Here is a 45752-nt window from a genome sequence, read left to right as displayed (position 1 = left end):
GAATCCCCGCGAACAGTGACTCGATCCGCCCGGCCAAGCTGGGAAAATCGTTCGCCGCCAGGCATTGACGCAGCCGGTAGAGGTGCTCGCCGGTCGCCTCCCCGCGCGCGGTCAGGGCATAGAGCAGCTGCTCCGTCAAGGGCGCGGCTCGCGTGCAAGGTGTCGTTGATGAGCGTTTAATAACCCTTGCCACTCTGCGCCGCACGCGCGCGATGACGGCGCTCTCGCAGCACCCGTCGGCCTCACCACACCCCCTCTGCTGCACTGGTAAGATCGGATCATCGACGCCAGCAAGTTGCCGCGTCATAGCCGGTGGCAGCTCCAACAACGCCTTTTCTTCCCCAATTATTGACAGTCAGAGTCCCGCACTTGTCATTGGCTTGAACGCCTTGAGGTGCGGCTCGTAGTTCGAAGCCGGTAGCGTTCGGCGTTCCCTCATACACGAAATCGTATCGATTCGGCATATTCCCTTCCGCCGCACAACCCGAATCGAGCATTGGATCGGGCGTTGCGGGAGCCGTATAAGCCGAACTCCCGGTATAGCGCCGTTCCATGCGATTCGCGAGCTCGAGAAGGCAACCCGAGGCATCGGCACGCCAGGACTTGAGCACTTGCTCTTGGTAAGAAGGATAAGCGATCGCGGCCAGAATACCGACAACGGCCACCGCGATCATGAGTTCAATCAGGGTAAAACCTCGGTGCGATGCGCACTTGTGCATTGGGTTTTCCTTGCGCCAATCAGAATATGGTTTGCCCGCTGCGATCAACACGACGGCAGCGGGCGGTGGTGGCCGAAACCTCAGCGCAGCTGACGCCAACTTTGGCGCGGCGGACCACCGGGTAACTTACGCTCGTTCAATAGAATCACGTCCGTACCGCTTCCTCCTGAGGATACAGCACCACCAAAGTCCGTGGTGAATCCAATGTAAGGAACCAACGAGGTCGCGTCGGGGTTATCTGGGTCCGTGATCTTCTTGACATCATCAATGTCGAATACACCGTCTTCGTTGACATCGAAACGCGTCCAATCTGAAATTCCACCCGTCAGCGAATCGAGGATAAAAATCCAACGATAAGCGGTGCCCGCCATACAGGGATCATCCGACGCCGTGGGCACGATGCTTGTGAACACGGCTTCCCCACTGCCTGGGATGATGCCGGCCTGATAATTGATACGCTCGCCCTGCGCGCCATCCACGGGAGAAATCAAATCAACGTACCACCCGCGGTGCGTTGCCCAGCTGATCGAGTTGTTCGAGACAACCCTCCATTTTCTATCACCGATGACGTCTTCGTATAAGAACTCCTGTTTCAGCAACGCTCCACGGTAGGTTGCCGATCCACCACTCCAGGAAAGATTGCCGCTTGCGGTCTGCAGCTTTGCATTATCCCAGATGCCATAGGCTGTCTGCCCCGTTAAATTAGTCGGATCAGTTGAGCGCATATACTGACCCGTACCGAATACGACGATGTTTCCTCCATCCGGGTGCTTAGTGAAATTCACCGCAGCCGTAATCGGCTGTCGATTACCATCGACATCTTGGGCAACAAAGAGTGGGGCACCGTTCGAGGCCAGGGCAAGCGCACTGCCCGTAAAGTCGAACTTCCAGAGGTTTCCCTTCAGATCGCCCGCATAGGCTCCAGCGATATGCTTGTCGCTGTCGAGCACTAGGGCCGCTCCCGCGAGCCCATTATCGGTTTCGGTCGAAACAGTCAGTTTATCCACCAGCATCCCGGTTGCGGCATTGACAACGAACAAGGTTGCACCGGTCCCACTGTCGAAGCCGTTACCGAACACCGCAACCCATTGGCCTTTCCAATACCCAATAGCAGGTGTCGGAGACATCTGGCCGATCATGTAGCCGAGCTCCGCATAATCAGGCCCATCAAATGCGAGGTTATCGACCGGCTGTGTCGTCTCCGATATCTCCCAAAGAACATCCTCGGCCGCGAAGTGCTCGGGGTCAGTCACATCCAGCGCAAAAACAGCACGACCGCCGGCACCTAGGGTACCGATCAGGATCGATCTGTCGCTCGTTTCACCAATGGTCGCGGAACCATCCACATAATAACGATGGATATAGCCTTGGCTGGTCAGATTTCTCAGCGTTGGAAAGAGCGCGTTCGGTATATAAGCGAAGGTTTCGGTACCGTCGGCGACATCAAACGCATGCAGCATGCCGTCATTGGCGCCGACATAGAGCGTGCCAGTCGTGTCGTCGTAGACTGGATTGGAGTTCACGATGTCGCCCAGCATTTTCTCGCGCTCGCGAAAATCCGCATCGCCAGGTCCTTCGAGACTGGTATCGCCGCGCAACCATGCCAGCACATTCGCCTGCTCGGTCGCATCCGCACCCAAACTGCTTTTCTGAGCCGCACTCAGCGAAGACCAATCGAAGGCTATACCGGCCGGATCAGTATCCGCGTTGCCAGGATAGAAAGTGAAGATGGCTCTGTCGTCCGGTGCCGGCAAAGCGACGGTATCTGTGTTCCACACTTCTGTGGTCAGCTTCCCGTCGGCGCCCACGTTAGACGCAACCAACGTACCACTCCAGTCCGAACTGTCGAAGTTCGCCAGAAAAGCAAGCGTTTCGCTGTCAATCCTCACGCTATCGACAGAGATCGCGGAAGCGGAAGACTTCCCAAGCAAGATCATACTCTCGAACGCAGTTTCGAGTTGTTTCTGCAAGGTGCCTGCGTTGGTTACTAGAAAATAGTTCGGCGAGGTTTCGCCAGCAGCGAGGCGTTCATTGCCTTCTGACCCATACTTCGCAGCGTACCAAAGCGGGTTTTCCAAGACGGTAGCAACGTCGGAACCGCTGCTGACCTCAAACGTCCGTGTCGCCAAGAGGGGTAATGGATTGTCACAAGCGCTCGCGGGAGAAGCACCGGCGCAGGCGCCAGAATCGAGCCCTGCGTGGGTATCGAGGAAATAATCCGGATCGCTACCTTCACCCGTATCAGAATCACGGACCTCAAGATAGACACCGTCCTTCGTCGTACCGGAAATGGCGTAGCCCATGTGTTGAATGATGCCCCCAGCCGCATACTCCGAAGTCAACTGGACAGTGAGCGTACCGTCTTCGTTGACCTTCGCCTCGTACACGACAATGGCATCCATGTCATGATCAGCTCCTTGCTCAACGTCCTCGAAGTTGATCCGAAACCGAACCAATGCGCGTCCGTCGTTGATATCCGGATCGGCATCCGATCCGAGCGGATCGGTATTCGCAAAGGTTTCGATGAAGAAATCGACAATGGAATTGGTCGGTTGAAAAGCGCCTTCACTGACGTTGATGCTGTTTCCACCGACAGATTTTGCAAACGGCACCAGCGTTACACGACGAGCACCAACAGGAATATCGATACGCGGCAGCGGCGATGCCAGTGCGACCGCGAAGGTGTTGACGTCTTGTTTATCCTCAATATCCGCACGCAGATCATGCTCAAATGCATAGTGCGCAATAGCTGCGGAATAATAGCCGCCCTGTTTGGTGGGCTCTGAAGGCGAAAGGCCGCGGATGTTGCCGAATCCACTGACGATCTTCGCACTTGGCGCACCATCATAGTCGTCGCCAACCTGACCTATAAAATGAAGACTAGAACCGCCATGCTCGGCGTTCCAGATCGTGTTGGCTTCTGAACTGACATTAAGTCCGCTGATATCCCCACCGCCGAAACTGGCGCCATCAAACGCAGTGCCTGGCACATAGGTCGTGTCGTAGGATGGGTTGACATCACTGATCACCAACTGCGCGCCAGGCGAGCAATAGAGCGCCGCTCCCTCATCACGCGTATAGGGATCGACCCAATTCGGGGCCGGCAGATCCATTGTTGAACTTCCATAATAATCTCTCAAGGTTACCCTTTCTTTACCGGAGGTCAGTGTCGGCATGAATTCGTGAGTCGGACCGTCTTTACCCGAAAAGTAACGCAAACTCTCGTAAAGCATCTCTCCAATCGGGTTGCCCCAATCTGGGAATTGAGACGTAGAGTCGACCATGGGGGCCGTCGTTAGCCAACCGCCCTGATACTCATAACTTTTGTCTTTATTGAAATCGACAATGCGAAAGCGATCAATGGTTCGAACGATCCCGAGCGTATCCGTAAAGACACCCGAACTTAAATCGACTTCGTCCTTGAAACTTTCGATGTTCTTACGTAACACGCCGCCACGCATATTCGTTGGATGCTTAAAGGACCCGGAGATCAGACCAAAAAGCATCTCGTCTGTTTCACCGTAGCGATGTAACAGCCCAACAGGCTTCTGTGGACCATCCGGATAGGCTTTGCAATTCGGGCTGGAAAAACTCGGATCGCAGACCTTCACGCGTACGGTGTAATCAGTGAGCGTCGATGCCGGGATGCTAACCTTCCAGCGTAGATAATAGTTGTCACCACCGGTGGCTTCCTCGTGACGAAAGCGCAGGCTATGCGTACCCTCCGTCAGGTAGATGCTGTCTGAATGCGTGTTACAATTGCAATTTCCATGCCCCCCATACCAAGACCATCCAACGCGATCCAAGCCATCAATTCGGAGATCGACTGCATCATCACCATCAATAGAAAACGTATAAGTTCCCGCCGTTTTTATCGTGATCGTACCTTCAAATAAGTTCAAGTAGTTGTCACTAGTACAGCCATTGACACCCGCGAAAGGGTTTCCGCTACCGTTGATTGTGTTAACGGCCTGGCTACCACAGAGATTCGCAGTAGTTGCGTAAGTTGTCACCAACGTATCGAAGGCTGCCTTACTACCAGGGCTACTGCCGCTCTTCTTATAGACTGTTTGAGTGAGATCGAGCGCGGATGCGGGAACGACTTCCCATATGTCACCTCCAGACGTGACGCATGCCGGCCCATTGCCACCATGGAGACATTTCTCGCCCGCAACAGGCCGTTCGATCGCAACCCATTCCCAAATGCGATACTTGGAATTCTGCAATACCCGCATCAACGGCTCCTTGTTGCCGGATTTCAAAAGCGTAGTATTCGCAAAAAGGTGCCGTGAACCATTGCTCGGAGCTGAAAGCGGCGTATAGTCACTGATTTCATAGCCATCTTTCAGAACGCTTTGGTACTCCTTACCCCAACTATGCGCGTCTTGCGGGATGTAAGAGCGTTCGAGCACAGTGATACAATCGTTTGGCAGGCAATCATCGCCCTCACCGCCCTCGTCGACAATACGATGACCGCCGTAAAGCACCTTACGTAGCGCATCGATTCGCGCGGTCGTCACATAATTGAGAAAATCGCCACTCCAACGACCACTGCTGCCGCTGCATTTCTTTGAAGCAGCGGCGTTACTCGGCTCAAAGCGACCTTCGCCTGAGTTATAGGTGTAGCATAAATTGGAATCGAAATAACCGAAGTAGTCGATATCGTCAGGTTTGTAGCCAACATCGAGCAAACCATCGTCGTTGAGATCCGACGCATCGTTGTAAGCTTCGTAATACAGCGTATGGTCGCGACCCATCACCAACATTGTCAGTGGCGCAGCGGTGATATCTCCACCCATGAATAAAGGAAATTGCGCGGGCTCCGCGAACACCGACGATGAGAACGCCACGACGGCAAGACCAATGCATCGCAGCAATGAACGGAAACCTGAGCCAGGCTCACGGCTTAAAATGCTTATTTTCATCATCGGCTCCTGAACACAGAAGAAAGAAAACATGACTTAATTAAAGACTGCGTTTAAACACATTATGCATCCTCGGTCGCCAGACGAAAATCTTGGCGCTGATCATCCTTCGGACCAATCGTCTTCTGCAGGGTGGCAGGCGCAGCGCATCCCACCAACAACAGCGCGGGATTCGGCGGGCTTCGCTCTCGCTCGTCTACCCTACCGGTCCAACTGATCACCAAGGCCCAAATCGTTATCGCATAGTATCAATCGTAATCTCTGAGAAAAAAACACCAAAAGATTCCACAAGAAGCCAGAATTCATTCAATACTTTTTAAATACGGTCGACTGAACGACAACCGTCATACCTTTAGCAGACTCGGCCTTTGCCGTGACGAAGTAGAAGCCGCCGCAGGTCTCGTCATCTTCCGCCGTTCCGCTTTCATCTTCGCTCAGCTGCGGTGGTACGCGCGTTAGCACATAGACACTGCTGAAGTCCGAATCGACATCCTCACTTCCATTCCAACTTTCTACATTGTCCGGATCGGGTCTAGCGTATGTGTGACTATCGAGGAACGCACAATCCTGATTGATGACTTGAGCCTCCCCAGTCTGCAATGCGACCTCCGCACTTTGGAAAACCTCATTTCGATCGCTCGCGTTACCCGCCATTCGCTCCTGCATAGTCGAACTTTGAATCGCGGTCACACCGATAATCGTCATCAGAAGCAGAAAAATAAGACCGACGACGAGCACGACCCCGGCTTGTTGCTTGGCAAATTTTCGCATTGATCCTGTCCTGATGAGTCAATATAGCGCACTAACCGCGATTTTGGCGTCGACCATCCCCAGTGCCAACGGGATTCGGTGGACTTCGCTCTCGCTCGTCCACCTTACCGGTTCAACTGATGACCAAGGCCGGTGTTCTACGGACTGGTACCGGTCGGTGTTGTCCACTGGTCGACGCCAAGACAGGGCAGCTTATTGCGGAGAAACACCGTCGACGTAAAAACCTGGAATAGGCGATGTCGGTCTTTCGCTGCCAGAGTTGAAGCGTCAAAGACACCATCATCACCGGTATCGGGGAAAGGCGCCTTGATCGGCACATCGACGATATTACCGTGGCCCTCATCCGTACTGCCGAGCAGCAGGGATATCTTTACGGCATTGACCTCGTTCCAGTTTACGACCTGATTCGCAGGTGTATAGCCTGAGAGATCAGGACTATTAGTGCCGCCACAACTAGAGGCAAGCGTATTGGTTCCATAGAGGAACTGCAGGCCATAGACGCCGGTTACAAGCTCCTGCTCATCGCCCAGATTGCTTTTCCTGTAAAGCGACGGGATCCCATCATCGTTGTTCTTGACATAGTAAAAATTGACCTGCAAGCGGTAGAGCGCACCAATCGTATCGATTACAAGATCATTTTTATTCGCCATCCCGCAAGCAGCGCCCATGTCAATATCATTCGCGTAGCGACTGCCTAGGCTAACATTAGCGGTAGGATCGGCCGTTGCAGCATAATCTTGATTTCCGGGTGGGGCGTAATCAGAATCGCTCGCGGGAAGCGGCTTGAATTCAACCGTATCGAAACCATCACAGGGCGTGTTTACCTGGATCTTCGTGATCTGAAAGACGGTCGCATGTTCGCATGTGCTGGCGACGACGATGTCACCCGCCTTGATGTCAGCCGCACTTGCACTTAGGACTACAAGCGGCTGAGCCACCGGCGGTGTGCCCGTCGGGATATCGTTTTGGATGATTGGTATTGGCCGACCAATGACGCGACGACTGACAACAACATCATGATCACTAATCGCATTATCGATGCCTAATTCTTCGAATAAGCCTGAAACGCTGATAAAGTCAGGGGGCTCCGATGCGACAAAACCACTGCCCGTTCCATCGAAGCCTTCAATCGGCGCTTGGCTATTTAGATTGTACAACCACCAGTCGACCGCCTCAGTATCCGTGTTGGGATTTGTATCGACTGGATCGACGAGCGCAAGCGCATTGTAGATTTTATAGGTATCATCGGAAAACCCCTGCATCAGCCGCCCGGATGATCCGACTTCCGGTAGCGTTTTTTGCAGCATCAATGTGCGCTGACAACCGAGAAGTCCAGCTTGGCGCAACTCTTGGCCCATCTGCTCCAGTACATAGCGCCCGTTTTCCTGTACGGCACCCATCGCTTCATTATTGGTGTAGCTTTGCTTGCTGCCGATGAAGAGCGACAGAATTCCAGTCGTCAGGAACAAACCAACAGTCATGGCGACTAGAAGCTCAACCAACGTGAAACCACGCCGTGGGGTGATGCTGACGAAACGACAGAGATTGAGGTTCTTAGTTCTCATAGTTGAATTTTGACCTCGAATTCGTCTCGCCGGTCTTCATCGGAACCGGTCTCAGGTGTTGCGGGCGCTTCTTCATCCGGAGCCAGCGCTCGGGCTTGCGATTCGTCCCAAGATATTTTGATTGTAAGTTCGTTACCGGACTGTACGATTGAGCCTTGAGCAATACCAGTACCACCAGGGAATAGACAAGCAATGCGATTTTCCCATTCATCAAGATCATTTTCGGCAACGGAACCGGCATCCGAGCGAGAAAGTTCAATGTCACAGGCGCTCGGCGTCCGCGTTCCGATATAGTCGCTGGCGTTACCGGAATTCGCGCGGATGGCATCCGCAATCTCATACGCGAGACTTGCAGCTTGTCCTCGCTTGTATGCACTGTAGTTAAGCTTTTGTGAAATCGCCTGCAAGCCGGATAGTCCCAAAAGACCGACAGCAAGCACAAGCGCAGCAATGAGAACCTCGATGAGGGTAAATCCGCGCTGAACGTTTCTGCTCACTCTGGGGCAAGGCGTACTCATGGGCATGTTCCGGGTATGATGCGGAGGCGGCCAGTTGGAGCTATCTCAATGGTGCGTTGTTGTTCAGCGACACAGATGATCAGAGATCCGCCATCTTGGGAGTTGATTCCATCACTGCGACCGTCGCTGAGATAGCTCACATAGTTGGCAAAGTTGGCATCGCCCGTTATCACGGCCGTGTCGCTCGATGGCTGACCGACCCTAAGCATGGTTTCGGTAGTCCCGCCGCTAGCATCACGGCTGCCATTCCTGTCATCATCGACAAACACGATCCAGCCATCCTGCCAGCTCGCAGCGGCGTTGCAGGTAGGGCTGACATCGGCCATGTGGTTGGACTTGCAAACCGTGACCGTTTTGCCGCGCGAGACAGCTTCGGAACGCGCGAGCTGCAGCGCAGTCGAGAGTTCGTTCGTTAGCGACGCGGCTCGATTCGTACGGATGACGCTTTGAAAACTAGGCACGGCGACGCTGAGCAACACGGCGGCGATCGCGATCGTCATCACCAATTCGATCAACGTGAAACCAGAGGTCAACACCATTGACCTGAGCGCGGGTATCCATTGGTAGCGCCGCGTGGTTGCGGACTGAGGTCGGTTTGGCATGGCAAACGGCAGCTCCATTTTGATGCTGGATCGTCAGTCCATCGTCACGGTAAGACGAAAGGAGTGCGCGGGATTTGGCTAGTTCGACGCAGTTCCGCCACGACCAAGCGAGCCGTGTTCTGTCACTGAGTTGTGGAAACTATAGAGCAGGGTCGATCGCCGGATTGAGCGCTACTTCACACATCATGGCGAGCAACTCGACACGGGTTCGCGGCGCCGCGACAGACCTTTTGGCAGCAAATCATGTCCGTCAAGGGACACAGCCAGTGGTGTCTCCACTCGGGCTGCGATCAAGGCGCCCGTTTTCGCTTTGGTGCACCGTCGGGTAGCGGGGCGCGCGGTCCTCGTTCCGGCACACCGACGTGGGAGCAGCGGCTCGGCGGAACGGCAAATCAGGGTGCTGCGGGGTGCCGCTCTCACCAACAAAGCCTCTTGCATTCGTGGCTTGCGCTGCGCTTGGTCACGCGACGGCTTGGACTCTGCAAATGAGTACGCGCATCTAGACGATAAGCTCAACGTTGTCGACGCGAAGGCACGCGACCAGCGCGAACGGCTCCATGAGATTGAGATTCAGCTGCTGAATCATCGGATCTGCTCGCCCGCATCCTCTATGCGTGGACAGATCTCTACACTGCCCAATTGGCAGGCGGCGAGGACTGTGGCGGCCTCAAGCCACCCTCCGCTATCTGGTTGCTGGGTGAGGAGGTGCTGTGCGAGCTGTCTGAGTACGCCCACGACTTCCGCCTGCGCGATGCGCGGGGGCGTTGTTCGCTCGACCATGGCGGGATCTGGCTGCTGGAGTTGAACAAGTTCCAGGCCGAGCAGGTCGAAACCGAAGCCCAGCGTTGGCTGAGATTTTTCAAAGACGGCCATATCCAGTGGGTAGAGCAGCCACGCGACAATGCCGACCTTTGGCACGGAGGCCGATTACTCACCCGGCCGCGCCACTTTGAAGGGGAAATTGCTGGTTTGACGCGCGCCATTCGGACTAAAGAATGGCTCTGAATCGACTCCACGCGCCGATTATCAGGAAATCACGCGGAGAACAGTAAAGCCTGCGACATCGAGCAGCCAAAACGATAGAATTTCGTGTGCTGCGCTAGCACGCTAGAAAGCATGCAAAGTTGTTCGAAGCGGTCAGATAAGACTGCCCTCAGCTGCTTGAACGGTGCCGTCAATGAAACGCTCACGACTAGATCTTGCCTCCTTCATATCCCAGGCTCAACGCCGTGTGACGAACCATGCGACGGTGGGCGCGGCAACCCCCTTCCTCCTCGGCGCATCCCGCGCGATAGCGCTTGACTCCCTTGTGTCGCCGAACGCTTCGGTGCTGTGAGTGCCCCCATGTCATCAGCGCGTTCCATCCGTGAGTGCCGCAACAAGGCGCGACGGGGTGCGCTGATCGGTTTCACCCTCATCGAACTCCTCGTCACCATCTCCGTGCTGGCCATTCTGGTCGCGCTTGCGGCGCCGGGATTCGAGAACATCATGACCAACAACCGCGTGACCGGCGCCACGAACGAGTTGAGCGCGGCGCTGAATCTCGCGCGCTCGGAAGCGATCAAGCGGGGACGCACGGTCACGGTCTGCAAGTCATCCGATACGGCTGCGGCCGTCACCGCGACCACCCCCGCCTGCGATACGGACACGGCAGCAACTTGGCCAGACGGTTGGCTAATCTTCGTCGACCAGGGAACTCAGGGAACACGCGACGGCGCCAATGACGATCTCATCCGGGTTGGCCAGCCTTCGACGCGCAACCTCATCCAGACGGGTAGCGATTTCGCCGAATTCATTAGCTTCTTCCCCAACGGATCCAGCTCGGCAAGCGGCGTCCTCGCCAACGCAACCCTGACGCTCTGCATGACGCCGGCGCAACGGCAGATCGTCATCAGCCGGACCGGCCAGATCCAGATCATCAGAGGCACCTGTCCATGAGCATGCATGCGTCAGTCTCAGGATGGTACCGACAGCGCGGCGTGACCTTGCTCGAAGTGCTCATCACCATGGTGGTGCTTTCCATCGGGTTGCTTGGCTTCGCCGCCTTGCAGACGGTTTCGATGAAGAGCAATCGGACCGCGCTCTACCGCAGCTACGCCACCACCTATGCCTACGACATCCTCGACTGCATCCGAGCCAACCGAGCAAGCGCGGGCGCCTATGCCGTCTCTGTCGGAACCGCCCCACCAAGCTCACCGACGACTGTCGCTCAGCGAGACCTCGGCGACTGGCTGACCGGCTTGGCGGCAAACATGCCGAACGGCTTGGGCGGCGTCGCGATTGCCGGCAACGCCGTCACCATCACCGTCCAATGGGACGAAAGCCCAACCGACACCAAGTCGTTCACGACGAGCTCCAGCTTCTGACCATGAAGACACGCGTCTGGAACAGCACTGGCACCAAGCATTCGCAGACGGGCTTCAGCCTCATTGAGCTGATGATCGCCATGGCGATCGGCCTGGCCCTGATCGCCAGCATCGGCTACGTCTACCTCGGCGCCAAGAGCAGCTACAACAGCATGGAGGCGCTGGCGACCATTCAAGAGACGGCGCGATTCACCTTCGAGTACATGGGCGACGACGTGCGCATGGCCGGCTACACGGGCGGACCGGCGAATGGCGGGACACCGGTCAACGCGGTCAACGCGCCGAGCTTCGATCCCAATCTGATCGATCTCTTTCAGACCCCACTCATTGGCTACGAGCAGGGCGGGGGCTACCCCAGCGGATTGAGTCCAGCGCCGCTCGCGACCACGGATGCGGTCACTGTCGTGCATGCGGATTCGGATCGAGAATTCAGCCTCTGCCTGCCCGCGGATACCGTCGCCACCTGCGTCGCCAACAACCCGGCCGGGACCCTCACGTCAGCCGGGACTTTCACGTTGCGTTTCACCACCTGTCCGACCACGGGACTTCCGGCGGCGGGCGAGATCATGGTCGCCTCGGACTATACCCACTCGGCCCTGTTCCAGGTCTCCGCCGCCGGCAGTTGCAGCGTCGGAACAATGGCGCTGACCTATGACACGGCGACCGCAACCCCAGGCAATTCGACGGCAGCCCTCGGCGCCTTCTCGGGCGCCATTCAGGCGCGCAAGATCTTCCCGCTCAAGGCATCTACTTACTATGTCGCGAACAACGCCAGCGGGGTGCCAACGCTGCACCTCCAAGAGCTCACCGTCTCTGGCGGCGCCGCGACAACGCAGACGACCGAGCTGGCCCAATGGGTCGAGGACATGCAGATCGAGTACGGCGTCGATATCGACGCCACTCCAGATCAGAGCGTGGATGACTACTATGACGCAGACGACGTCAATGCCGGCTCCAATGGCTCGACGACGATCCCCGGCGCTGCCGCCGACCGCTGGCAGCGCGTGCTCAGCGTGCGCGTCACCTTGAGCCTGACCTCGCGCCAGGACGTCAACGTCACCACCACGGGCACCGCGCTGACCAAGCAATTCACCAACACCTTCGCCGTGAGGAATCGCCTGCTGTGAGCACTCGACGCCCCTTCGCCGACTCCGAGCGCGGGGCGGCGCTGATCGTTGCCCTGATCTTCCTGGTGGCGCTCACCCTCCTGGGCACCAGCGGCACCATGAACAACACCATGCAGGAGCGCATGGCCAGCAACACGCGCAATCGCGATCTGGCCTTTCAGGCCGCCGAGCATGCGATCGAAACCGCTGAAACCTGGATCAACAGCCAGACCATCGCAAGCCTGCAGACAGCGGCCACGACAACGGCAAATGACGGCGTTCGCGACAACGGCGAGCAGCACGCGAACGATCTCGACTACTGGAGCAGCACCTTCAACTGGGGATCGACCGACTTACGCGTCCCGAGCACCCTAGCGGGCGTCGCAACGCAGCCCAGCTACCTGGTCGAGCGTATGCCGAGCGGAAGTTGCCCCGGCAATGCAACTGCGACTTGTGAGTTCTACAGGGTCACAGCCCGAGGCATCGGCGCGGAGACGCAGGCCGTCGTCATCCTGCAAACCATGTACGCCATCAACTGAGGGAGTCACCGAGATGCGTCGAATCGCCTGGAAGAGACTATTGAAGACGGGGCCTGCTCTCGCCGCCGGCATGCTCTGCTCCTCGATCGGTATGGCGGTCCCGCTGGACATCCCGAACACGCCGCTCTTTCTCAGAAGCCTGGGCGTCGATCCCAACCTGATCATGACGCTCGACGACTCGGCGAGCATGATGTCGGCTTTTCTGCCGGAGGACTGGCGTGTCGGCAGCACGGCCACTTGCTCGCCGAGCTGCATTAGCTCGGGCGGTTTTCAAGTCCGCTACGTCGGCACCAATCGGTTCAAGTCGTCCGACTTCAACGCGATGTACTACAACCCCTTCGTCCGCTATCGCCTCCCCACGCGCCCGGACCAAGCCGCCACCTATTACTCCACCTCCTTCAGCGCAGCCAAGCGCAATGGATTTCTCGCATCGTCGTCGACACTGAATCTGGCCTCCCAGTATCGAGCCCAGGTCGATTTCACGATCGAAGGCGGCACGGATACGACCGCTGACGTCAGCGGCACCCAGGCTTACTACTATCGCTGGTGCGCGAGCACGGATCATCCACTTACCTGCCCCAGCAGCTGTGACGGGACCAAGGACGACGAAGATTGCTACATCAAGATCGACGTCAGCGCGACATCCGGCCCATCCTCGGAGATCGGCGCCGACGAGCGTCAGAACTTCGCCAACTGGTACTCCTTCTACCGCACGCGCTCGCTCGCAACGGTCTCCGCCGCCATGCAGGCGATGGGAAAGGTCGAGCTCGGCGAGCTGCGCTTCGGCTGGCAAACCTTGAACTGCTCCGAGGGTGGACTGAACTGCTGCAATACGCTGCCAAACAGCGGGACCTGGAACTGTAAAGCGCGCAATAGCACCGACCCCACCACAAACTTCGACAACCGCATCCGCAACTTCGACAGCGGCCACCAAGCGCGCTTCATGAACTGGCTGGAACACACCGCGCCGCCGACCCCGTCCATCGACACCGGAACCCCACTGCGCACGGCCCTGGCTCGGGCGGGCGAGTACTACAGAAACAACGGTGTCTACAGTCCATACGCCGAAGACCCGCAGGTATCGACAGGGACGGAGTACAGCTGCCGCCGCAACTTCCACCTGCTCATGACGGACGGTATCTGGAACGGTGCCCTGCCCTCGCCCAGTGCCGGGAACTTCGATGGGTCATCCCACACCATGCCGGACGGCACCAGCTACACCAGTCGACCGCCTTTTGCGGACAGCCAATCCGACACCTTGGCGGACTTCGCCGCCAAGTATTGGGGCACCGACCTGCGCGACGGCGGATCGGACAATTCAGGCAGCTGCACTGGCCCGACCTGCAACACCCTGCTCCCCTACAAGCTCGACACCGCCACCCCCTTGACGCTCACGACCGATGCGCAGATCCAGGACTACATCTATTGGAACCCCAAGAACGATCCAGCGACCTGGCAGCACATGACCAACTTCACGGTCAGCTTGGGACTGAGCGCGATCATGACGAACCCCGCCTGGGGCGGCAGCACCTTCGCGGGCGACTATTCGGCCCTGCTCGCAGGGACCAAACCATGGCCAACGCTCAGCCTAACAACGGATGATCCTCTGAAGGTCTACGACCTCTGGCACACTGCCATCAACAGCCGCGGCAAGTTCTTCAGCGCCGACGATCCTGACAGCCTCGCGGCGGCCTTCGAAGACATCCTGGATACCATCAGCGCCGTGAGCAGCCCCAGCGGCGGAGCCGGGTTGAGCGCCGATTCGACGGGCGTGACCACCAACACGATCGGCACGCTGACGGCGAGCACCCTCGTCTTCGAGGCCACCAACAACGCGGACTGGAGCGGCAAACTCCAGGCCCGCAACATCAACTTGACGGACTACAGCTTGGGCAGCGTCGTCTGGGATGCCGGACAGCGCATGCCGGCGGCGCCCGCGCGCAACATCTTCACCCTCAATGACAGCGACAGCGGCGAGACGCTCACGGCCGCTAGCTGCTCAGGTGCACTCGGCACGGCGCTCGACCTCGACGCCGCGGGCGCCTCCGACGGCCTCTGCGAACAGCGCATCAATTGGCTCAGAGGCGATGCGCGCGTGCAGGATGCGCAATGCTCCGGCACAGGAACGCTGCAAATCACCGCGACCAATCACGGCTTCCTCGTCGATGACGCGGTGACGATTTCGGGCATCATCACCGGCGCAAGCACATCCGCCCGTTACAACGGTGCCTTCAAGGTGCTCTCCGCCAGTACGGACACCTTTGACGTCAGTGTCGCGGGTGGGTGCGAAACGCCGACATACGCCGGTGGCGGCCGGGTGCGCTACACCGCCTTCCGCGACCGCAATGGCAACGTCCTCGGCGATATCCTGGGCTCGGATCCCGTCTATGTCTCCAACGACGACCACGGCTACGGCGGCTACGGCGGCGGATCTATGGTCCTCAACGGCAGCGGCAGCTATAGCGCCTATGTTGCCGGGAAGACGACCAGACCACCCATGCTCTATGCCGGCGCCAACGACGGCATGCTGCACGGCTTCCGCGCCGACCAGGGCTTCGCAGATTCCGGGGTGGAGAAGCTCGCTTACGTGCCGAGGGGCGTCTACGACAACCTGAGCGCACTGACCGATCCGGGCTACGCGCACAAGTTCTACGTCGATGGTCCCATCGGAGTCGGTGACGCCTACATCGGTGCCGCCTGGGGGACCTACCTCGCGGGCAGCCTCGGCGCCGGCGGCAAGAGTGTCTACGCCTTGGACATCTCCAGCCCAACGACTTTCACCGCCGCCGATGTGCTGTGGGAATTCAGCGACGCGAACGACCTGGGATTGACTTACGGCAAGCCGCAGATTGCGGCGACGACGGACTCGCAGTGGGGCGTGATCTTCGGCAACGGCTATAACAGCGCGAACGAGCACGCCTACTTCTATGTCGTGGACCTCGCGAACGGCAATCAACTCGCCAAGGTCGCGACCAACACGCAAGACACCAACGGTCTCTCCGCCCCTTATCTTCATGACAGCACGGGGGACAAGATCATCGACGTCGCCTACGCGGGCGATCTTCGCGGAAACCTGTGGAAGTTCGTCAACAGCTCGGGCACTTGGTCGCTCGGCAATGCTGGGCTGCCCCTGTTCACGGCAAACAGCGGTCAGGCGATCACATCCAGACCCAAGGTCGCCGCTCATCCCGACGGCGGCCTGCTCGTCTATTTCGGAACGGGCAGTTACCTCACGGACGACGACGCCGCGAGCAGTGACCAGCAGTCTTTCTATGCCATTTGGGACAACGGAGTCGCGGGGACGGTGAGCCGGTCCGACCTACAGGGACAGAGCATCATCCAGACAACGACCTTTTCGGGCTATTCGGTGCGCACCACGACGGACAATCTTCCAAATTGGTCGACCCAGCGCGGCTGGTATCTCGACCTGACGGTTGACGGCTCCAAGCCTTCCGAACGTGTCCTATCCACCCCCTTGGTCCTGGAGTTCATTTCGGCAAGCGTCCCGGACCGCATCCTCTTCGTCACCAATACGCCGACGGACGACCCCTGCGGGAGCGGCGGAACGACCTGGCTGATGGAGTTGGACCTCATCACAGGTGCTCGCACGGCGACGTCGGTTTTCGACTTCAACGGGGATTACGGCTTCGACGACAGCGACCTGATGGACACGGACGGCGACGGCGTAGGCGATACGGCTGTCAGTGGCATTGCACTGCCCACCAGCTATGGTATGACCGGCGAGCCGCTCGTGCTCGAGACCGCCAACCCGAACCGAACTCAGGGCGGATCGCTGCTCATCAAGGAATACTCGGGCACAACGGGGGTCAGTGGTCCGGGAGGGGCGCCGCTTCAGCAGGGTGAAGGGGGCGGCGGTCGTGTCCAACGCATCTATTGGCAGCAGATCCAGTAGCGTCGTCTCCGCCAGGCGGGCTGCTTCGATCAGCAGCGCTCGGAGCTGGTCGAAGCAGGGATGATGGGCACGCCCGGCGATCCTCGGCGCACCCAACGAAGCGCATCGCGCGGGCTTTGCCCATCCTACGCGCTCGGAACCGACGGTCTGCTGCTTCCCGAAAATCAGTTTAGCGTTAGGAAAGAACAGCATGCGGAATCTGAACACGCGAGGAAGGGGCGGCTTCACCCTGATCGAGGTGATGATCACGGTCGCCATCGTCGCTATCCTGGCGGCCATCGCTTATCCCTCCTATACGGAATACGTCCTGCGGAGCAATCGCGCCGATGCCAAGGCGGCGTTGCTGGAGGATGCGCAATTCCTGGAGCGCAACTATACCGAAACGTCGCCTCCGACCTACGCGACGGACACGGCCGGAAACGCCGTCACGCTGCCGATCACCCAATCCCCGCGCAGCGGCACCGCGCTCTACACCCTCTCCGCCACGACCCTAACCGCCACGACCTTCACCCTCACGGCAGCCCCCGTTGCCGGCGGCCGAATGGCCGGCGACAAGTGCGCGAGCTTCACGCTCAACAACTTCGGCCAGAAGGCATTGAGCGGCACCCCGACCGCGACGGTTCAAGACTGTTGGGCGCGGTAAGTTGCTGGCGCGATAACGGCTTGCGGGCACCGGTCCCGCGATTCCCCGCGCCGTCGGGCAAGCGCTCACAAGCTGGCAGGGGGCGCCCGCCCCAACGCGACGTGACCGACTGACAACCTTCGCTTGACGCGGACCATGGCTCGCCCTCATTGTCTCGATCGGGCGACGTGTACACACTTGAATAAACTTCGCGTTATACTCAGCACTCGATCGCCGTAACCCGTGGCTGATGCTTGGGTTGTTGGGACCGGCAAGGGTCCTATCCGCCACCCCTTTCGCCCTTGTTTGCTCTCGCTGGAATCCATGTCACTGCTCGCGGCGCTGCCAATGAGCGCACTCACGCTGGACCAGGATCTCTCCGTCCACTCAGCCGATCCCGTCTTCCTGGATTTGCTTGGCTACAAAGACGCGGATGTCGTTGGACGCAGCTTCGCCGCCCTGATCCTGTCCGGCCAGACCGCGGGGCTTGTCGAGCTTCTGGACTCAGAGGCGGATCAGAGTCTCGAACTCGACCTACGTTTCATCTCGGCGCGCGGTGGCTCGCTGCCGGCCAGTGTCGCCATCTCCAAGGTTGCGGACCTCCCCACGGGCGAAGCCCGGCGACTCTCGGTGATTCTGCAACGGCTGGATCGTGAGTACGCCTTGCAGCAGATGCTGTGGCTCGACGAGGCGCTGTCCCTGGCGCGCGCCGCGAACTGGGAGCTGGAGATCGCGACCGGCCGCATCCTCGCCTCGCAGAACTGGTTCCTGCTGTGGGGCTTGAGCCCCGATGACGAGGTGACGGTCTCACAGACCCTGCAACGGGTTCACCCGCAAGACCGCACCCTGGTGGAGTCCGCCATCCGCCAGGCGATCGATGCCACGGGCGCCTTCCACATCCACTTCAGAATCCAACGCCCGGACGGGCAGCTGCGTTGGGCCGAGTGCACGGGGCGCCGCTATCCGGACGACTCCGGACTCGCCGGCCGAATGGGCGGCGCGGTGCTGGATATCACGGAGCAGCGCGCGGCCGAGCAGGCGCTGGCGCGCTATGCCGACATCGTCTCCGCGACCTCGGACCGCATCGCCTTCATCGATCGCGGCTGTCGGATCCTGGCGGCCAATACCGCCTTTCTGACACGCATCGGACGGCCGCGCGAGGCGGTGATCGGGCTGACGTTGGTGGACGCCTGCGGCGAGGGCGCGCTGACGGCCCTGATCTATCGCAACCTCGGGCGCTGTCTCGACCAGGGCGACAGCATCGTCGAGGACATCCGCGAGGCCGACGCCACGGCCGCCGAACGCGACGCGGAGGTGCGACTCTTCCCGCACCGGGACGAGCACGGCTGCGTCACGGGCGTCGCCGTCAATGTTCGGGACGTCACCGCCATGCGCGACGCCGAGCGTCGCCTGCTCCAGTCGGCCGCCGTCTATGGCGCGACCTCCGAGGGCGTTCTCATCACGGACGCCTCCGGCACCATCGTCAGCGTCAACGCGGCCTTCACCCAGATCACCGGCTACGCGGAGTCGGAGGTGCTGGGCCAAAAGCCCAGCCTGCTCAACTCACAGTGGCACAGTCGCGGGTTCTTCGTCGGCATGTGGCGCCGCCTGCTGCGTCAGGGGTCGTGGCAGGGCGAGATCTGGAACCGACGCAAGGACGGCGAGATCTACCACCAGCGCCTGACGATCCGGCGCATCGACGACGCCCGCGGCAAGCTGGTCAATTTCGTCGGCGTCTTCGCCGAGCGCACCAGCGCCCCAGACTCACCCCATCGCACCGAACAGACCATCCACTACGACGCCCTGACCAAGCTTCCCAACCGGCTGTTGTTCGAAGCCCAGCTGGAGCACGCCATCAAGCTCGGGGGCCGCAAGGACGCCCCCCTCGCCGTCTTCATCCTGGACCTGGACCACTTCTCCCACATCAATTCCAGCCTGGGTTACAAGATCGGCGACGATCTGCTGCGCACGGTAGCACGCACGCTGCGTGAGGCGATCCGGCCATCCGACACCCTGGCCCGGCTGCGCGGCGATCAGTTCGGACTCCTCATCGAAGAGGTCAGTGACGGCGACGAGGTGACCGACATCGCCAAGCGTCTGCAGGAGGCCATGCGTACGCCCATCTGGGTGCACAACCACCTTCTGCATGTGAACATCAGCATCGGCATCGCGCTCACCGCGGGGCTGGAGGATGACCACAGAGCCATGATCACCGAGGCCGAATCCGCGCTTCGGCAGGTCAAACGCCAGGGACGCAACGGCTTCCACATCTCGACGACGGCGCCCAACGAGGCCCAGGCAGAGCGCCTGCGCTATCTGGAGCTCTTGAAGGCCGATCTGAGCCGGGGCGATCTCAAGCTCCTCTACAGGCCGGGCGTCGACATGGAATCCGAGGTCTGCGATTACGTCGAAGCCGTCGTCCACTGGGAAACCCGCGAGCTGGGTGCGATCCCGCCGGAACGCATGCTCAGCATGGCGAACGAGATCGGCCTCATGGTCGATATCAGCGACTGGGCGCTGGAGTCCACCTGCCGGCAGCTCCAAAGCTGGCTCGCGCGAGGCCTGCCGGTCCGCTCCCAGACGATCGGCATCTGCGAACCGCAGCTCACGCAGGGCGACCTGGTGCGCAAGGTCGCGCGGGTGCTGGAAGAGAACCCCCTGGTGGCGCCGCGCCTGGTGCTGGAGTTCAGCGAGTCATTGTTGGTCAAGCACCGCAACCAGATCGCGGAGGTCTTCCAGGGGCTCAATCAGCTGCGCGTCGGCATCATCCTGAACGAGGTGGGCCTCGGCTGGACCGCGCCGGCGGTGTTGCAGCGCCTGCCGATCAAGGGGCTCAAGATCCATCCGACCTTCATCGCGGCGCTGCCGGATTCGGCGCACGAGCTGGCCGTGGTCGAGGCGCTGATCGCGATGGCGCAATCCCTCCATCTCGACATCCTGGCCGACGGTGTCCGCACCGACGAGCAGAAGTATCAACTGATGAACCTGGGCTGCAGCCGCGCGCAGGGGGATATGTTCAGCGAGCCCCTAACCGCGGCCCGGTTCGAGGCCTGGATCAGCCCCAAGGACCAGCGTCGCAAGCCGCCCGAGCCGCTCAAGAGCTGAGCGGGCACGCTGGGCGCCCCAAGCCCATCGGCTCGGCGGACCCATGCCGTCTTGACGGGACGCTGAGCCCGAGATCTGGACCCAGTGATGCGTGACCGGTTGCCGGTTCCTCGACGACCCGCCTTGAATCCCCCCTGCTTGACGTGTCTAATCGGGGGTCCGCGCACCGAACGAGTCCTCACCCAATGCCTTTAGCCGACCTGGCGCCCCCGCCCGACCAACCGAGTCTGGTGGACGCTTACGCCCCTTTAGCGGGCTGCTACGACGAGATGCGCACGGCCGAGGGGGAGGTGCGTCCGCACTGGCAGTATTTCCTCGACGCGCTGCGGACCCTGGGACCCGCCGGCATCGAGGAGCGCTGGCGCGAGGCCTCGCGCCTCATCCGCGACAATGGGGTCACCTACAACCTGCACGGCGATCCGCAGGGGATGTCACGCTCCTGGGAGCTGGACCTGCTGCCGCTGATGATTCGCAGCGAGGAATGGGCCGAGCTGGAGCGCGGCCTCATCCAGCGCGCGGAGCTCTTCAACCTCATCCTGCTCGACCTCTACGGCCCGCGCGACCTCATCCGACTGGAGCTGCTGCCGGCAGAGCTGATCGACGGCCATCCGGGCTACCTCCTGCCCTGCCATGGCATCGAGATCCCGGGCGGACGGCCGCTGGTGCACTATGCGGCCGACCTCACGCGCCTGCCGGACGGGCGCTGGCGCGTGATCGGGGACCGCACCCAGAGCCCCCCGGGCGCGGGCTATGCGCTGGAGAACCGGGTGGTGCTCTCGCGCGTACTGCCGAGCCTGTTCCGCGACTCGCATGTCCACCGGCTGGCCGGTTTCTTCCGCTCCATGCGCCGCACCCTCACGCAGATCGCCCCGCAGCGGGCCGAGGATGCACGGGTCGTCTTCTTGACCCCTGGACCGCAGAACGAGGCCTATTTCGAGCACGCCTATCTGGCGAATTACCTGGGCTACACCCTGGTGCAGGGTGGCGACCTCTCGGTGCGCGACGGCGCGCTCTGGCTGCGCACCCTGGGGCGGCTCGAGCGCATCGACGCCGTCCTGCGCCGGGTCGACGACATCTGGTGCGACCCGCTGGAGCTGCGGGAAGACTCCTTCCTCGGCATCCCCGGTCTGGTGCAGGCCGCGCGCGCCGGCAACGTCACCCTGGCCAATGCCCTGGGCAGCGGCGTGCTGGAGCACGACGCGCTCATGGCCTTCCTGCCACAGCTCTGTCAGCACCTGCTCGGCGAGGAGCTGGTGCTGCCGGACATCCCGACCTGGTGGTGCGGCGACCCGGCATCACGCGAGCACGTGCTGGACAATCTGGACCAGCTCCTCGTCAAGTCGATCTCCGGTCCCTCCAGCCAACCCTTCCTCGCACCGGGCACCATGAGCCCGGAGGCACGCAAGAAGCTCGCCCAGGCGATCCAGGCGCATCCCTCGCGCTATGTCGCGCAAGAGCGCATCCAACCCTCGACCGCGCCGGCGCTGATCGGCCAGCACCTGGAGCCACGCCCCACGGTGCTGCGCACCTTCCTCATGGCCGAGGACGACGGCTACACCGTGATGCCCGGCGGACTCGGCCGCGTGACCTTGGGGAACGAGAGCACCGGCGTCTCGAGCCACCTCGGCGGGCTGGGCAAGGACGTCTGGGTGCTCGCCTCGGAGCCGGAGCGCCAGGAGAGTCTGTTACCGGCGAACGAGATGCTGATGACGCCCGCGGTGGTGCAGGAGAGCGCCGTCTCCAGCCGCGTGGCGGACAACCTCTTCTGGATCGGTCGCTACGCCGAGCGCGCCGAGGGACTGGTGCGTCTGCTGCGCATCACCATCTTCAAGTACGCCGAGCGCAGCGACGTCCCGCTCGCCAAGGCGGCCTCCTCCTGCCTGCGCCCGCTGCTGGAGGCGCTGACGAATCAGACGCAATCCTTCCCGGGCTTCGTCGGCGAGGGGTCCGAGAAACGTCTGCGCGAGCCCGTCCCGGAACTGCTCTCCCTGATCTCGGACCGCAATCGGCTGGGCAGCCTGCCGCAAACACTGCAAGCCCTCGGGCAGGCCGCCTACTCGGTGCGCGACCGCCTCTCCGGCGACACCTGGCGGGTCATCGGCAACATCGAGTCGCTGCAGGCGAGCCTCTCCGAGCATCCGCCCGCCCAGTTGTCCCAGGCACTCGACGAGCTGGACCCATTGGTCACCGCGCTCGTCGCCTTCTCCGGGCTGAGCCAGGAGAACATGACCCACAACGAGGGCTGGCACTTCCTGGAGGTCGGCCGGCGACTGGAACGCGGCGCGGCCATCGCCAGTCTCTTGCTCTCAACCCTGGTCCCGACCTCACCCGAGCAGGACGAAAACATGGTGATCGAGGCCGTTCTGGGGATCACCGACAGCGTCATCACCTATCGCCGGCGCTATCGGGGCGGCACGCGGGTCGGCGCCCTGCTCGACCTAGTCTTCCAGGACGAAGGCAATCCGCGCGCCCTCGCCTACCAGATCGTCATGCTCCAGAAGCTGGTCACCGAGCTCCCGCGCGGCGATCTGGCAGTCGGACGCACCGCGGTCGAGAAGCTGGTGATGCGCAGCCTGACCGACATCCGGCTCGCGGAGATCGACGCCCTCATTCAGGTCGAGAAGCAAAGCGAGCGGCGGGTTGCGCTGGCGCGGATGCTGGTCGAGCTCACCGAGCAGCTAGCGGCCATCTCGGATGCCATCACTGGCCAATATTTCCGCCACGAGGAGCAGCCACACAGTCTCCTGCGTCGGACCGGGAGCCCGACGCCATGAAGTACCGCATCCATCACGTCACGCGCTATCAGTATGCCGAGCCGGTCTCGCTCTGCCACAGCATCGCGCATCTCAAGCCGATTCAGACCCGCACCCAGCGCTGCCTGGCGTCGAGCGTGCGGGTGGATCCCTGGCCGTCCGTGAGTCGCGAGCACGAGGACTTCTTCGGCAACCGCGTCAGCTACTTCTCCATCCAGCAGGCACACAAGGCGCTGGAGGTCACGGCCACCAGCGAGGTGGAGATTACCCCCCTACCCCCGCCAGAGGCCGACCGTACACCGCCCTGGGAAAACGTGGCCGAGCGTCTCTACGACAAGGGCGACGGCATGATGACGGATGCCCGCATCTTCAGCCTCCCGTCGGCGCACATCCCGCTGGAAGCCTCCGCGACTCAGTATGCGGCCGTCTCCTTCACCAAGGGTCGGCCCATCCTTGAGGCGACGCGGGATTTCATGGGCCGAATCTTCCGCGAGTTCGAGTACGACCCAGCCTCGACCACAATCGCAACGCCAATCGCGGAGGTTATGGAAAAGCGCCGCGGTGTTTGCCAGGACTTCGCCCATGTCGCCATCGCCGGCCTGCGCGGGCTCGGCCTGCCGGCCCGTTACGTCAGCGGCTATCTGGAGACGCTGCCGCCGCCAGGCCAAGTCAAGCTCCAGGGCGCCGACGCCTCGCACGCCTGGTTCTCGATCCTGCTGCCGGATGTCGGCTGGATCGACTTCGACCCGACCAACGACCAGCTCTCGTCCGAGCAGTACATCACCACCGCGATCGGCCGCGACTTCCAGGACGTCACGCCGCTGCGTGGGATCTTCTATGGCGGGGGGGCGCACGAGCTGCTGGTCGCAGTCGATGTGAACCGCGTTCCCGAGGAGGCGGAAGCGGTGGCTTGAGGGAGTCGGCGCCGTGTCACGCGAGCGGGTCGCGCGTCGCCGCTTGCGGCGAGCCGACCTCAAGGCGCCGCCTCCTGCTCGGCCCGATAGGCCTGGGTGAGCCGAACATAGTTGCCGGCGACATAGTCCAGATACTCGAGCTCCCGGTCGGTCAGTGTCCGCGCGCGGCGGGCGGGCGTCCCGAGCCAGAGATAACCGCCCTCGAGCACTTGCCCAGGTGTCACCAGCGCCCCGGCACCCAGCATGGTCCAGGGCTCCAGCAGGGCGCGATCGAGCACGCGGGCGCCGATACCGACCAGACAGTGGTGCTGGATCTCGCAGCCATGCAGCACGACCTGATGTCCGACGGTCACGCGATCATGGATGAGGATCGGCGCCCCGCCCGGCATGAAGCGGCTGTCGTGCGAGACATGCAGGATACTGCCATCCTGGATATTGGTCTCGGTGCCGATCTCGATGCGGTGGATGTCGCCGCGCACCACGCACAGGGGCCAGATGGACGACCCAGGCCCGAGGTGGACGTCGCCGATCACGACCGCGCTCGGGTGGATCCAGGCATCGGCTGCGATCCGCGGTTGCTTGCCCTCGAAGGATCGGATCTCAGTCATGTCAATCACCTGATGTCATGTCATGCACCTGATCATACTGTGCGTGGGCGATGTGAGGATGCGCAACGTCCGCGCGCCGGGCTCCGTGCTGGAATAGCCCCCGGGCGCTTGCAGGCATCCAAACCCGTCCTGAATATCGCTGTAACGGAGTCATGTCCCGCTTCATGAACGTCCTGATCAAAACCCTGGTTTGGCTGTGCGGCATCGCCATCGCCGCCGGCATCGGCTTGGCCGCGCTCGTCATCCTGGACAGCCGTCCGCTGCTGGAAACGGACATGCACATCACCGCGGCCGAGCGCGCCTGGGTGCAGCGCTGGATCGCCGTGAACCGGCCCAGCGCGAACCGCTCCGAGGGGCTGAACAGCCTCAGCCTGAACGAGCGCGAGGCGAATCTGCTGCTCAATGCCTTGGTCGACAAGATCGGCCAGGGACGTGGTCACGTGCATCTGGGTCAGGGCGGCGCGCGGATCCTGGTGTCGCTGCGACTGCCGTTCGATCAGGTCCAGAGCTATCTCAATCTCGATCTCAGCGTCGTCGAGGGCGACCCACTGCCTCGGATCGCCTCGGCACGGATCGCTGGCCTTCCGATTCCGGGCGTGCTGGCCCAGACGCTGGTCGAGCAAGCCTTGGGCGCGGTCGAGCGCGCGCAGATCCTCGATCAGGTCCAGATCCAAAGGGATCGGATCCTCGTCAGCTACGCGTGGCGACCCTACATGCTGGAGCACCTCGGCAGCGGCCTGGTCGCGGCGGCGGACCTCCCCCACGTCCTGCGCTATCAGGCTCGGTTGGAAACCTTGACGGCCGACAAACCGCGTCGCAAACCGATCGAGCTCGCGGACCTGCTCGCCGCGCTGCTCGCCGCGGCGGACGCGGATCAGGCAACCGATCCGGTGACCTCCAATCGCGCGGTCATCCTCGCCTTGGCCGCCTATGTCAACGGACGCGTCATGCATGACCCCGCGGAGGCCGACACGGGCAACGCCAAACGGCCGCGCGTCGTGCTGCTGCGCGGTCGCCGCGACCTCGGCCAACACTTCATGACATCCGCCGCGCTCGCCGTCCAGGGGAACGACACCCTTTCCAGCCTCATCGGCTGGTACAAGGAGGTCTCCGACTCCGACGGCGGCAGCGGCTTCAGCTTCGCGGACATGACGGCGAACCGGGCCGGGATCCGTTTCGCGCAGCTCGCGACCCAAAGCCCGGCCAGCGCGCGCCGCCTGCAGCAGGTCGCCGCCCGCGGCTTGACGGCGGACGACTTCATGCCGCCGATCGACGGACTCCCGGAAGGCATGAGCCGCGACAGCTTCACCAGCCGTTTCGGCGACCCGAAGACGCAGGCCTACCAGCGGATGCTGACCGCCATCGACCAGCGTATCGACGCGCGACCCTTGTTTAACCTCTAGCCTCAGCGGCACGGAGGAAACTTAGGGACTGTCCATCAATTGCTTCCCGCTTTTCTGGTCACGAAGCTCCAGCTTCGTGACCTCAGCGATGAAGCTCTGCTTCACGACTTCGGCGGCTTCCGGCCCTTGATTGAGTCGATCCAGGCGCGGATCCTCGAGTTCGCGAAGCGGAGCTTCGTCTCGCGGGTGACGAAGCTGGAGCTTCGTCACCAGGCTCGAATCGGCAGTAGAAGACGGACAGTTCCTTAGGGGGTCCGCGCGACCGCCCAGACCTCGACCCGCGCGGCGCCCGCGGCGGCCAGGATCCGGCTCAGCTCATTGACCGTGCTGCCGGTCGTGACCACATCGTCGACAACGGCGACGCTGACACCGGCGAGGGACGCCGTCACCGCAAAGGCGCCGCGGATGTTGCGCCGCCGCGCGCGCTCGTCGAGACCGGCTTGCGGGGGCGTCGCCATGAGGCGCGCGCAGCATCCCGCATCGACGGGCAGATTCAAGGCCCGACCGAGGCTTCGCGCGATCTCGAACGCCTGGTTATAGCCGCGCTGACGCAGACGCCTGCGATGCAGCGGGACCGGGATGAGGACGTCCGGCCGCCCGCCTCCCGCCGCGCCCGTCGCCTCATGGATGCGCACCGCCAGGCACTCACCGAGCAGCCGCGCCGCATTGAGCTGGCCGCGGAACTTGGCGCCGACCACCAGGGCCGGAACCGCCTGCTCGTAGCGAAAGGCGGTCACACAGCGATCGAACGCCGGGGGCTTCTTCTGACAGGCACCGCACAGGGTGCCGGCCGGAACGGCGACATCGAAGGGCAGCGCACAGCGCGCGCAGGCGTTGAGATTCCACGGCAGCTCACTCCGGCACCCGGCGCAGAGGTCGCGCCCGCCCTCGCCTGGCGCGCCGCAGAGCAGACAGGTCGGCGGATAGAGCCGCTCGATCAGTCGGTTGAATCCGAGCGTTCGCATCAGCCTCCAGCCAGGCGTGCTCATCATCGCGGCGATCTCCCGAAGGTCCACGGAGCCAGCCGCCAATGTTCAGGCAAGACCGGAAGAAACGCGAGGCTGCGACGTCAATCCCAATCGGTCAGGCCCGGCTGTCAACCAAAACCACGCTTTTCGGTTGACAAGATACCCGGACTCGCTAGAGTGGCATTCTTTTTTCGGCGGCCCTGTCCGTGCCAAGCAGGAACGCCCTGTCCACGACTGACTCCTCATGCTATCGACCCACACGCGAACCCCGCTGCGCAACGACTGGACCCTCGACGAGGTCGAGGCCCTGCTGAATCTGCCGTTCAGTGACCTGCTGTTCCGCGCCCAGGGCGTGCATCGCGCCCATTTCGACCCCAATCGCATCCAGGTCAGCACGCTGCTGAGCATCAAGACCGGTGCCTGCCCGGAGGATTGCGGCTATTGCGCGCAAAGCGCGAAACATGAGGCCCAGCTGGAGCCCGAGCCGCTGATGCCGGTCGAGGATGTCCTCGAGATCGCGCAGCAGGCGCGGCACGGGGGCGCGACGCGTTTCTGCATGGGCGCCGCCTGGCGCAACCCGACGGATAAGAACCTGGAGAAGGTGGTGCGGATGGTCGAGGGCATCCATGCGCTCGGCATGGAGACCTGCGTCACCCTGGGGATGCTGACCGCCGCTCAGGCGCACCGACTGAAAGACGCCGGCCTGGACTACTACAACCACAATCTGGACACCTCACCCGAATTCTATGGGCAGGTGATCACGACACGCACCTACCAGGATCGCCTGGATACGCTGGAACATGTCCGCGCGGTCGGCCTCAAGACCTGCAGCGGCGGCATCCTGGGCATGGGCGAATCGCGCCGCGATCGCGCCTCCATGCTGAGGCAGCTGGCGAACCTGCCGGCCCATCCGGAATCCGTGCCCATCAATCTGCTGGTCCAGGTCGAGGGGACCCCGCTCTTCGGTCGCGAGGCGCTCGATCCATTCGAGCTGGTGCGGGTGGTGGCGGTCGCGCGCATCCTGATGCCGGCCTCCTATGTGCGGCTCTCGGCGGGACGCAGCGAGATGAGCGACGAGTTGCAGGCGCTGTGCTTCCTCTCGGGCGCCAATTCCATCTTCTATGGCGAGCGGCTGCTGACCGCGCCCAATGCCGAGTCCGACCGGGACCGCCAACTCTTGGATCGCCTGGGGCTGTCCTTCGAGGAAGTCGAGGCCGAGCGCACCGATCCCGGTGCTTGCAACAAGACGACGGAGCACCGGATCTCCCTGTGAGCACCCTGGGCTCCTCGACCCCTCGCACCCTCAGCTAAGCCCGGCCGCCAGACGATGCACCAGACAGGGGACGCGGAACTGCGTTCGCGACTCGGCCAGCTGGAGGCCAAGGCCCTCTATCGCCGACGCCGCATTCAGGAGGCCCCGCAGCAGCCCCATGCCGTCGTCGAGGGCCGGCCCATGCTCAGCTTCTGCAGCAACGACTACCTGGGCCTGGCGAACCACCCGGAGGTCGTGGCCGCGCTGCGCGAGGGCGCGCAGCGCTGGGGCGTCGGGAGCGGATCCGCACATCTGGTGAACGGCCACAGCCGCGCGCATCATGCGCTGGAAGAGGCCTTGGCCGAGCTGACGGGGCGACCCCGGGCGCTGCTCTTCTCGACCGGCTACATGGCGAACCTCGGGGTCATCACGGCCCTCGCGGGCCGCGGCGACACCCTGTTCGAGGACCGGCTGAACCACGCCTCGCTCCTCGACGGCGCCCTGCTCTCGCGCGCCACACTGAAACGCTACCCCCATGGGGACTGTGCGGCGCTGGAGCGGCTGATCGGCTCCGCCTCCCCCCGCCTGATCGTCACGGATGGCGTCTTCAGCATGGACGGCGATCTGGCCCCGCTGCCTCGGCTCGCGGCCCTCGCGCAACGCGCGGGCGCCTGGCTCATGGTCGACGACGCCCATGGGATGGGCGTGCTCGGGCGCGGCGGACGCGGCTGCGTCGATCACTTCGGGCTGGATGCGGCAGAGGTGCCCATCCTCATGGGCACACTGGGCAAGGCCTTCGGCACCTTCGGCGCCTTCGTGGCGGGCTCCGAGGCGCTGATCGAGACATTGATCCAGGGTGCGCGCAGCTACGTCTACACCACGGCCACCCCACCCGCGCTGGCCGAGGCGACGCTCAAGGCGCTCGAGATCGCGGAGCGGGACGACTGGCGACGCGAGCGGCTGCACGCGCTCATCGCGCGCTTCAGGCACGGCGCCGCCGAACTGGGACTGACGCTCGCCGACTCGCGGACGCCGATCCAGCCGCTGCTCGCGGGGAGCGCCAGCCGCGCCCTGGCCTGGAGCCAGGCGCTCGAGTCGGCGGGCATCCTGGTCGGCGCCATCCGCCCACCAACGGTCCCCGAGGGCACCGCCCGATTGCGGCTGACCCTCTCGGCGGCCCATTGCGAGTCGGATATCGACCGACTGCTCGATGCCTTGGGCCGACTGCCCATGCAACAGGATTGAGATCGACTTATCCATGAACGCGCCAAGACCTTCAGATCATTCCAATCAGGCCGACGTGGGCGGCGGCAAGCTGGTCATGCTCCATGGCTGGGGCATGCACGCGGGCATTTGGGACGCCTGCCCGAGCCACCTGTGGGGCGGGTTAGACCCTGTCCCCCTGGACCTGCCGGGGCACGGCGGACATCCCCTGGCACCCGAACAGGCTGACCTCTGGAGTTGGACGGACGCCTGTCTGGCCGCGGCGCCAGACCGTGCCGTCTGGCTCGGCTGGTCGCTCGGCGGACTCATCGCCGCCATGGCGGCATTGCGCGCACCCAAACGCGTCGCCGGCCTCGTTCTGCTCACCGCCACGCCCAGGTTCGTGCAAGCCACCGACTGGATGCCGGCCATGCCGGAGGCGACGCTCGCGCAGTTCCACGATGGCTTGAGCGCCGACCCCGCCGGGACCTTGGCGCGCTTCCTCGCCCTGCAGGTACGCGGCAGCGACGACGCCCGCGAGACCCTGCGAACGCTGCGCCAAGCGCTCGTCGGCCGACCGGAGCCGGACCCCAAGGCCCTGTCGCTGGGTCTGGACGTGCTCCGAGAGGGCGACCTGCGCGGACGTCTCCCGGACATCCGCTGCCCGGCACTCTGGCTCTTCGGCACCCACGACACCCTGGTGCCCGCGCGCGTCGCCGAGCGGATCGAAATGCTGATGCCAGCCGCGACGACCCAGGTCATCGCCGGCGCCGCCCACGCACCCCATCTGTCGCACCCGGAGCAGACCGGCCAGGCGATCCGGACCTTTCTCGATGCGCTGGGGTCATAGCCGACGAGCGAGCCTCGGATCCTTTCCCCGACCGACGGCGCCGATGACCCCAGGGCCTCGACCTTCAATGCCGCCCGAGCTGGACGAACCGCCTTCATGCGCCATTCACCCCACATCGCCTTCAACGCGCCCCCACAACCCCAGACAGCACCCGAGATGAGCCTGATCGACAAAACCCGGGCGCGCCGCAGCTTCGAGCGCGCGGCGGCGGACTATGACAGCGTGGCCGTGCTCCAGCGCGAAATCGCCGACCGCATGCTGGAACGGCTGGACTATGTGCGCCTGGAGCCGGCACGCATCCTCGACCTGGGCACGGGCACCGGATACGCCGTCGACCGCCTCCAGCGGCGCTATCGCCGCGCGCGCGTGCTCGCCCTGGACTTCGCCCATGGCATGCTCCTCCAGGCGCGTCGGCGCGGCCACTGGATGCGCCGGCCCGCGTGCATCTGCGCGGATGCGGAGCGCCTGCCGCTCGCGGACGCCAGCGTCGATCTCATCGTCTCGAACGCCACCTTTCAGTGGTGCAATGACCTGCTGGGCACCTTTGGCGAATGTCTGCGCATTCTCAGACCCGGCGGTCTCTTCATGTTCACCACCTTCGGACCGGACACCCTGAGAGAACTCCGCGACGCCTGGAGCCAGGTGGATGCCCACAGCCACGTGAGCCCCTTCCTCGACATGCACGACATCGGCGACACCCTCACAGAGGCCCGCTTCACCGACACGGTCATGGATGCCGAGCGCCTGACGCTGACCTACGCGCGGGTGCACGACCTCATGCGCGACCTCAAGGTGCTGGGCGCCCACAACGCCACCGAGCAGCGCCCGCGCGCACTCACCGGCCGCGCGCGCATCGCCGCGCTTGCGGATGCCTACGAGCTGCACCGCAGCGCCGGCCGACTCCCGGCCAGCTACGAGGTGATCTACGGCCATGCCTGGGCGCCCCTGCAGAGGCCCGTGAGCGGAGGCGTCGCCATTGCGCTCAGCGCGATCGGCGGACGCAAGCAGGCGCGCTGATGCCAGCACGTCCCAAGCGTCGTCAGGAGCGGGCCTCGGGTGTCTTCATCACGGGGACCGATACGAGCTGCGGCAAGACCGAGATCACCCTGGGACTCATGTCCGCCCTGCAGTCCAGGGGGCTCGCCGTCCTCGGCATGAAGCCGGTCGCGACGGGATGCCAGTCCGAGGACGGCGGACTGCGCAACCCGGACGCGCTGCGCATCCTCGCCCAGGGCAGCACCGAGGCACCTTACGGTCTCATCAACCCCTTCGCCTTCGCGCCGCCGATCGCCCCCCACATCGCCGCCGGCGAGGCGGGCATCCAGATCTCCGTCTCGACGATCGCGCACGCCTACGCATCGCTGCGCGAAGAGGCCGATCTGATCCTGGTCGAAGGCGTTGGCGGCTGGCGCGTCCCCCTGGGTCCCGAACTCACCCTGGCGGACATCCCGAAGGCGCTGGATCTGCCGGTGATCCTGGTCATCGGTCTCAAGCTCGGCTGCCTCAATCACGCCCTGCTGACGGTCGAGAGCATCCGGAGCCAGGGGGTCAGACTCGCCGGCTGGGTCGCCAACCAGGTGGAGCCCGAGATGCTTGTGAAGGACGCCAACCTGGCGACCCTCGCCGCCCTGATCGAGGCGCCCTGCATCGGGGTGGTTCCCTGGCTGGACGCGCCAGATCCTGTGCGCATCGGCGAGCATCTTCATCCCGAACTGCTCGCCCTGCCGGCTCCAGACTTGACCTCGAAGGGCCGGGGCATGCGCGCATCCGAAACCCTGCGAGCGAACGGCACCGGAGCGGCCTGAACCCGCCCAGCGGGCGGACGAGGATGCGCCCGGTAGCGCCCGGCGGGGCATGACTGCAATCCACGCATCCACGACATGGGCTCACGCAGGCGAATCTGGGCTATGCTATCGGGTCATCTCGCCTCGGCGGTTTCACGGACTCACGGCGTTCGCCTCCTCATGAAGACTTCAGCCCCCCATTCGCGACGGACACACCCCTTCCCCTGGCTGCTGCCAATGCTGCTCTCGCTGGCCTGCGTGGGCGCGGCGACTGCCGCTTCCGACCCCGTCGGCCAGGTCAAGGGTCTCGGCCAGGCAAGCCTGCTCCTCAAAGAACAAGGCCGCGATCTGATCGCCTATCAGGCCGACACACCGCGGGTCCCCGCCTCGACCATGAAGCTCTTGACCGCCTTCGCCGCGCTCCAGACCTGGGGGCCGAACCATCATTTCGAGACCGACTTCTTTCAGGACGGCAGTGGCTGGCTCTGGGTGAAGGGCTATGCCGACCCCTACCTCGTCTCCGAGGAACTGGATCGGGTCGTGCCCATGCTGAAGAAGAACGGGGTGCGCCAGGTCTCCGGCATCGGGCTGGATGACAGCTTTTTCGGCCCGGACGTCGAGATCGCCGGCCGCTCCTCGTCGGACAATCCCTACGATGCACCGGTCACCGCGCTCGCGGCGAACTTCAACACCATCAATCTGGTGCGCAACGGCGATCAGATCCGCAGCGCGGAGACCCAGACCGAGCTGACCGCCACCGCGCGCCGCTTCGGCTTGGCGGGCGGGGCCGGCAAGCAACGCGTGAATCTGCGCGAGCGCGACATCGCCGTGCGCTATTTCGGCGAGCTGCTCGCCGCCAAGCTCGCGGGCGCCGGCATCGCGGTGCAGGATCGGCAGAAGAACGCCCCGGTTCCCGCCGGCGCGCGGCTGGTCTATCGGCATAGCAATAGCCGCACCCTCTCCGACATGCTCAAGCCGATGCTCAAGTATTCGAACAATTTCATCGCCAATGCGCTCTTCCTGCGCCTCGCCGAGCCCGAGGGCCGCGGCCAGGTGACCATGGCCGCCGCCAAACAGCGCATGACGAACTTCGCGCGCCAGCGTTTCGGCTGGCGTGATTTCCGCATCGACGACGGCGCCGGCCTCTCCCGCGCCAACCGCCTGAGCGCCCGCCAGCTCGTCGACGTCGTGGAGGCCTTCGCACCTTACCGCGACCTGCTACCTGAGCAGGAAGGCAACCCCAATGTACGCGCCAAGACGGGCTCCTTGCGCGGGGTCAGCTGCTATGCGGGCTATGTCCGCCGCAAGGGTGTCTGGGCGCCCTTTGCGCTGCTCATCAACCAACCCGTCGAGTACAACCTGAGGCGTCGCGTCGCGAGCAGTCTGGTACGCTGATCGACCGCTCTGCTCCGAGAGACTCCCGCGCTAGGAACCGCCGATGCCCACATTGCTTGAACGAAATCGCACCCTCACTCGATTTGGGCTCCGACTGTTAGGTCTCGGCCTCAGCGCAGTGGTCGTCTTGGCGCTTGCCGCCTGCGCGACGCCACCGCCGCCCGAATCCTCGCCGCTGGACTCGCGAAGTCCCGCAGGCCTGCTGCTGGGTCAGACCACCGGTGGCTTCCCGTCGCTGGCCTCGCTCATGCGGCAGGTGACGCCAGCCGTGGTGAACATCTCGGTCGAATCCAAGGTCCAAGACGACGATCACCCGTTCATGCGTGACCCGGAATTCCGCCGCTTCCTGGACCGCATTGGCGTGGAGGCGCCCGAAATCGATCCCAACGAGCGGCGCAAGAGCATGGGCTCTGGGGTCATCGTCGACGCGGCCAATGGCTACGTCATGACCAACAACCACCTGCTCAAGGACGCGACCAAGATCATCGTGACCCTCAAGGACAGGCGCACCTTCCGTGCCCGCCGCATCGGTTCGGACACGTCTACCGACGTCGCGATCCTCAAGATTCCCCCGATCGACGTGCGTCCGTTGAGGTTGGGGAATTCAGACCGTCTGGAGGTCGGCGATTTCGTGATCGCCATCGGCAATCCATTCGGCCTGGGACAGACGGTCACCATGGGCATCGTCAGCGCCGTTGGACGCAGTGGCGTGGCGGGCAGTCGCCTCGGCGAACTCATCCAGACCGACGCCTCGATCAACCCCGGCAACTCGGGTGGGCCACTGATCAGTCTGGCCGGCGAGGTGGTGGGCATCAACACCGCGCTCATCGGCCCGAGCGGTGGCAACGTCGGCATCGGTTTCGCGGTGCCGAGCAATCGCGCACGCGCAGCCCTGAGAAGCGTCACCGCGAACCGCTGAAAGCCCGTCGCCGACGGCCCACTGACGACCTGCGCGCGACAGCCGCCCTGGTTTGCACTACCAGGGCGGCTGCTCTAGAGTGCGGACTAACCTAGCACCCATCGCCCGTCTCGACACGCCAGCGTTCAGCCACTGCGCAATGCGTGCGCTCGTTCGTCGCAACCGGCGGGTACACTATAGAAGAGAGGAGCCTTGTTCATGTCTGAAGCCAAGATCGGCGATACCGTCAAGATCCACTACACGGGCACACTCGAGGATGGGACCGTCTTCGATTCCACCACCGGGAGTGAGCCCATCGAGTTCAGGATCGGTGACGGCGGGATCATCCCTGGCTTCGAGACGGCCGTCACCGGGATGGCCATCGGCGAGCAAAAGACCGTCACCATCGCGCCCGATTCAGCCTATGGCGATTACAACGAGGAGATGACCCAGCAGGTTCCCCGCTCGGCGATCCCGGACGACCTCGACCTCAAGGCCGGCATGGTTCTCAGCGCCGAGAGCCCGGACGGCCTGCCCATCTCGTTCACGGTCAAGGCGTTCGACGACGAGCAGGTCACCATCGACGGCAACCATCCGCTCGCAGGGAGGCATCTGACCTTCGCGCTCGAGCTGGTCGCGATCGGCTAGTTGCCGCTGCCGACAGGGATGCGGACACCTGCGACCTTCGAGCGACGGCAAGCCTGGGGACGTGATCGGCTCGTCCCGCGCGTGATCTGAAAAGGCCGCTCCATCAAGCCAGCCGTGGGAAAGTAGCCCAATGGAAAACATGAACGACAAGGATCTCCGGGATCCATCGACACCGAAGGACGCACCGGCGGAGAAGACAGAGGCGAAGCCGGGCGGGAAGGCGCCAGAACCTGCCGCCAGTGGCGCGCAGCCAACCAGTCTCGAGGCACTGGCGGGCGAGGTCCGACGACTCGCCGAGGAGCTGCAGCAACAGAAGATTGCCTTTCAAGATACCGAGGTGTCCCTGGTGGCGCGCATCGCCGATGTCGATGACGATCGGCGCCACTCGGCGACACGCTTGCAGCGCATCCACCAGGCACAGCGCGATGAGCTGGATGAACGCTTCAAACGGCAATCGACCCTGATCACCGTGCTGCTGTTGTTGTTCCTGCTCCTCGCCGGGAGCGCCATGGCCTTCGTCTACGTCCAGCTCAACGGCGTGAAACAGTCGTTGTCCACTGAGATCGAAGGGCTCCGGCAGTCGCTGAAGGATATCGAGATCCCACAGGCATCGAGCACGGAGCCACTCACGCGCCAGAAGCTCAGCGAGCTCTCCGAAACGGTCGATCAGCTCTCCGTTTCGCTGGAGCGACTCGGCGATGCGGAAGAACCGATACCGCCACAAGAGCGAGATTCGCCCGACCTGGCGAGCAAGCCGGCAACCGCCGACACCACGCAAGCGGCGCCGACGCCGTCACCCGCCACGCCCTCGGGCGCGGCTGGTCAGACGCTCAGTGAGGAGGCGACCCAATCGCCCGGTGCCACGCAGCCGCCCACCGCGGATGCGAAGCCCACACCGGAGCCGACCTTGGTGTCCGAGGCAGCGACCGAGCCCTCGGCGGAAGAGCCGGCCGCCGAGATGCCCGAGTTGCCATCCCAGCCCGAGGAGGGACCGGCGACGACGGCGGAGCGAGCGAGCAAGGATGCCCAGGAGCCCGCGCAACTGCAGGTCGGCGACACGCCCTTCACCGTCCAACTCATGGGCTTTTTCTCCCTCGACTCCCTCAGGCAGTTCGTCAAGGAGCACCAGATCTCCACCGAGGTCTACTACCAGACGACCAGCTATCAAGACCGTCCCTGGTTCGTGCTGATCCACAGCCTGCACCCGACGCAGGCATCCGCCGAGGCAGCGGCCGCCGCGCTTCCGCAGGATCTCGCGAAGCTCGACATCTGGGTGCGTCGATTGGATGCGAACACAGCGATCACCCGCTTGCGCAACGGCCAAGACTGACCGTCCAAACGCAGCAAAACCACCGTCCTACCAAGAAATTGGTTCGCCATGACGGAAGAAGCCACCACTGGGACCGTTCTCCGGAAGGGTCGCCGCCCATAAGATCCCGCGCACACCCTCAATGACGTCCAGCGGCGCTGCCGCCCCGCCCATCTCGGTCCTCACCCAGCCAGGACACACGGAGTTGATCTTCACATCCGACCCGCGCAGCTCGTCGGCAAAGATCCGGGTGACCGCATTCAACGCCGTCTTGGAGAGGCGATAGCCAGGGCAACAGCCGTTCATATCGCTCAGCTGCCCCATTCCGGACGAGACGTTCACCACCCGCCCCGACCCTTTCATCAGCGGAATCAATAACTGGCACAGACGCAGCGCCCCGAGCGTGTTGGTTTCCAGCCCGTTGCGGATCGTCTCGAGGCTCGCGTCGAAGATACTCTCCGCACCAGAACCCGGCGCTGGATCGGGAAAGATCCCAGCGTTGTTGATCAAGACATCGAGACGGCCGAAGTCGCGCTTCACGACCTCCACGAGCCCTTGGATCGAGACCTCATCCGTCACATCGAGCGGTTGGTATCCGACATCCAAACCACCTTGGGCGAGCCCCGCCGCGGCCTTCCGCCCCTCGGCCTCGCGCCGCGCGGTGAGGACGACGCGATAACCCTTGTCGGCCAGTTGGCGGCAGGTCTCAAGCCCGAGACCACGATAAGCCCCTGTCACCACGGCAACGCGTTTTGCAGACATGATTCGAGACTCCTGAGATCGACCGATGTTCTGCGGACGCGATCGCACTCCGGCGCCGCATCCGCGTCTATAATGCAGAGAATGTGGAAGTATCGTGGCAACTACCCGCGCTGCGCATCACTCTACCGGCATCAGTAGCGAATCACCATGGCGAAGCAGTTCCGCAACACCCCATCCGGCTTCGATAGCGATCTGGACGCGATCCTGAACCGCGTCTACGGCTCCAACACCTCCGGCAGCGACCTCGGCGGCAACCCGACTGGGATCCGCCAATCCTTCGTGCACCACGAGCAGGATTCTCAGGAGCTCAAACAGGCACTCGCCGACCTGCGCAATCGCCGGGAGAAGTCGCAGAACGTGATGCGGATGCAGGAGGAGCTTCAGTATCTGCAGCAGCAGGTCCGCAAGCTCAAGGACCTCCGCCAGCAGATCGAGGGCCTGAGGCAGCAGCTCGACACCGAGCAAGACCCGCTCTGACCGAACCCTTCTCCGCCGCGTCAGCGCCCGCGGCGCGGCGCATCCGCCCGCGAACCAACCGCCTTCCTCTCAGGGGTCGCCAGCCCGAAGCGCGCCTCGTCAGTCGTAGCCATCCGGGTTCGCCGACTGCCAGCGCCAGGCGTCCGCGACCATGTCTTGGATCCCGTATTCGGCTTGCCATCCGAGCCGCTCGCGCGCCAACGTCGGATCCGCGTAGCAGACCGCAATGTCGCCGGCACGGCGTGGAACGATCTCGTAAGGGATCGGCTTACCACTCGCCTGCTCGAAGGCGGCGACCATCTCCAGCACGCTATAGCCGCGTCCCGTTCCCAGGTTGAAGGTGAACACGCCCGCGGCGTCTTGCAGGCGCCGCAAGGCGGCAAGATGCCCACGCGCCAGATCGACCACATGAATGTAGTCGCGCACGCCCGTTCCATCCGGCGTCGGATAATCATCGCCGAACACCCGTAGCTTGGGCTGCTTGCCGACGGCGACTTGGGCGATGAAGGGCATGAGGTTGTTGGGGATGCCGTTGGGATCTTCCCCGATGCGCCCGCTCGGGTGGGCGCCGACGGGATTGAAGTAGCGCAGCAGCGCGATCTTCCAGGACGGATCCGAGACCTGGAGATCCCGCAGAATCTCCTCGATGAAGAGCTTGGAGCGCCCGTAGGGATTGGTCGCCGAGAGAGGAAAGTCTTCCCGGATCGGGACGGACGCCGGATCACCGTAGACGGTCGCGGAGGAACTGAAGACGAGCTGCCTCACGCCGGCGGCGGCCATGGCGTGACAGAGCGTCAGAGTGCCGCCGAGATTGTTGTCATAGTAGGACAGCGGTTGCTCGACCGACTCCCCGACGGCCTTGAGCCCCGCGAAATGGATCACGGCGTCGAAAGAACCCTGGCTGAAGATGGCATCCAAGGCATAGCGATCCCTGAGATCGGCGTGGATGAACCCCAGGCTTTTGCCCGTGATGCCTCGAATCCGGTGCAGACCCTCCTCCTTGCTGTTGCAGAGGTTGTCGACGACGACGACCTGAATCCCCGCCGCCAGCAATTCCACACAGGTGTGGCTGCCGATATAGCCTGCACCGCCCGTCACCAGAACCCGCATCTGTTTGCATCCTCATGGCCTCGATTGCCGTCATTCTAAGCGATTCAGCCCGACTCCAGAGCCGAAATCGAGCCTGTCCCCACGATCCGCAAACGCTGGCGCAGACGACGAAGCTGCTCGGCCTCCATGGCGTCCGCCGCAAGCGGCAAGGCGTAACGATGCCACCACCCCCGACGAAAGTTCAGGATGACCAAGGGCAGCGAGACGAAGCTGGAGGCCGACAAGCTCACGTCGAGTTCGCGCCCCGACACCAGGGTCAAGGACCAGGCGCCATCGGCCTGCCAGGTCGCCGAGCGGATCGACCAGGGTGCGCGGCGCAGGAGATGGACGTGGAAGACAGCGAAGCCACTGGCCAGGACCGCCGAGGCCAGCGCGAAACGCAGGGCGCCGATCGGCAAGAGCCAGACGACGATGAAGGCCAAAGAATGGGTTGCGGCCGCAAAGACGGCGAGACGCGGCGAAAACCGCGGGCGGATGATGAGCGCGGGCCAATCCCGATGCGAGCCCAAGGGTCAGTTCCCCGGGGAGTGCTCCCCAGCGACGGCGGGAATACGTTCAGCCAGCTCGAGATAGGGCGTCGGCGGTATCGCGGACCTGGACACCAGCCAGTTGTGCAGATCCTGATCCTGCTCGCCCAGCAGACGCGCGAACAGCAGCCGATCCGCCTCGCTCAGATCCCGATAGCCCAGCTCGAGAAAGCGGCTCAAGAGGTGATCCAGCTCCAGCATCCCGCGCCGGCATTGCCAGCGCAGGCGCCGCAGCTGCTCCTGCTCGTCGTGGGACGGCACGTTCACTCAGAGCCCCTTGTCCAGCATCAGCTCCTTGATGTGGCCGATGGCCCGGGTCGGATTCAGCCCCTTGGGGCAGACCTCCACGCAGTTCATGATGCTGTGGCAGCGGAACAGCTTGTAGGGGCCTTCCAGGGCGTCCAGCCGCTCCTCCGTCGCCTGGTCGCGCGTGTCCGCGAGGAAGCGCCAGGACTGCAGCAGCGCCGCCGGCCCATGGAACTTATCGGGATTCCACCAGAAGGACGGACAGGCGGTGGAACAGCAACCGCAGAGGATGCACTCATAGAGCCCATCGAGCTTGTCGCGGTCCGCCGGCGACTGCAGGATCTCCTGCTCCGGCAAGGGATCCTTGCGCACCAGATAGGGCTTGACCGCGCGGTACTGCTCGTAGAACTGGGTCATGTCCACGACCAGATCGCGGATGACCGGACGCCCCGGCAAGGGGCGCACCAGGATCGGCGACTTCAGCTCGGTGATGGGCGTGACGCAGGAGAGCACGTTGCGCCCGTTGGCGTTGACGGCGTCGGAGCCGCACACGCCCTCGCCACAGGAATGGCGGAAGCTGAAGGACTCGTCCTGCTTCTTCACCTCCAGCAACGCATCGCGCAGCATCATGCCCTGGAAGGTCTTGACCTCATAGTCCTGCATCCGCGGCTTCGTGTCCGTGTCAGGATTGAAGCGATAAACACTGATCTTCATTAGTACACACGCTCCTTCGGCGGGAAGGATTCAACCGTCAGGGGCTTGGTCCGCACCGGCTTGTAGTCCATGCGATCGCCCTCCTGGTAGTAGAGGCTGTGCTTCAGCCAGGCCTGATCGTCGCGCTCCGGATAGTCCGGACGCGAGTGGGCGCCGCGACTCTCCTGGCGATGCAGGGCGGAGACAGCGATCGACATGCCAACGTCCATCATGTTGTCGAGCTCCAGCGCCTCGATGCGCGCGGTGTTGAAGACCTTGGAATGATCGGTCAAACGCACCTCCGGGAGCCGATCGCGCAGCTCACAGAGCTTCTCGTAGCCCTCGGCCATGATCTCCTCCGTGCGGAAGACGCCGGCGTGATCCTCCATGCACTTGCGCAGCTCGGCGCGCATCTGATGCACGCTCATCCCATCGCCCTTGCGGTCCCAGCGCGACAGACGCGACATGACCTGATCCAGGCTCGCGGAATCGGCGTTGCGTCGATAGGGGTTGTCACGCACGAACTCGATGATGTCCTTGCCCGCGAGCCGGCCAAAGACCAGGATGTCCAGCAGCGAGTTGCCGCCGAGACGATTGGCGCCATGCACCGAGGCGCAGGCGCACTCGCCCGCCGCGTAGAGCCCGACCACCACCTCCTCCGAGCCGTGACCCGCCGGCATGGCGACCCGCCCGAAGCGATCGGTCGGAATGCCACCCATCGCATAGTGTGCGGTCGGAAAGACGGGAATCGGCTCGATGACGGGATCGGCGCCCGCGAAGATCTTGCTCGACTCGCGGATGCCCGGCAGTCGCTTGGAGATGACCGCCTCGCCGAGGTGGTCGAGCTTGAGCATCACATAGTCGCCGTTCTCGCCGCAGCCGCGTCCCTCCTTGACCTCGGTGACGATGGCGCGCGAAACGACGTCGCGGCTGGCCAGATCCTTGGCGCGCGGCGCATAGCGTTCCATGAAACGCTCGCCATCCTTGTTGACCAGATAGCCGCCCTCGCCGCGCACGCCCTCGGTGATGAGCATGCCCTTGCCGGCGATACCGGTCGGGTGGAACTGGAAGAACTCCATATCCATCAAGGGAATGCCGGCGCGCAGCGCCATGGCGGCACCGTCGCCCGTATTGATGTGGGCGTTGGACGTGGTGCGGAACACCTGGCCGCAACCGCCGGTGGCCAGCAGCGTGGCCTTGGCCTCGATCAGCAGGGGCTCACCGGTCTCGATCTCCAGCACCAAGGCCCCACAGCAGATGCCATCGGCATCGCGCACCAGATCGACGGCGAAGAACTCATCGAAGAAATGGGTACGCGCGCGGATGTTCTGCTGATAGAGGGTGTGCAGGATGGCATGGCCCGTGCGATCCGCCGCGGCACAGGTTCGCGCCGCCTGGTCGCCGCCGAAGTTCTGGCTCTGCCCGCCAAAGGCACGCTGGTAGATCTTGCCGTTGTCCAGCCGCGAGAAGGGCACACCCGCGTGCTCAAGCTCATAGACGGTCGGGATGGCCTCCCGACACATGAACTCGATGGCATCCTGGTCGCCCAGATAGTCCGACCCCTTCACGGTGTCGAACATGTGCCAGTGCCAGGAGTCTGGCAGCACATTGGCGAGCGCCGCGTTCACCCCGCCTTGGGCGGCAACCGTGTGCGAGCGGGTCGGAAAGACCTTGGAGACCACGGCGACGCGCAGCTCGGCGCTCGCCAACTGGAGCGCGGCGTTCAGCCCCGCTCCCCCGGCACCGATGATCAAGGCATCGAAGTGGCGTGTAGGAAGACTCATGCGCTCTCTAACCTCCGAGGCCAGCGGTGATGATCGCCTTCAGGCTCCAGAGTCCCGAGGCAAGAAAGACGAACCCGAACACCAGCATCAGACCGACGCGCAGCCCGAGCACATGCACATAGTCGATCAGCACGTCGCGAACGCCAACCCACGCATGGGCCAGCAGGACGGGAACGCAGAGGATCAGGCCTACGGCAACCGCCGGGCGGGTCACCCAGGCAACGAGATCGGCGTGAGAGGCAGGTGCGTTGAAGAAGAAATGCACGACGAGATAGCTGGTCGCGAATGCGAGGTAGACCGCGGTCGCCCGCTGCATCAACCAGGCCATGAGACCCGAAGCCTGACGACTCATTCCATCACCCCCAACACGATCAGAACCACCAGGAGCAGCGGTGCCCCAGCCAGGACGACCCAAGCGGTCTTGCGCGCGACCGGCCGATCCAACCCGATCCCGATATCGAGGAGCAGGTGGCGGATCCCCGCGAGCAGGTGATGCAACAGCCCCCAGGTCAGCACCAGCAGGGCGAGTTCGATCGGCCAGGAACTCAGAAAGGCCACCGTCGCCGCAAAGCCTTCGGGTCCGGAGAGCGCCTGATGAAAGAGGGCTGCGCTGAAGGGGATGGACAAGACCATGAGCACGCCGCCGACGCGGTGCAGGATGGAGACGACACCTGGGAGCGGCAGCTTGATGCGCCTCAAGTCCAGGAAGACGGGTCTGGATGTTTGCATTCTCGGACCTTTGATGATGCGCAGCCGATCAACCCCGCTTCCGGAGAGCACATTGGCTCATCGAATCGCAGTGAGGGTCCGGCCACGATGATCGCGACAACGACGCGCAGACCCGCGGAGGATCAGGGCATCGACACAACGTGCTTTTGTGCAGTGCACCAGAATATAGGCATTTTTCCGTAGCCATCAATAGTTTTTATCAAAGATAAGCCTCGATAAATACACTCGGGTATTCATGGACGGGCACGCACATCGAATCCGTCGCGCGGCATGCGCGCGGAATCGAGCATCATTCGGGCGAAGCCGCGGGCGCTTGCTCCCGAACCGCCTGCGCTGGCGCGGTCCGATGCGGCAGCAGGAAGGCGAGTCCACCCAAAATCAGGGTTACGCCGAGCAGAAACAGATGGAGATTCACGGCCCCCGCCAATGCGAGCTTGGGATCGATTCCGAAAGGCATGAGCGCGGCGACCGCGGCTAGCTCATAACTGCCGCTCCCGGCGACACCATGGAAGGGCAGGACGCTGGACAGCTCAGCGCCCAGCACACCCGCCAGCAGACGGCCCAGATCGAGCGGCAAGAAGAACTTGAGCACGCTGGTGAAGGCCGCGAGCTTCAGCACCCAGATGAGGACGGTCCACAGATAGACGCGCGCGACCAGCCATGGATCGCGCGGCGCGGCGGCGAGCACGCGCCGCGCCGTCGACCGGATCTTGCCGGCCCCGGCAAACCAGGGTGACTCGGCAAGCATGGCGACGACTACCATCAGCGAGAGTCCAGCGATCCACAGAATCGCCAGGGCCCACCAGAGCCAGGACGGATGGCTGAGGCTGAGCACGAGGATCGCGACCAGCCCGAGGAAATGCAGATCCAGCACCCGTATCCACATGAGCGCGGCCGCGGCGTCCAGGAAGCCCTGCCCGAAGTAGCGGCGCATCAGCCAGGGGAAAACCATCTCTCCGGCGCGCATGGGCAGGAGATTGTTGGCCGTGTTGTGCAGCACGGAGAGCCGCAGGACGACCAGGAAATTGCCAGCGAAACGCGGACGGAAGTAGTCCTGGACCCGGAACGCCCGCAGTCCGTAACTGAGCGCCGAGAGCGAGAAGAGCCAGAGGAGCAGCCAGGGCGAAAGTGCCAACCAGGGCGAGAGCAGCGCACGCCAACCCAGGGTGTAGTGGACCACCAGGGTCAAGGCCGCCAACAGACCGACCCCCAGGACCCAGTCACGCAAACGGCCAAGGCGCGGCCTCTCTTCCAGCACGAATCCAGATGCTCTCTCAGCCACGCAAAGCCACCCTCAAGCCTGTCTAACGCCGACGAGTTGGAACAAGACGAGCGCGCATCCTATCCGATTTCAGGGATGTGCCAGGAGGAGATGAACGCCGGATCAGCGAGACCGGAAAACCCGCCGGCGCGCAGCCTGCCACGACGACTCAGTCGACAGACCCGCGCCAGACCGGCCGAAGGTTGAGTCCGAGAGCGGGATGGAAGAGATGCAGAGAGGCAAGCTCAACCCGAAGCCCCAGCCTCTGGCCCGCCTCAACGGCCGTGCCTGGAGCCAGGCGCGCGATGAGACGCACCGCGGACTCGGTACCGCCACCACCCGCTTCATTCAGGGCTGTCGGCCGTTCGAGCTGGGTTTCATCCAGATCGAGGTGAACATAGAGTTCCGGACCAAGCCACTCCACAAGGTCGACGATACCGCGAAAGACGCCGCCACCAACGGCATCGGGAATCGGCACGAAGGACTCGGGCCGGATCCCAACCACGACAGGCCCGTCCGCCAGGTCGAGCGCGGCACGGACCTCGGCGCCCAGCGCCATCTCCGTGGTTGGCAGCAGCAGGCGGTCCGCGGTGATCGCGCCCGGCAACAGGTTCATGGGCGGGGTGCCGATGAAGCCGGCGACAAAGAGATTGGCCGGATTCGAGTAGAGCTCACGGGGCGTCGCAACCTGCTGGACCTCGCCGCCGCGCAGGATGGCGACCCGGTCGCCCAGGGTCATGGCCTCCGTCTGATCGTGAGTGACATAGAGCGTGGTCGTCCCGAGCCGACGCTGCAGGCGTGCCAGCTCCACGCGCATCTGGCCGCGAAACTGGGCATCCAGATTGGACAGCGGCTCGTCGAGCAGAAAGACCTTGGGACGACGCACCATCGCCCGCCCCATGGCGACGCGCTGCCGCTGCCCGCCAGACAGTGTCTCCGGCTTGCGATCGAGCAGCCCGGAGAGACCAAGCACCTCGGCGACCTCATTCACCCGCGCGGCCGCCTCCCCCGCCGGCCGTTTCGCCAGCTTGAGCGGAAAGGCGATGTTCTCCCGCACGCTCATGTGCGGATAGAGTGCATAACTCTGGAACACCATCGCCATGTCGCGGTCCTTGGGGTCGACACCGCGCAGCGAGCGGCCGTCGAGCCGCAGGTCACCGCTGCTGATATCTTCCAGGCCGACAATCATGTTGAGGAGCGTCGACTTCCCGCAACCGGATGGACCCACCAGGATGAAGAGCTCGCCGTCGTGCACGGTGAAGCTCGCATCCCGGACAGCCGTCGTGCCGTCGGCGAATCGCTTGGTGACACCTTCTAAGACGATCTCAGCCATCCCAACTCATCCCCATAACGATTCGGCCATCCTTCAGCCCCCACTGACAACTGAAAACTGCCACCTGACAACTTCCCCGCCCCCTACCCCTTCA

40 protein-coding genes are annotated in these 45752 nt (G+C 63.2%); 21 read left to right on the top strand and 19 right to left on the bottom strand.

From position 1 onward, the window contains the following. Nucleotides 1–278: 278 nt before the first annotated feature. The 6 genes from CKO23_RS15975 to CKO23_RS15950 all read right to left on the bottom strand — a co-directional run bounded on the left by CKO23_RS15975 (nucleotide 279) and on the right by CKO23_RS15950 (nucleotide 9118). Nucleotides 279–719: a type IV pilin protein gene (locus tag CKO23_RS15975; RefSeq protein ID WP_200332811.1), complete on the bottom strand. Its 441-nt coding sequence runs from the start codon at nucleotides 717–719 to the stop codon at nucleotides 279–281. A gap of 80 nt (nucleotides 720–799) precedes the next feature. Further along, a complete protein-coding gene (locus tag CKO23_RS15970) occupies nucleotides 800–5644 on the bottom strand; it encodes a PilC/PilY family type IV pilus protein (protein WP_200332810.1) in 4845 nt (1614 codons plus the stop codon). 306 nt (nucleotides 5645–5950) lie between these two features. After that, nucleotides 5951–6415, bottom strand: a complete 465-nt coding sequence (locus CKO23_RS15965) for a pilus assembly PilX family protein (protein ID WP_200332809.1) — start codon at nucleotides 6413–6415, stop codon at nucleotides 5951–5953. Between the two features lie 137 nt (nucleotides 6416–6552). Then, entirely contained in the window at nucleotides 6553–7980 is a 1428-nt protein-coding gene (locus CKO23_RS15960; protein WP_200332808.1) for a PilW family protein, read from the bottom strand. Next, entirely contained in the window at nucleotides 7977–8498 is a 522-nt protein-coding gene (gene pilV / locus CKO23_RS15955) for a type IV pilus modification protein PilV (protein WP_200332807.1), read from the bottom strand. Before pilV (CKO23_RS15955) ends, CKO23_RS15960 begins: the two co-directional genes overlap by 4 nt. Then, entirely contained in the window at nucleotides 8495–9118 is a 624-nt protein-coding gene (locus CKO23_RS15950) for a GspH/FimT family pseudopilin (protein WP_200332806.1), read from the bottom strand. The genes pilV (CKO23_RS15955) and CKO23_RS15950 overlap by 4 nt, the downstream gene beginning before the upstream one ends. A 621-nt stretch (nucleotides 9119–9739) precedes the next feature. On the opposite strand from CKO23_RS15950, the gene CKO23_RS25725 reads away from it, so the two are divergent. The 10 genes from CKO23_RS25725 (at nucleotide 9740) to CKO23_RS15900 (ending at nucleotide 24418) form a co-directional block, all read left to right on the top strand. Next, nucleotides 9740–10105: a hypothetical protein gene (locus CKO23_RS25725; RefSeq protein WP_242482485.1), complete on the top strand. Its 366-nt coding sequence runs from the start codon at nucleotides 9740–9742 to the stop codon at nucleotides 10103–10105. 339 nt (nucleotides 10106–10444) lie between these two features. Further along, the gene (locus tag CKO23_RS15940; RefSeq protein ID WP_200332805.1) at nucleotides 10445–11038 is read left to right on the top strand and encodes a GspH/FimT family pseudopilin; all 594 of its coding nucleotides are present in this window, start codon (nucleotides 10445–10447) and stop codon (nucleotides 11036–11038) included. Continuing rightward, the gene (gene pilV / locus CKO23_RS15935) at nucleotides 11035–11466 is read left to right on the top strand and encodes a type IV pilus modification protein PilV (RefSeq protein WP_346014618.1); all 432 of its coding nucleotides are present in this window, start codon (nucleotides 11035–11037) and stop codon (nucleotides 11464–11466) included. The genes CKO23_RS15940 and pilV (CKO23_RS15935) overlap by 4 nt, the downstream gene beginning before the upstream one ends. Nucleotides 11467–11468: 2 nt before the next feature. Continuing rightward, entirely contained in the window at nucleotides 11469–12593 is a 1125-nt protein-coding gene (locus tag CKO23_RS15930) for a PilW family protein (RefSeq protein ID WP_200332816.1), read from the top strand. After that, a complete protein-coding gene (locus CKO23_RS15925; RefSeq protein ID WP_200332804.1) occupies nucleotides 12590–13111 on the top strand; it encodes a PilX N-terminal domain-containing pilus assembly protein in 522 nt (173 codons plus the stop codon). Before CKO23_RS15930 ends, CKO23_RS15925 begins: the two co-directional genes overlap by 4 nt. Before the next feature lie 13 nt (nucleotides 13112–13124). Next, a complete protein-coding gene (locus tag CKO23_RS15920; protein ID WP_200332803.1) occupies nucleotides 13125–17024 on the top strand; it encodes a pilus assembly protein in 3900 nt (1299 codons plus the stop codon). Nucleotides 17025–17214: 190 nt separating this feature from the next. Continuing rightward, nucleotides 17215–17667, top strand: coding sequence for a type IV pilin protein (locus CKO23_RS15915; protein WP_200332802.1), 453 nt, complete (start codon nucleotides 17215–17217; stop codon nucleotides 17665–17667). A gap of 327 nt (nucleotides 17668–17994) precedes the next feature. Then, on the top strand, nucleotides 17995–20751 hold the full coding sequence (locus CKO23_RS15910; RefSeq protein ID WP_200332801.1) for an EAL domain-containing protein: 2757 nt from the start codon (nucleotides 17995–17997) through the stop codon (nucleotides 20749–20751). A 185-nt stretch (nucleotides 20752–20936) separates the two neighbouring features. Continuing rightward, a complete protein-coding gene (locus tag CKO23_RS15905) occupies nucleotides 20937–23525 on the top strand; it encodes a circularly permuted type 2 ATP-grasp protein (RefSeq protein WP_200332800.1) in 2589 nt (862 codons plus the stop codon). Next, complete coding sequence (locus CKO23_RS15900) at nucleotides 23522–24418, top strand: transglutaminase family protein (RefSeq protein ID WP_200332799.1); 897 nt, start codon at nucleotides 23522–23524, stop codon at nucleotides 24416–24418. Before CKO23_RS15905 ends, CKO23_RS15900 begins: the two co-directional genes overlap by 4 nt. 59 nt (nucleotides 24419–24477) lie before the next feature. Here CKO23_RS15900 and CKO23_RS15895 read toward each other — a convergent pair whose 3' ends face one another. After that, on the bottom strand, nucleotides 24478–25026 hold the full coding sequence (locus CKO23_RS15895) for a gamma carbonic anhydrase family protein (RefSeq protein ID WP_200332798.1): 549 nt from the start codon (nucleotides 25024–25026) through the stop codon (nucleotides 24478–24480). 164 nt (nucleotides 25027–25190) lie between these two features. Between CKO23_RS15895 and CKO23_RS15890 the strand changes: the two genes are divergently transcribed. After that, a complete protein-coding gene (locus CKO23_RS15890) occupies nucleotides 25191–26429 on the top strand; it encodes a hypothetical protein (protein ID WP_200332797.1) in 1239 nt (412 codons plus the stop codon). Between the two features lie 21 nt (nucleotides 26430–26450). Here the strand turns inward: CKO23_RS15890 and CKO23_RS15885 are convergent, their stop codons facing one another. Together CKO23_RS15885 and CKO23_RS15880 are read right to left on the bottom strand one after the other, a co-directional pair. After that, nucleotides 26451–26639 carry a hypothetical protein gene (locus CKO23_RS15885; RefSeq protein ID WP_200332796.1) on the bottom strand — a complete coding sequence of 63 codons (189 nt, stop codon included), beginning with the start codon at nucleotides 26637–26639 and terminating at the stop codon, nucleotides 26451–26453. Nucleotides 26640–26674: 35 nt separating this feature from the next. Then, the gene (locus CKO23_RS15880; protein WP_200332815.1) at nucleotides 26675–27394 is read right to left on the bottom strand and encodes a ComF family protein; all 720 of its coding nucleotides are present in this window, start codon (nucleotides 27392–27394) and stop codon (nucleotides 26675–26677) included. A gap of 247 nt (nucleotides 27395–27641) precedes the next feature. Here CKO23_RS15880 and bioB point away from each other — a divergent pair, with 247 nt between their 5' ends. The 9 genes from bioB to CKO23_RS15835 all read left to right on the top strand — a co-directional run bounded on the left by bioB (nucleotide 27642) and on the right by CKO23_RS15835 (nucleotide 36757). Then, nucleotides 27642–28670, top strand: a complete 1029-nt coding sequence (gene bioB, locus CKO23_RS15875) for a biotin synthase BioB (protein WP_200332795.1) — start codon at nucleotides 27642–27644, stop codon at nucleotides 28668–28670. Between the two features lie 54 nt (nucleotides 28671–28724). Continuing rightward, nucleotides 28725–29894, top strand: a complete 1170-nt coding sequence (gene bioF / locus CKO23_RS15870; protein ID WP_200332794.1) for an 8-amino-7-oxononanoate synthase — start codon at nucleotides 28725–28727, stop codon at nucleotides 29892–29894. A 13-nt stretch (nucleotides 29895–29907) separates the two neighbouring features. After that, a complete protein-coding gene (gene bioH, locus CKO23_RS15865; RefSeq protein WP_200332793.1) occupies nucleotides 29908–30702 on the top strand; it encodes a pimeloyl-ACP methyl ester esterase BioH in 795 nt (264 codons plus the stop codon). Between the two features lie 156 nt (nucleotides 30703–30858). After that, complete coding sequence (gene bioC / locus CKO23_RS15860; RefSeq protein WP_200332814.1) at nucleotides 30859–31719, top strand: malonyl-ACP O-methyltransferase BioC; 861 nt, start codon at nucleotides 30859–30861, stop codon at nucleotides 31717–31719. Then, entirely contained in the window at nucleotides 31719–32507 is a 789-nt protein-coding gene (gene bioD / locus CKO23_RS15855) for a dethiobiotin synthase (RefSeq protein WP_200332792.1), read from the top strand. Before bioC ends, bioD begins: the two co-directional genes overlap by 1 nt. Nucleotides 32508–32666: 159 nt before the next feature. Further along, nucleotides 32667–33881: a D-alanyl-D-alanine carboxypeptidase/D-alanyl-D-alanine-endopeptidase gene (locus tag CKO23_RS15850; RefSeq protein ID WP_200332791.1), complete on the top strand. Its 1215-nt coding sequence runs from the start codon at nucleotides 32667–32669 to the stop codon at nucleotides 33879–33881. A gap of 43 nt (nucleotides 33882–33924) precedes the next feature. After that, a complete protein-coding gene (locus CKO23_RS15845) occupies nucleotides 33925–34800 on the top strand; it encodes a trypsin-like peptidase domain-containing protein (protein WP_200332790.1) in 876 nt (291 codons plus the stop codon). A gap of 198 nt (nucleotides 34801–34998) precedes the next feature. Beyond that, on the top strand, nucleotides 34999–35427 hold the full coding sequence (locus tag CKO23_RS15840; RefSeq protein ID WP_200332789.1) for an FKBP-type peptidyl-prolyl cis-trans isomerase: 429 nt from the start codon (nucleotides 34999–35001) through the stop codon (nucleotides 35425–35427). Nucleotides 35428–35557: 130 nt separating this feature from the next. Then, entirely contained in the window at nucleotides 35558–36757 is a 1200-nt protein-coding gene (locus CKO23_RS15835) for an SPOR domain-containing protein (RefSeq protein WP_200332788.1), read from the top strand. A 27-nt stretch (nucleotides 36758–36784) separates the two neighbouring features. On the opposite strand, the gene CKO23_RS15830 is transcribed toward CKO23_RS15835, so the two are convergent. Beyond that, nucleotides 36785–37498 (bottom strand): SDR family oxidoreductase, encoded by a 714-nt coding sequence (locus CKO23_RS15830; protein WP_200332787.1) that lies wholly within the window; start codon nucleotides 37496–37498, stop codon nucleotides 36785–36787. 147 nt (nucleotides 37499–37645) lie between these two features. On the opposite strand from CKO23_RS15830, the gene CKO23_RS15825 reads away from it, so the two are divergent. After that, the gene (locus tag CKO23_RS15825) at nucleotides 37646–37975 is read left to right on the top strand and encodes a hypothetical protein (protein WP_200332786.1); all 330 of its coding nucleotides are present in this window, start codon (nucleotides 37646–37648) and stop codon (nucleotides 37973–37975) included. 99 nt (nucleotides 37976–38074) lie between these two features. Here the strand turns inward: CKO23_RS15825 and galE are convergent, their stop codons facing one another. From galE to CKO23_RS15780, 9 genes are all read right to left on the bottom strand, one after another. After that, nucleotides 38075–39085, bottom strand: a complete 1011-nt coding sequence (galE, locus tag CKO23_RS15820) for a UDP-glucose 4-epimerase GalE (protein WP_200332785.1) — start codon at nucleotides 39083–39085, stop codon at nucleotides 38075–38077. A 44-nt stretch (nucleotides 39086–39129) separates the two neighbouring features. Beyond that, nucleotides 39130–39594, bottom strand: coding sequence for a protein YgfX (locus CKO23_RS15815; protein WP_207168573.1), 465 nt, complete (start codon nucleotides 39592–39594; stop codon nucleotides 39130–39132). Nucleotides 39595–39597: 3 nt separating this feature from the next. Next, on the bottom strand, nucleotides 39598–39879 hold the full coding sequence (locus CKO23_RS15810; RefSeq protein ID WP_200332784.1) for a succinate dehydrogenase assembly factor 2: 282 nt from the start codon (nucleotides 39877–39879) through the stop codon (nucleotides 39598–39600). Next, nucleotides 39880–40572 (bottom strand): succinate dehydrogenase iron-sulfur subunit, encoded by a 693-nt coding sequence (locus tag CKO23_RS15805; RefSeq protein ID WP_200332783.1) that lies wholly within the window; start codon nucleotides 40570–40572, stop codon nucleotides 39880–39882. It abuts the gene before it with no gap. Next, nucleotides 40572–42335 carry a succinate dehydrogenase flavoprotein subunit gene (gene sdhA / locus CKO23_RS15800; protein ID WP_200332782.1) on the bottom strand — a complete coding sequence of 588 codons (1764 nt, stop codon included), beginning with the start codon at nucleotides 42333–42335 and terminating at the stop codon, nucleotides 40572–40574. Before sdhA ends, CKO23_RS15805 begins: the two co-directional genes overlap by 1 nt. 7 nt (nucleotides 42336–42342) lie before the next feature. Next, nucleotides 42343–42687: a succinate dehydrogenase, hydrophobic membrane anchor protein gene (sdhD, locus tag CKO23_RS15795; protein WP_200332781.1), complete on the bottom strand. Its 345-nt coding sequence runs from the start codon at nucleotides 42685–42687 to the stop codon at nucleotides 42343–42345. Further along, nucleotides 42684–43064 (bottom strand): succinate dehydrogenase, cytochrome b556 subunit, encoded by a 381-nt coding sequence (gene sdhC / locus CKO23_RS15790; RefSeq protein ID WP_200332780.1) that lies wholly within the window; start codon nucleotides 43062–43064, stop codon nucleotides 42684–42686. The genes sdhD and sdhC overlap by 4 nt, the downstream gene beginning before the upstream one ends. Before the next feature lie 289 nt (nucleotides 43065–43353). Beyond that, nucleotides 43354–44346, bottom strand: a complete 993-nt coding sequence (locus CKO23_RS15785; protein WP_200332779.1) for a lysylphosphatidylglycerol synthase domain-containing protein — start codon at nucleotides 44344–44346, stop codon at nucleotides 43354–43356. 148 nt (nucleotides 44347–44494) lie between these two features. After that, the gene (locus CKO23_RS15780) at nucleotides 44495–45658 is read right to left on the bottom strand and encodes an ABC transporter ATP-binding protein (RefSeq protein WP_200332778.1); all 1164 of its coding nucleotides are present in this window, start codon (nucleotides 45656–45658) and stop codon (nucleotides 44495–44497) included. Between the last annotated feature and the right edge of the window lie 94 nt (nucleotides 45659–45752).

The organism is Thiocystis violacea (assembly GCF_016583565.1).
Lineage (GTDB): Bacteria > Pseudomonadota > Gammaproteobacteria > Chromatiales > Chromatiaceae > Thiorhodococcus > Thiorhodococcus violaceus_A.
The sequence above is the reverse complement of the archived record's forward strand: the minus strand, read 5'-3'. Positions and strand labels throughout refer to the sequence as shown.

Excerpts from the sequence above, each read along its gene's own strand:
- CKO23_RS15900 (WP_200332799.1), top strand. The coding sequence starts at position 23,522 with ATGAAGTACCGCATCCATCACGTCACGCGCTATCAGTATGCCGAGCCG.
- CKO23_RS15965 (WP_200332809.1), bottom strand. The coding sequence starts at position 6,415 with ATGCGAAAATTTGCCAAGCAACAAGCCGGGGTCGTGCTCGTCGTCGGT.
- CKO23_RS15975 (WP_200332811.1), bottom strand. The coding sequence starts at position 719 with ATGCACAAGTGCGCATCGCACCGAGGTTTTACCCTGATTGAACTCATG.
- CKO23_RS15920 (WP_200332803.1), top strand. The coding sequence starts at position 13,125 with ATGCGTCGAATCGCCTGGAAGAGACTATTGAAGACGGGGCCTGCTCTC.
- pilV (WP_346014618.1), top strand. The coding sequence starts at position 11,035 with ATGAGCATGCATGCGTCAGTCTCAGGATGGTACCGACAGCGCGGCGTG.
- CKO23_RS15970 (WP_200332810.1), bottom strand. The coding sequence starts at position 5,644 with ATGAAAATAAGCATTTTAAGCCGTGAGCCTGGCTCAGGTTTCCGTTCA.
- bioD (WP_200332792.1), top strand. The coding sequence starts at position 31,719 with ATGCCAGCACGTCCCAAGCGTCGTCAGGAGCGGGCCTCGGGTGTCTTC.
- CKO23_RS15905 (WP_200332800.1), top strand. The coding sequence starts at position 20,937 with ATGCCTTTAGCCGACCTGGCGCCCCCGCCCGACCAACCGAGTCTGGTG.
- CKO23_RS15780 (WP_200332778.1), bottom strand. The coding sequence starts at position 45,658 with ATGGCTGAGATCGTCTTAGAAGGTGTCACCAAGCGATTCGCCGACGGC.
- bioB (WP_200332795.1), top strand. The coding sequence starts at position 27,642 with ATGCTATCGACCCACACGCGAACCCCGCTGCGCAACGACTGGACCCTC.
- CKO23_RS15825 (WP_200332786.1), top strand. The coding sequence starts at position 37,646 with ATGGCGAAGCAGTTCCGCAACACCCCATCCGGCTTCGATAGCGATCTG.
- pilV (WP_200332807.1), bottom strand. The coding sequence starts at position 8,498 with ATGAGTACGCCTTGCCCCAGAGTGAGCAGAAACGTTCAGCGCGGATTT.
- bioC (WP_200332814.1), top strand. The coding sequence starts at position 30,859 with ATGAGCCTGATCGACAAAACCCGGGCGCGCCGCAGCTTCGAGCGCGCG.
- CKO23_RS15960 (WP_200332808.1), bottom strand. The coding sequence starts at position 7,980 with ATGAGAACTAAGAACCTCAATCTCTGTCGTTTCGTCAGCATCACCCCA.
- CKO23_RS15805 (WP_200332783.1), bottom strand. The coding sequence starts at position 40,572 with ATGAAGATCAGTGTTTATCGCTTCAATCCTGACACGGACACGAAGCCG.
- CKO23_RS15835 (WP_200332788.1), top strand. The coding sequence starts at position 35,558 with ATGGAAAACATGAACGACAAGGATCTCCGGGATCCATCGACACCGAAG.
- CKO23_RS15890 (WP_200332797.1), top strand. The coding sequence starts at position 25,191 with ATGAACGTCCTGATCAAAACCCTGGTTTGGCTGTGCGGCATCGCCATC.
- CKO23_RS15940 (WP_200332805.1), top strand. The coding sequence starts at position 10,445 with ATGTCATCAGCGCGTTCCATCCGTGAGTGCCGCAACAAGGCGCGACGG.
- CKO23_RS15915 (WP_200332802.1), top strand. The coding sequence starts at position 17,215 with ATGCGGAATCTGAACACGCGAGGAAGGGGCGGCTTCACCCTGATCGAG.
- bioF (WP_200332794.1), top strand. The coding sequence starts at position 28,725 with ATGCACCAGACAGGGGACGCGGAACTGCGTTCGCGACTCGGCCAGCTG.
- galE (WP_200332785.1), bottom strand. The coding sequence starts at position 39,085 with ATGCGGGTTCTGGTGACGGGCGGTGCAGGCTATATCGGCAGCCACACC.
- CKO23_RS15950 (WP_200332806.1), bottom strand. The coding sequence starts at position 9,118 with ATGGAGCTGCCGTTTGCCATGCCAAACCGACCTCAGTCCGCAACCACG.
- CKO23_RS15830 (WP_200332787.1), bottom strand. The coding sequence starts at position 37,498 with ATGTCTGCAAAACGCGTTGCCGTGGTGACAGGGGCTTATCGTGGTCTC.
- bioH (WP_200332793.1), top strand. The coding sequence starts at position 29,908 with ATGAACGCGCCAAGACCTTCAGATCATTCCAATCAGGCCGACGTGGGC.
- CKO23_RS15910 (WP_200332801.1), top strand. The coding sequence starts at position 17,995 with ATGAGCGCACTCACGCTGGACCAGGATCTCTCCGTCCACTCAGCCGAT.
- CKO23_RS15895 (WP_200332798.1), bottom strand. The coding sequence starts at position 25,026 with ATGACTGAGATCCGATCCTTCGAGGGCAAGCAACCGCGGATCGCAGCC.
- CKO23_RS15880 (WP_200332815.1), bottom strand. The coding sequence starts at position 27,394 with ATGCGAACGCTCGGATTCAACCGACTGATCGAGCGGCTCTATCCGCCG.
- CKO23_RS15930 (WP_200332816.1), top strand. The coding sequence starts at position 11,469 with ATGAAGACACGCGTCTGGAACAGCACTGGCACCAAGCATTCGCAGACG.
- sdhA (WP_200332782.1), bottom strand. The coding sequence starts at position 42,335 with ATGAGTCTTCCTACACGCCACTTCGATGCCTTGATCATCGGTGCCGGG.
- sdhD (WP_200332781.1), bottom strand. The coding sequence starts at position 42,687 with ATGAGTCGTCAGGCTTCGGGTCTCATGGCCTGGTTGATGCAGCGGGCG.
- CKO23_RS15840 (WP_200332789.1), top strand. The coding sequence starts at position 34,999 with ATGTCTGAAGCCAAGATCGGCGATACCGTCAAGATCCACTACACGGGC.
- sdhC (WP_200332780.1), bottom strand. The coding sequence starts at position 43,064 with ATGCAAACATCCAGACCCGTCTTCCTGGACTTGAGGCGCATCAAGCTG.
- CKO23_RS15850 (WP_200332791.1), top strand. The coding sequence starts at position 32,667 with ATGAAGACTTCAGCCCCCCATTCGCGACGGACACACCCCTTCCCCTGG.
- CKO23_RS15845 (WP_200332790.1), top strand. The coding sequence starts at position 33,925 with ATGCCCACATTGCTTGAACGAAATCGCACCCTCACTCGATTTGGGCTC.